Source organism: Rhizobium sp. M10 (assembly GCF_002531955.1).
Lineage (GTDB): Bacteria > Pseudomonadota > Alphaproteobacteria > Rhizobiales > Rhizobiaceae > Rhizobium > Rhizobium etli_C.
Window position 1 is genome coordinate 55761 of sequence record NZ_NWTA01000003.1, and the last position, 55616, is coordinate 111376.

The 55616-nt window shown below is 62.2% G+C and carries 56 protein-coding genes and 1 riboswitch (1 of these 57 only partly in view); of the genes, 31 read left to right on the forward strand and 25 right to left on the reverse strand.

Going from position 1 to position 55616, the window contains the following annotated elements:
• Together sufB and CO671_RS05580 are read right to left on the reverse strand one after the other, a co-directional pair.
• A protein-coding gene (gene sufB, locus CO671_RS05575) for a Fe-S cluster assembly protein SufB (protein ID WP_064685460.1) crosses the window boundary here: on the reverse strand, nucleotides 1–221 show its 5' portion. The gene continues 1249 nt to the left of window position 1, outside the view; the window shows 221 of its 1470 coding nt (coding positions 1–221); the start codon lies at nucleotides 219–221; its stop codon lies off the left edge, out of view.
• 191 nt (nucleotides 222–412) lie between these two features.
• Nucleotides 413–1579: a cysteine desulfurase family protein gene (locus CO671_RS05580; RefSeq protein ID WP_097605124.1), complete on the reverse strand. Its 1167-nt coding sequence runs from the start codon at nucleotides 1577–1579 to the stop codon at nucleotides 413–415.
• Between the two features lie 217 nt (nucleotides 1580–1796).
• Here CO671_RS05580 and CO671_RS05585 point away from each other — a divergent pair, with 217 nt between their 5' ends.
• On the forward strand, nucleotides 1797–2474 hold the full coding sequence (locus CO671_RS05585) for an alpha/beta hydrolase (RefSeq protein ID WP_004675601.1): 678 nt from the start codon (nucleotides 1797–1799) through the stop codon (nucleotides 2472–2474).
• A gap of 143 nt (nucleotides 2475–2617) precedes the next feature.
• A complete protein-coding gene (locus CO671_RS05590) occupies nucleotides 2618–3784 on the forward strand; it encodes an acyltransferase (RefSeq protein WP_097605125.1) in 1167 nt (388 codons plus the stop codon).
• On the opposite strand, the gene CO671_RS05595 is transcribed toward CO671_RS05590, so the two are convergent.
• Both CO671_RS05595 and CO671_RS05600 read right to left on the reverse strand, forming a co-directional pair.
• Nucleotides 3781–4305 (reverse strand): GNAT family N-acetyltransferase, encoded by a 525-nt coding sequence (locus CO671_RS05595; protein WP_170964931.1) that lies wholly within the window; start codon nucleotides 4303–4305, stop codon nucleotides 3781–3783. The genes CO671_RS05590 and CO671_RS05595 overlap by 4 nt on opposite strands.
• Complete coding sequence (locus CO671_RS05600; protein ID WP_097605126.1) at nucleotides 4302–5420, reverse strand: anhydro-N-acetylmuramic acid kinase; 1119 nt, start codon at nucleotides 5418–5420, stop codon at nucleotides 4302–4304. Before CO671_RS05600 ends, CO671_RS05595 begins: the two co-directional genes overlap by 4 nt.
• Nucleotides 5421–5552: 132 nt before the next feature.
• Here CO671_RS05600 and tyrS point away from each other — a divergent pair, with 132 nt between their 5' ends.
• Nucleotides 5553–6809, forward strand: coding sequence for a tyrosine--tRNA ligase (gene tyrS, locus CO671_RS05605; protein WP_097605127.1), 1257 nt, complete (start codon nucleotides 5553–5555; stop codon nucleotides 6807–6809).
• A gap of 83 nt (nucleotides 6810–6892) precedes the next feature.
• Here tyrS and CO671_RS05610 read toward each other — a convergent pair whose 3' ends face one another.
• Both CO671_RS05610 and CO671_RS05615 read right to left on the reverse strand, forming a co-directional pair.
• Nucleotides 6893–7174 carry a hypothetical protein gene (locus CO671_RS05610; protein WP_097605128.1) on the reverse strand — a complete coding sequence of 94 codons (282 nt, stop codon included), beginning with the start codon at nucleotides 7172–7174 and terminating at the stop codon, nucleotides 6893–6895.
• A 212-nt stretch (nucleotides 7175–7386) separates the two neighbouring features.
• Nucleotides 7387–10785 (reverse strand): AsmA-like C-terminal domain-containing protein, encoded by a 3399-nt coding sequence (locus CO671_RS05615; RefSeq protein WP_097605129.1) that lies wholly within the window; start codon nucleotides 10783–10785, stop codon nucleotides 7387–7389.
• Between the two features lie 125 nt (nucleotides 10786–10910).
• Here CO671_RS05615 and CO671_RS05620 point away from each other — a divergent pair, with 125 nt between their 5' ends.
• The 5 genes from CO671_RS05620 to CO671_RS05640 all read left to right on the forward strand — a co-directional run bounded on the left by CO671_RS05620 (nucleotide 10911) and on the right by CO671_RS05640 (nucleotide 15740).
• Complete coding sequence (locus tag CO671_RS05620) at nucleotides 10911–11384, forward strand: peroxiredoxin (RefSeq protein WP_010032565.1); 474 nt, start codon at nucleotides 10911–10913, stop codon at nucleotides 11382–11384.
• On the forward strand, nucleotides 11381–12208 hold the full coding sequence (locus tag CO671_RS05625; RefSeq protein ID WP_097583905.1) for a ferritin-like domain-containing protein: 828 nt from the start codon (nucleotides 11381–11383) through the stop codon (nucleotides 12206–12208). The genes CO671_RS05620 and CO671_RS05625 overlap by 4 nt, the downstream gene beginning before the upstream one ends.
• Before the next feature lie 104 nt (nucleotides 12209–12312).
• On the forward strand, nucleotides 12313–13635 hold the full coding sequence (locus CO671_RS05630) for a M23 family metallopeptidase (protein ID WP_010032566.1): 1323 nt from the start codon (nucleotides 12313–12315) through the stop codon (nucleotides 13633–13635).
• A gap of 157 nt (nucleotides 13636–13792) precedes the next feature.
• Nucleotides 13793–15310, forward strand: a complete 1518-nt coding sequence (locus CO671_RS05635) for a DEAD/DEAH box helicase (RefSeq protein WP_097605130.1) — start codon at nucleotides 13793–13795, stop codon at nucleotides 15308–15310.
• A gap of 7 nt (nucleotides 15311–15317) precedes the next feature.
• Nucleotides 15318–15740 carry an NUDIX domain-containing protein gene (locus CO671_RS05640; protein WP_097605131.1) on the forward strand — a complete coding sequence of 141 codons (423 nt, stop codon included), beginning with the start codon at nucleotides 15318–15320 and terminating at the stop codon, nucleotides 15738–15740.
• Here the strand turns inward: CO671_RS05640 and CO671_RS05645 are convergent.
• Nucleotides 15737–16057 carry a TfoX/Sxy family protein gene (locus CO671_RS05645; RefSeq protein WP_009997829.1) on the reverse strand — a complete coding sequence of 107 codons (321 nt, stop codon included), beginning with the start codon at nucleotides 16055–16057 and terminating at the stop codon, nucleotides 15737–15739. The two genes, CO671_RS05640 and CO671_RS05645, sit on opposite strands and share 4 nt — an antisense overlap.
• 32 nt (nucleotides 16058–16089) lie before the next feature.
• Nucleotides 16090–16584 carry a flavin reductase gene (locus CO671_RS05650; RefSeq protein ID WP_097605132.1) on the reverse strand — a complete coding sequence of 165 codons (495 nt, stop codon included), beginning with the start codon at nucleotides 16582–16584 and terminating at the stop codon, nucleotides 16090–16092.
• A gap of 282 nt (nucleotides 16585–16866) precedes the next feature.
• On the opposite strand from CO671_RS05650, the gene CO671_RS05655 reads away from it, so the two are divergent.
• The 5 genes from CO671_RS05655 (at nucleotide 16867) to purB (ending at nucleotide 21345) form a co-directional block, all read left to right on the forward strand.
• The gene (locus CO671_RS05655; RefSeq protein WP_097605133.1) at nucleotides 16867–17949 is read left to right on the forward strand and encodes an ABC transporter substrate-binding protein; all 1083 of its coding nucleotides are present in this window, start codon (nucleotides 16867–16869) and stop codon (nucleotides 17947–17949) included.
• A gap of 62 nt (nucleotides 17950–18011) precedes the next feature.
• Nucleotides 18012–18689 carry a ribulose-phosphate 3-epimerase gene (gene rpe, locus CO671_RS05660; protein ID WP_097605134.1) on the forward strand — a complete coding sequence of 226 codons (678 nt, stop codon included), beginning with the start codon at nucleotides 18012–18014 and terminating at the stop codon, nucleotides 18687–18689.
• Nucleotides 18686–19411: a DUF2259 domain-containing protein gene (locus CO671_RS05665; RefSeq protein WP_097605135.1), complete on the forward strand. Its 726-nt coding sequence runs from the start codon at nucleotides 18686–18688 to the stop codon at nucleotides 19409–19411. The genes rpe and CO671_RS05665 overlap by 4 nt, the downstream gene beginning before the upstream one ends.
• Nucleotides 19412–19425: 14 nt before the next feature.
• Nucleotides 19426–19911 carry a hypothetical protein gene (locus CO671_RS05670; RefSeq protein WP_097583915.1) on the forward strand — a complete coding sequence of 162 codons (486 nt, stop codon included), beginning with the start codon at nucleotides 19426–19428 and terminating at the stop codon, nucleotides 19909–19911.
• A gap of 126 nt (nucleotides 19912–20037) precedes the next feature.
• Complete coding sequence (gene purB, locus CO671_RS05675) at nucleotides 20038–21345, forward strand: adenylosuccinate lyase (RefSeq protein WP_097605136.1); 1308 nt, start codon at nucleotides 20038–20040, stop codon at nucleotides 21343–21345.
• 199 nt (nucleotides 21346–21544) lie between these two features.
• Here purB and CO671_RS05680 read toward each other — a convergent pair whose 3' ends face one another.
• Nucleotides 21545–22024, reverse strand: a complete 480-nt coding sequence (locus CO671_RS05680; RefSeq protein WP_097605137.1) for a low affinity iron permease family protein — start codon at nucleotides 22022–22024, stop codon at nucleotides 21545–21547.
• Between the two features lie 103 nt (nucleotides 22025–22127).
• Nucleotides 22128–22931, reverse strand: a complete 804-nt coding sequence (locus CO671_RS05685) for a DUF2189 domain-containing protein (protein ID WP_097583919.1) — start codon at nucleotides 22929–22931, stop codon at nucleotides 22128–22130.
• A 173-nt stretch (nucleotides 22932–23104) separates the two neighbouring features.
• Here CO671_RS05685 and CO671_RS05690 point away from each other — a divergent pair, with 173 nt between their 5' ends.
• The 7 genes from CO671_RS05690 to CO671_RS05720 all read left to right on the forward strand — a co-directional run bounded on the left by CO671_RS05690 (nucleotide 23105) and on the right by CO671_RS05720 (nucleotide 29069).
• Nucleotides 23105–23662 carry an alpha/beta hydrolase gene (locus CO671_RS05690; RefSeq protein WP_097605427.1) on the forward strand — a complete coding sequence of 186 codons (558 nt, stop codon included), beginning with the start codon at nucleotides 23105–23107 and terminating at the stop codon, nucleotides 23660–23662.
• 91 nt (nucleotides 23663–23753) lie between these two features.
• Nucleotides 23754–26048 carry an EAL domain-containing protein gene (locus tag CO671_RS05695; protein WP_097605138.1) on the forward strand — a complete coding sequence of 765 codons (2295 nt, stop codon included), beginning with the start codon at nucleotides 23754–23756 and terminating at the stop codon, nucleotides 26046–26048.
• 249 nt (nucleotides 26049–26297) lie between these two features.
• A complete protein-coding gene (gene purC, locus CO671_RS05700) occupies nucleotides 26298–27062 on the forward strand; it encodes a phosphoribosylaminoimidazolesuccinocarboxamide synthase (RefSeq protein ID WP_004676256.1) in 765 nt (254 codons plus the stop codon).
• 15 nt (nucleotides 27063–27077) lie between these two features.
• A complete protein-coding gene (gene purS / locus CO671_RS05705; protein ID WP_038689209.1) occupies nucleotides 27078–27323 on the forward strand; it encodes a phosphoribosylformylglycinamidine synthase subunit PurS in 246 nt (81 codons plus the stop codon).
• 41 nt (nucleotides 27324–27364) lie between these two features.
• Complete coding sequence (locus tag CO671_RS05710) at nucleotides 27365–27919, forward strand: RNA 2'-phosphotransferase (RefSeq protein WP_097605139.1); 555 nt, start codon at nucleotides 27365–27367, stop codon at nucleotides 27917–27919.
• Nucleotides 27916–28587 (forward strand): phosphoribosylformylglycinamidine synthase subunit PurQ, encoded by a 672-nt coding sequence (purQ, locus tag CO671_RS05715; RefSeq protein WP_097605140.1) that lies wholly within the window; start codon nucleotides 27916–27918, stop codon nucleotides 28585–28587. Before CO671_RS05710 ends, purQ begins: the two co-directional genes overlap by 4 nt.
• Before the next feature lie 83 nt (nucleotides 28588–28670).
• The gene (locus tag CO671_RS05720) at nucleotides 28671–29069 is read left to right on the forward strand and encodes a hypothetical protein (RefSeq protein WP_097605141.1); all 399 of its coding nucleotides are present in this window, start codon (nucleotides 28671–28673) and stop codon (nucleotides 29067–29069) included.
• A gap of 24 nt (nucleotides 29070–29093) precedes the next feature.
• On the opposite strand, the gene CO671_RS05725 is transcribed toward CO671_RS05720, so the two are convergent.
• On the reverse strand, nucleotides 29094–29351 hold the full coding sequence (locus CO671_RS05725) for a DUF1127 domain-containing protein (protein ID WP_010029229.1): 258 nt from the start codon (nucleotides 29349–29351) through the stop codon (nucleotides 29094–29096).
• A gap of 80 nt (nucleotides 29352–29431) precedes the next feature.
• Between CO671_RS05725 and CO671_RS05730 the strand changes: the two genes are divergently transcribed.
• The 4 genes from CO671_RS05730 to CO671_RS05745 all read left to right on the forward strand — a co-directional run bounded on the left by CO671_RS05730 (nucleotide 29432) and on the right by CO671_RS05745 (nucleotide 34207).
• A complete protein-coding gene (locus tag CO671_RS05730; RefSeq protein ID WP_097605142.1) occupies nucleotides 29432–30850 on the forward strand; it encodes a PLP-dependent aminotransferase family protein in 1419 nt (472 codons plus the stop codon).
• A 122-nt stretch (nucleotides 30851–30972) separates the two neighbouring features.
• On the forward strand, nucleotides 30973–31551 hold the full coding sequence (locus tag CO671_RS05735; protein ID WP_097605143.1) for an acyloxyacyl hydrolase: 579 nt from the start codon (nucleotides 30973–30975) through the stop codon (nucleotides 31549–31551).
• A 171-nt stretch (nucleotides 31552–31722) separates the two neighbouring features.
• Nucleotides 31723–33954: a phosphoribosylformylglycinamidine synthase subunit PurL gene (gene purL / locus CO671_RS05740; protein ID WP_097605144.1), complete on the forward strand. Its 2232-nt coding sequence runs from the start codon at nucleotides 31723–31725 to the stop codon at nucleotides 33952–33954.
• 19 nt (nucleotides 33955–33973) lie between these two features.
• A complete protein-coding gene (locus CO671_RS05745) occupies nucleotides 33974–34207 on the forward strand; it encodes a BolA family transcriptional regulator (protein WP_003540079.1) in 234 nt (77 codons plus the stop codon).
• A gap of 33 nt (nucleotides 34208–34240) precedes the next feature.
• Here CO671_RS05745 and CO671_RS05750 read toward each other — a convergent pair whose 3' ends face one another.
• From CO671_RS05750 to CO671_RS05765, 4 genes are all read right to left on the reverse strand, one after another.
• Nucleotides 34241–35005 (reverse strand): ABC transporter ATP-binding protein, encoded by a 765-nt coding sequence (locus CO671_RS05750; RefSeq protein ID WP_097605145.1) that lies wholly within the window; start codon nucleotides 35003–35005, stop codon nucleotides 34241–34243.
• The gene (locus CO671_RS05755) at nucleotides 35002–36033 is read right to left on the reverse strand and encodes an iron ABC transporter permease (protein WP_170964947.1); all 1032 of its coding nucleotides are present in this window, start codon (nucleotides 36031–36033) and stop codon (nucleotides 35002–35004) included. Before CO671_RS05755 ends, CO671_RS05750 begins: the two co-directional genes overlap by 4 nt.
• A 5-nt stretch (nucleotides 36034–36038) precedes the next feature.
• Nucleotides 36039–37055: an ABC transporter substrate-binding protein gene (locus CO671_RS05760; RefSeq protein WP_097605147.1), complete on the reverse strand. Its 1017-nt coding sequence runs from the start codon at nucleotides 37053–37055 to the stop codon at nucleotides 36039–36041.
• A 179-nt stretch (nucleotides 37056–37234) separates the two neighbouring features.
• Nucleotides 37235–37592: riboswitch (cobalamin riboswitch) on the reverse strand.
• Nucleotides 37593–37666: 74 nt separating this feature from the next.
• The gene (locus tag CO671_RS05765) at nucleotides 37667–38881 is read right to left on the reverse strand and encodes a hypothetical protein (RefSeq protein WP_097605148.1); all 1215 of its coding nucleotides are present in this window, start codon (nucleotides 38879–38881) and stop codon (nucleotides 37667–37669) included.
• Nucleotides 38882–39046: 165 nt separating this feature from the next.
• On the opposite strand from CO671_RS05765, the gene CO671_RS05770 reads away from it, so the two are divergent.
• The 5 genes from CO671_RS05770 to CO671_RS05790 all read left to right on the forward strand — a co-directional run bounded on the left by CO671_RS05770 (nucleotide 39047) and on the right by CO671_RS05790 (nucleotide 43021).
• Complete coding sequence (locus tag CO671_RS05770; RefSeq protein ID WP_010029302.1) at nucleotides 39047–39277, forward strand: hypothetical protein; 231 nt, start codon at nucleotides 39047–39049, stop codon at nucleotides 39275–39277.
• 234 nt (nucleotides 39278–39511) lie between these two features.
• Nucleotides 39512–39847 carry a Grx4 family monothiol glutaredoxin gene (grxD, locus tag CO671_RS05775; protein ID WP_009994514.1) on the forward strand — a complete coding sequence of 112 codons (336 nt, stop codon included), beginning with the start codon at nucleotides 39512–39514 and terminating at the stop codon, nucleotides 39845–39847.
• Between the two features lie 137 nt (nucleotides 39848–39984).
• Nucleotides 39985–41190, forward strand: coding sequence for a multidrug effflux MFS transporter (locus tag CO671_RS05780; protein WP_097605428.1), 1206 nt, complete (start codon nucleotides 39985–39987; stop codon nucleotides 41188–41190).
• 35 nt (nucleotides 41191–41225) lie between these two features.
• Nucleotides 41226–42506 carry a multidrug effflux MFS transporter gene (locus tag CO671_RS05785; protein WP_097605149.1) on the forward strand — a complete coding sequence of 427 codons (1281 nt, stop codon included), beginning with the start codon at nucleotides 41226–41228 and terminating at the stop codon, nucleotides 42504–42506.
• 38 nt (nucleotides 42507–42544) lie between these two features.
• Entirely contained in the window at nucleotides 42545–43021 is a 477-nt protein-coding gene (locus tag CO671_RS05790; protein ID WP_097605150.1) for a GNAT family N-acetyltransferase, read from the forward strand.
• Nucleotides 43022–43117: 96 nt separating this feature from the next.
• Here the strand turns inward: CO671_RS05790 and CO671_RS05795 are convergent, their stop codons facing one another.
• The 10 genes from CO671_RS05795 to CO671_RS05840 all read right to left on the reverse strand — a co-directional run bounded on the left by CO671_RS05795 (nucleotide 43118) and on the right by CO671_RS05840 (nucleotide 53574).
• Nucleotides 43118–43942: an inositol monophosphatase family protein gene (locus CO671_RS05795; protein ID WP_097605151.1), complete on the reverse strand. Its 825-nt coding sequence runs from the start codon at nucleotides 43940–43942 to the stop codon at nucleotides 43118–43120.
• 28 nt (nucleotides 43943–43970) lie between these two features.
• Complete coding sequence (locus CO671_RS05800; protein WP_097605152.1) at nucleotides 43971–44798, reverse strand: inositol monophosphatase family protein; 828 nt, start codon at nucleotides 44796–44798, stop codon at nucleotides 43971–43973.
• 48 nt (nucleotides 44799–44846) lie between these two features.
• Nucleotides 44847–45719 carry a tRNA 2-thiocytidine(32) synthetase TtcA gene (gene ttcA / locus CO671_RS05805; protein WP_097605429.1) on the reverse strand — a complete coding sequence of 291 codons (873 nt, stop codon included), beginning with the start codon at nucleotides 45717–45719 and terminating at the stop codon, nucleotides 44847–44849.
• An 89-nt stretch (nucleotides 45720–45808) separates the two neighbouring features.
• Complete coding sequence (locus CO671_RS05810; RefSeq protein WP_097605153.1) at nucleotides 45809–46738, reverse strand: glutaminase; 930 nt, start codon at nucleotides 46736–46738, stop codon at nucleotides 45809–45811.
• Nucleotides 46739–46810: 72 nt separating this feature from the next.
• The gene (gene rpsD / locus CO671_RS05815; protein WP_009994534.1) at nucleotides 46811–47428 is read right to left on the reverse strand and encodes a 30S ribosomal protein S4; all 618 of its coding nucleotides are present in this window, start codon (nucleotides 47426–47428) and stop codon (nucleotides 46811–46813) included.
• 225 nt (nucleotides 47429–47653) lie between these two features.
• Nucleotides 47654–49165, reverse strand: coding sequence for an ATP-binding protein (locus CO671_RS05820; RefSeq protein ID WP_097605154.1), 1512 nt, complete (start codon nucleotides 49163–49165; stop codon nucleotides 47654–47656).
• A 128-nt stretch (nucleotides 49166–49293) separates the two neighbouring features.
• Nucleotides 49294–50094, reverse strand: a complete 801-nt coding sequence (murI, locus tag CO671_RS05825) for a glutamate racemase (protein WP_097605155.1) — start codon at nucleotides 50092–50094, stop codon at nucleotides 49294–49296.
• Nucleotides 50075–50905: an RNA methyltransferase gene (locus tag CO671_RS05830; RefSeq protein WP_097605156.1), complete on the reverse strand. Its 831-nt coding sequence runs from the start codon at nucleotides 50903–50905 to the stop codon at nucleotides 50075–50077. The genes murI and CO671_RS05830 overlap by 20 nt, the downstream gene beginning before the upstream one ends.
• Before the next feature lie 4 nt (nucleotides 50906–50909).
• Nucleotides 50910–52949: an FUSC family protein gene (locus CO671_RS05835; RefSeq protein WP_170964948.1), complete on the reverse strand. Its 2040-nt coding sequence runs from the start codon at nucleotides 52947–52949 to the stop codon at nucleotides 50910–50912.
• Between the two features lie 97 nt (nucleotides 52950–53046).
• Nucleotides 53047–53574: a hypothetical protein gene (locus CO671_RS05840; RefSeq protein WP_097605158.1), complete on the reverse strand. Its 528-nt coding sequence runs from the start codon at nucleotides 53572–53574 to the stop codon at nucleotides 53047–53049.
• A gap of 301 nt (nucleotides 53575–53875) precedes the next feature.
• On the opposite strand from CO671_RS05840, the gene CO671_RS05845 reads away from it, so the two are divergent.
• Together CO671_RS05845 and CO671_RS05850 are read left to right on the forward strand one after the other, a co-directional pair.
• Nucleotides 53876–55087 (forward strand): NADP-dependent isocitrate dehydrogenase, encoded by a 1212-nt coding sequence (locus CO671_RS05845; protein ID WP_097605159.1) that lies wholly within the window; start codon nucleotides 53876–53878, stop codon nucleotides 55085–55087.
• Between the two features lie 70 nt (nucleotides 55088–55157).
• The gene (locus CO671_RS05850; protein ID WP_097605160.1) at nucleotides 55158–55601 is read left to right on the forward strand and encodes a GNAT family N-acetyltransferase; all 444 of its coding nucleotides are present in this window, start codon (nucleotides 55158–55160) and stop codon (nucleotides 55599–55601) included.
• Nucleotides 55602–55616: the final 15 nt, after the last annotated feature.

The following is a 55616-nucleotide window of genomic DNA, read 5'->3' on the forward strand; positions in this document are numbered from 1 at the left end:
GCCCAGGTCGGCTCTTCCAGCGTCAGCCAGCGCCGATAGGCCTCCAGACGCCATTCCAGCATCCATTCCGGCTCCTGCTTCTTGGCCGAAATGAAGCGGATGATATCCTCGGACAGGCCCTTCGGCGCCTTGTCCATTTCGATGACGGTCTCGAAACCGTATTTGTACTGGTCCACATCGATCAGGCGCACCTGGTCGATCGTTTCCTGCACGGCAGCCATTTCATTCTCCAATCTCGCCGGATCCAAGGTCCGGCAGCTTGTAGCATATGGGCAATCGTCTCGCCCTTCCTGTCGGGCAATCGCTTGCCCTGATGGTCGGGCAATTCCTTGCCCTGATGTAAGAGGCCAAAAGGGACTTTTCAGCCCGCTTGGCAAGCGGAAATTTGCGTTTCCGCAAGTTTATGATGCGGTCAGGCCGCCTCGCCCGCCGACCTGCGCCGGCAGGCGATCTTCGCAAAAGCGGCAACCGCCCTGTCTATATCTTCTTCCGTGGTCGAGAAGCCGAGCGAGATGCGCAGTGCGCCGAGCTTGGCGTCGCGGCCCATCGCCGTCAGCACATGGCTTTCGCCAAGCCGTCCCGACGAGCAGGCCGAACCCGCCGAAAGCGCCACACCTTCGAGATCGAAAGCGATCTGTCCGGTCTCGGCCTTCAAACCCGGCAGGGTGAAGAAGATCGTATTGGCGACGCGCTCGCCGCTCTCGCCATGGATGATCACGTCGGCGGCGTGCCGTCGCATGCCTTCCTCCAGCCGCTCGCGCAACGCGCCGATTGCCGCATTGCGCGTCTCCAGCTCGCCCGCGGCCATCTCCGCCGCCGCGCCAAAGCCGATCAGCGCCAGCGAATTCTGTGTCCCTGAGCGGTGACCACGTTCCTGCCCGCCACCCTGGATCAGCGGCCGCGGCATCAGCGCCTCGCCGCGCGCAATCAGCGCGCCGGCGCCCTTCGGCCCGCCGATCTTGTGCGAGGAGACGATCATGAAATCGGCGCCGATCCTGTTGATATCGAGCGGGATGCGGCCGGCCGCCTGCACCGCGTCGACCACGAAAAGCCCGCCATGGGCATGCACGATTTTTGCCGCCGCCTCGACCGGCTGGACGATGCCCGTCTCGTTGTTGACGAGCATGACGGCGACCATCGGCAGGCCGGCGGCCTTGTCATGGGCAGCAAGCAAGGGGTCAAGCGCGTCGAGATCGACGATGCCGGCTTCCGTCACCGGAATTTCGGTCATCTTCTCCTTGGGAAAGCGTCCGCCCTCGCGCACGGCGGGGTGTTCGATCGCCGAAAAATAGAGACGGCCAAGCTGAAGCGGCGTACGCCCCATGCGGAAATCCGGCGTCAGAACCAGATTGGCGGCTTCCGTCGCGCCGCTGGTGAAGACCACATTGCCGGCATCGGTGCCAGCCAGCGCCGCTACCTTGCGTCGCGCGCCTTCGATGGCGGCGCGCGCAGCGCGCCCCTCTCCATGCACGCTGTTCGGATTGCCAAACACGTCGATGGCGCGCATGATCGCCTCGCGCGCTGCCGGGTGCAGCGGCGCTGTGGCATTCCAGTCGAGATAAAGGCGTGGCGGCGCCATGATCTTCAGTCCTGCGCTTGACGAGCTTGCTTCAGCACCCGCGGTTCATTTTTCTTGAAATTTCCGCCGGGCTTGCCTTATGACACGTTCCACGAAGCGTGGATCGCCATGCAAGTTTCGAATTGTTCTAAACTGCGTTTTAGAAAAGCTGACAACGTTAGTCAAGTCATGTTGTCGTCCAACGCAGCGCGAACGCGAAATAAAACCCGGAGTACCAATGCCCGAAGTAATTTTCAACGGCCCAGCCGGCCGTCTTGAAGGCCGCTACCAGCCCTCCAAGGAAAAAAGCGCGCCCATCGCCCTGATCCTGCATCCGCATCCGCAGTTCGGCGGCACGATGAACAATCAGATCGTCTACCAGCTCTTCTACATGTTCCAGAAGCGCGGGTTCACGACGTTGCGCTTCAATTTCCGGGGCATCGGCCGCAGCCAGGGCGAATTCGACCACGGCGCCGGCGAATTGTCGGATGCCGCCTCCGCGCTCGACTGGGTGCAGAGCCTGCACCCCGATTCGAAGACCTGTTGGGTCGCCGGTTATTCCTTCGGTTCCTGGATCGGCATGCAGCTCCTGATGCGCCGGCCGGAGATCGAGGGCTTCATGTCGATCGCCCCGCAGCCCAATACCTACGACTTCTCCTTCCTGGCGCCCTGCCCATCCTCCGGCCTGATCATCAACGGCGAGGCCGACAAGGTGGCGCCGGAAAAGGACGTCAACGGTCTTGTGGAGAAGCTGAAGACCCAGAAGGGCATCCTCATCACCCATCGCACTGTGGCCAACGCCAACCACTTCTTCAACGGTCAGGTGGAGACGCTGATGAGCGAATGCGAGGACTATCTCGACCGCCGCCTCAACGGCGAACTGGTGCCGGAGCCGGCCGCCAAGCGGATCCGCTAAACCGCAGCGCGAACGCGCCGCGTCTTGCGGAGGGCTCGAGACCCAGTCGGATCTCTTGTCCCGAAACAGATCACTTACCGTGTTGCAATATATATTGCAGTGCGGTAGGTTCCTCGCGATCCAAACAGAAGCGAGGTCCGCAAATGACCAAGTCGTTCGGGGAAGTCCTGGATAAGTATAAGGGAATCGGTCCGGGATTTGATTTTCTTCGAATAGGGCTCGCCTTTTCTATCGTATTGACCCATTCGTTTTTACTGACCGGAAATAATGACTTCATCAGAGGGTCGATATTCTGGTTCACCGAATACGCTCTAGTTCCGATGTTCTTCGCATTGAGCGGATTCCTGATCGCCGGCAGCGCCCAGCGCCTGAGCCTCCGGAACTTCCTGACCAATCGCGGATTGCGCATCGTCCCGGCTCTTGCCGTCGATATCGTCGTCTGTTCGCTGATCATCGGGCCGATCGTCACGATCGTCCACCATGCCGACTATTTCACCGATCCGCGCTTCTTCAAATACTTCCTGAACATCGTCGGCTGGATCCATTACGAGCTGCCGGGCGTGTTCCAGGATAATCCGAGCCAGAAGGTCAATGGCGCTCTCTGGACGGTTCCCTGGGAGATCTTCTGCTACATCATCATGTCGTTCCTGATGATCACGGCCATCGTCAAGACACGCTACAAGCTGCTCGCCGTGACGGCCGCCTACATCGTCATCGGCCTCATCGTGCAGAAGATGCCCTATCTGCTGCCTGCTACAATCAAGCCCGTCGCCCGCTTCCTGTTCATGAGCCGAGGCTCACAGCTGATAACCGCCTTCCTGATGGGCATCGTTGCCTTCCAGTTCAAGGGGGTCATTCCCCATTCGCGCTGGATCTTCGCCGCCGCCTGCCTCGTTTGCGTCGCTGCCATTCTCACTCTCGACAGCCGGGCAATTGAATCGGTGATCAACCGGCCCATCGTCATCACCTCGCTTGTTTACATGACCGTCTTCATCGGTCTGTCGGAAGTCCCGATCCCCGCCTTCTTCCGAAAAGGCGACTATTCCTACGGCGTTTATCTCTATCACGACCCGTTCCTGCAGATCTGGATAAGCGCGTTTCCGTCGGCCTTTCTCTATCCGAAATATGGGGCGCTGGCGCTCTATGCCGTCGGCCTACCATCGGCTCTCGCCGTCGCGGTGCTCTCCTGGCACTTCATCGAGAAGCCGATCCTCGGCCTTCGCAAGAAGTTCTCGTTCATTGCCCAGGTCAGGGGCGTCGAGGACGGCAACCAGAGCGGGCGCGTTCGGCCGCTTGCCGTCAAGAGCTAGGGATTTTCCGGCCGCATGTCAGCGGCCATCTCGAAAGCCATATCGAGCACTCCATCGATCAAGATCGGCGCACGTTCGCGCATGCCGACCTTCCTGAGAACGCGCTGCGAGGCGATATTTTCGGGATGCGTGAAGGCAATGAAAGCGGGCGCAAGTCTCCTTTCGAAGAACCAGTCGGCCAGGGCGCTCGCCGCTTCTGTTGCCAGGCCCTTGCCCCACGCCTCCTCGATCAGGGAATAACCGAGTTCGAACTGCTCGCTCCCGAACCGCGAAATGCCGGCGCGGCCGACGAAACGTCCGTCCTCGGTGACAATCTTGTATTTGGTCGTGCCGTCGCGGGCCTGTTCCTCGAACCAGCCCCGCAGCCGTTCAGCGGCCTTCTCCGGGCTCCAGGGCGCGCTGCCGGGAAGATATCTGGTCGTTGCCATCGTCGAATGCAGCTGCTGCACAAGGGCCGCATCGCCTTCGTCCCACATGACGAATCTGAGCCGCGGCGTCGTCAGGATGATCCTGTCGCTCATGGCGTTGCGAGCACACCGCCGCTGACGGGAGCGCTGACTCCGGTCGTGCCGGGAAACGTCAGAGGCAGCCCGTCCAGCGAGCGGACGGCGAGATAGGCCCAGGCCTCTGCCTCCATCGCATCGCCATCAAAGCCTGCTTCCTCGGCACTCAACACTCTTGATCCCAAGCCCGCGGCCATCGCCGAGAACTCCGCCATCAAAGTGGCGTTTAGCCGGCCGCCGCCGCAGACGATATAGGTCAATGGAGTTTCCGGGAGAAAACCAGCGGATTTGATGATCGAGGCCGCGGCGACATGCGCGAGCGTCCGGGCGCCGTCTTCGAGGCTCGCCTCGCCCTGATGAAGCGGCGCGAAATCGCCGCGATCGAGCGAGCGGCGGACATTGCCGCGGAAGAACGGGCTTTCCAGATATCGCTCCGCCAGGGCGGCGACCACCTTGCCGCGTCCGCCGATCTCGCCGCCGGGATCATAGGTCTTGCCGGTCTGCATCTCCACCCATTGGTCGATCAGCGTATTGCCCGGTCCGCTGTCGAAGGCGACGATCCGGCCGTCCGTACCGACGAAGGTCAGATTGGAGATGCCGCCGATGTTGACGAAGCAGACCGCCTGCCCCCCCTGCTGGAATTTTCCGGCGAGTGCGGCGTGATAGGCCGGCACCAGCGGCGCGCCCTGCCCGCCATGGACCATGTCGTTGGAGCGCATGTCGTAGACCACCGATATGCCGGTTCGCCGGGCGAGGTCGCCGCCGTCGCCGATCTGAATCGTCAGTCCTTCGTCGGGCCGGTGAAGCACGGTCTGACCATGAAAGCCGAGAACGTCGACGGCATCGGCAGACAGCCCGAAACGCTCAAGGAATGCCGTAACGGCAATTGCATGCCGTTGGGTCAACTCAAGCTCGATGTCACGAAGTTCCGCGGGTCGCTCGCACCTGTCGGTTAGCGGACGCGCCAGGTCCAGCGCCCGCTTGAGCCGCTCGCGAAATTCGGCCTCATAGGGCACACCGAGGAATGGCCCGCGCTCGATGAAGCCGCGGCCGTCCGTCCTGATCAACGCGACATCGATCCCATCCATCGACGTGCCGCTCATCAGCCCGATCGCGGTTCTGATCACGTCCATGAGGCTTGCCTCCCATGCGATTCCCGGATGCACTTTTGTAAAAACAGTGCTAAACGCGCCGCGACAGATCAACAACAACGAAGTTGCGTAAGGCCAAACGGGACCGAGCGCAGACACCAAGAGACGAAAGCCATGTCCGAGTTCAAGTCCGATTTCCTCCGCACGCTGAAAGAGCGCGGCTTCATCCATCAGGTATCCGATGAAAGCGGCCTCGACGATCTGTTCGCCAAGGAAACCGTGACGGCCTATATCGGCTACGACCCGACGGCATCCAGCCTCCATGTCGGCCATCTCACGCAGATCATGATGCTACACTGGCTGCAGGCGACGGGCCACCGCCCGATTTCGCTGATGGGCGGCGGCACCGGCATGGTCGGCGATCCGTCCTTCAAGGAGGAAGCGCGCAAGCTGATGACGATCGAGACGATCGAGCAGAATATCGCCTCGATCAAGAGCTGCTTCTCGAACTATCTCGATTACGACAAGCCGGGCAACGCCGCGCTGATGATCAACAACGCCGAATGGCTGCGCTCGTTGAACTACCTCGAATTCCTGCGCGATGTCGGCCGCCATTTCTCGGTCAACCGCATGCTGTCCTTCGACAGCGTGAAGACACGCCTTGACCGCGAACAGTCTCTGTCTTTCCTGGAATTCAACTACATGATCCTCCAGGCCTATGATTTCGTCGAGCTGGCCAAGCGCTACGATTGCCGTCTGCAGATGGGTGGTTCGGATCAGTGGGGAAATATCGTCAACGGCATCGATCTCGGTCACCGCATGGGGACGCCGCAGCTCTATGCGCTGACCTCGCCGCTGCTGACGACGTCGTCCGGCGCCAAGATGGGCAAATCGGCCTCCGGCGCGGTCTGGCTGAACGCCGACCTGCTGCCTGTCTATGACTTCTGGCAATATTGGCGCAACACCGAGGACGCGGATGTGCCGCGCTTCCTCAAGCTCTTCACCACCCTGCCGATGGATGAAATCGCACGGCTTTCGGCGATCGGCGGGTCGGAGCTGAATGAAGTCAAAAAGATCCTGGCAACCGAAGTCACCGCGATCCTGCATGGCCGTCCGGCCGCCGAGCAGGCTGCGGAGACGGCACGCAAGACCTTCGAGGAAGGCGGTCTTTCGGAAAACCTGCCTTCCGTCGAGATCCCGGCCACCGAACTCGACGGTGGCATCGGCCTGCTCTCGCTGATGGTCCGCGCCGGCCTTGCCGGCTCCAACGGCGAAGCCCGCCGCCACGTCCAGGGTGGTGCGGTGCGCATCAACGACGAGGCGGTCAGCGACGAACGCCGCCTGATCGGCAGCAATGAAATCACCGCCGACGGCGTCATCAAGCTGTCGCTCGGCAAGAAGAAGCACATCCTGATCCGCCGCGCGGCGTAGGCGGCTTCAATTCCGAACGGAAATCAAAGCCGGCGCCCGCGCCGGCTTTTTCGTTGCCCAATTTTGCAGTTGGCGCACACCCCTCACTCGCCGCCAGGCTGAGATGTCGCGTCCGTTCGTTCAGCCTCCCGGAAGACATAGGGCGGCGGGTCGACGTCTGGTGCGCGCGTCACGCGTGACCACCAGCTGATCGAGAACGTCGGCGGCGTCACGGTCGCATCGAGGGGGACCGTCAACACATGGGCGGAACGGATGAGCTCCGGCGGCCTCAGCCGCGCGCCCTTATCCGCAGACTGCGAAGCCTCGCCTGCTGCAGCGGCGATCACCGCGACCGATATGAAAGAGACTGTCCGAGCGCACTGCATGGCATCCTCCGACATTGCGCCGACCGTTGTTTGCCGGATTCACATTACATCAGAGTTATCTAAAATAAGCAAAGCATCACTATTCGACTTGCCTGGTCGAACCTTTTCCGCCCGCCGGGATCTGCGACCAGATGGATTGGGAGCACCGGCACGATCAACGATCTCGACGATCTCTCAGGCGCAAGAGATTTAGCGCTTCTGCCTTGCCCGTCTCACTGAAACTCGAAGATTTGCCGGAAGACACCGGGCGCGATGATCGACAGCGGGTTGATCTGCAGGTTCGGCTGGTCGAACTTGCCGGTCAGCTTGAAGGTGATGCCGATCAGGCCGCGGTCGCTGCCGTTGCCGAGAATGACGCCGATCAGCGGCAGTTCGGCGAAGAGGCGATTGAGGCCGTAGGCCGGCATGAAGGTGCCGGTCATGTCCATATTGCCCTTGCGGTCGCGCACCACGCCCTGGAAGGTCGCGCCGATCTGGTCGCCGCGCAGCACCCCGTTCTCGATGCCGATCATGCCACCCCGCGAAACGATGCGGGCAAAGCCGCGCTGAAAGCGTTGCGATGAAGTGTCGATGTCGCGTTTGACGGCCTCGTTGAGGCTGCGCTGCTCGTTTCCGACGGGTGTCGACACGATCGAGCGCAGGCGCTGTTCGTTGACGATCGAGAAACGGCGCACATCGAGCGAGCCGTCCCAGCCGCCCTCAGCACCCAACCGGATCGCCAGATTGAGCAGGCCGCCCTGCATGTGCTGGTAGAGATCGGCGAAACGGGAAACCGCGCCGGCATCGCCGCTGGTGATATTGATGACGCCGCCATCCTTCATCTGGCTGACGACGGCCTCGCCGCTGTCGGTAACGCCGGAAAAATTCAGAGCCTGCAGCTTGTCGCCGCGCAGTGACACCTGTGCCTGGAAATTGCCGACCTTTTCGTCATTGAAACCGACGACGTTTTTCAGCTTGGCCCGCACCGACACGCCGATATTGTCGCTATCGCCGCCCTCGTCGCTGTCCGAGCCCGATTTCAATCGCGCGATGACCGGCCGCGCATCTGCGCTGGTTCCTGAAACGGAGACGTCGAAATTGCCCTTGCTGCGCTTCACCGACAAGGCGAAATCATCGAGCGAGGAGAGCCTGACGCTGTCGAAATCCGCGGAGATTAGGCCCGTCTTGCCGACGTTCAGCGATCCAGTGGCGCCGAAGCCGTCCCCCTTCAGCCGGAAATTCTTGATCTCAGTATTTTCGGGCGGGCCGGACATCTCGAATTCCGCGGATGCGGCAATACCGCTGCCTTTCGACCAGCCGATCCAAGGCAGGTCGAGCATCGACTTGGTGAGGTCAAGCTGAACATCTTGCCGGTCGTCGTCTATCCGCGTCAGCACCATCTTCAGGTTACCCCTGACGATATCGGAAAGCCCCGGCATCACCTTGCTGCGCTGATCATCCGAGAGTGTCGCTGTGATCACGCGCTGCCGCTCCACGCCAGACGACGCTTCGACCGGCTCAGTCAGATCGATCTCGGCGGGAATGCCGTCGATCTCGCCCTTGGCGTCGAGCGTGATCTGCTTCGGATCGCCATTCAGCATGCCGCTGACATTGCTGATCGTGCGGCCGGAAAACGGCTTGGCCAGATCGACGTCGGCGAGCTTCATGGCGGCCTTCCACTCGGCCGGCGGCGGGTTTTGCGACGACAGCAGTCCGAAATGCGCCTTCACATTCGCGTCGATGTGTCCCTTGAAATCGTCGGGCGTAAAGCCGGCGCGCTGCAGCACCCGGATCGGTTTGTAGGTCAGGAGCTCGCCGACGGCGTCCGCCGCACCGGAGACCGCAAGATCGATATCGGCCATCAGCGGTTTGTCGTAGGCGGAAGGGATGACGAACGTTCCCTGCCCGAGACCGACGGACCGGCCGGAGGGGAAATAGGAGGTGCCGCTCTTGATCGAAATCGTCGCAACCGGGCCAGTCAGATCGAAATGCGCCGCCGTATCGCGCACCGGCGGAATGTCGCCGGCCACGTTCATCCGCGCGCCGGCAATGTCGAAGCCGATGCGGATCTGGTTGGCGTCGAGCTTCAATCCCTTGCCGCCGGCTGCCTCGTCAAGCCGTCCGAACGGAATGAAGACGGATATGGCAGCGTCTGTGACGGTGCCGCCGAAGAGATTGCCGTGCACCCATGTGCGTACCTTGGGCGCCATCCAGAACGGCCAGAGCTGCTTGATCGCCGTCGTCTGCAGCTCTCTGGACTGCCCGGCAAAGCTGATTTCCGGCGACTTATCGCCGAGCCTGACGTGCAACGCCCCGTAGAGCGCGCCGAGCGGGCTGGAAACGGTCATGTTGGGAAACAGAAATTCCCGGCCGGCGACCAGATAGCGCCCGGTCGCCTGGATATCGAAGGAGAGTGGCTGTTCGCCGGAGGCGCCAGGCGCGGCGGTGCCGCCGCTGACCAGCAGGTCGATGCCGAAGCCCTTGCCGGCCTGCGGGTCGAGCTTGTCGAGATCAATCAGCGCGCCGTTGATGGGAACCGTGGTCGCGCCGAACCGGGCGTTCGACTTGGCGATCTCGAGCGTCTGCTTGGCGAAATCATAGGCGAGGTTGATCTGCCCACCCGACAGCTCCTGAGGATCGCCATCCGCATAAATCAGGCCGGGATCGATATCGACCGTTGCGGCAAGCGCCGGCTGCACGCCGTCGCGCTCCCTGGTCGCCGACACTGTCAGGTCGACGAAGGCACTGAGCCCCTGCCGTATCACGCCCTGATCGTTGCGTTTCAACGCAAAGGGCGTGAGGTCGGCGTGGTTGAGCGTCGCCACCAGCTTCGACACCCGGCCGCCGTCCTTCTCGGCCAGCACGTCGAGCTCGGCCACCTCGCCGTTCAGCGCAACCTCACCTCGCAATTGCAGCGAGGATGGCCCGGCATGCGCAAAGACGAGATTGTCGACGACGAGCGATAACGGGCCGTTTGCGGTATCGGCCAATTTGACGTCGATGCCGGAGATGCGCACGGAATTGGTCGAGCCGCGTGTCACGATGCTGTCGAACATGTCGAGCTGCGAGAAGATCCTCTCCATCGCCGCCGGCATGGCGTCGATGCGCAGATCGTCGAGCTTGACGGGGTTGCCGGAGGGCAGAAGCGCGGTGTCGAGCGCGATGTCCTCCGCTTCGATATCGGCGACGGCGATACGACCGCGGAAAAGCTGCAGCGGATCGAGCCCCAGCCGCACCGAACCCGTCGTCGACAAGTGCTGGCCGCTCTGCTGGTCGATCATATTGACGTTGCGCGCTTCGAGCGCCAGCCGGAAGTCAGAGGTGAATCGGATGACGGTGGAGCCGACTTCGGCGCGGTAGCGCGGTCCGGCCACGCCGTTCAACGCCGCCTGCGCCTGCTGCGACAGCGGCTTGTCGAACATGCCGCTCTCGACGGTGAAGACGATGGCGCCGAGGATCAGGAGAATCAGTCCCAGAAATCCCAAGGTCAGCTTCGCCGTGCGGCGCATCGGTGAACGCGGCGGCGGGCAATAAACGATGATCGGATCCTCGGCCTGGGCGGACGGCAAGCGGTCCAGCGCAACGATATCCTTCTTGCGAAACGTGACCTTTTCGCCGCGGATGGCTGACATGCGCCTTCGGGCTCTCCCTTAAATCGAAGAATTGAACCCGGCCATGCTGGACGGGTTTCCGTCCACTATATAATTCGGGGAGAGAGAGTGTCATCCACAAACCCGGCAAAAGAAAGGTTTTCCCAATGGCGGTTCCCGGCATCGGTGCCCTGGCCCCCGATTTCAATCTCCCCCGCGACGGCGGCGGCCGTATCTCGCTGTCCGATTTTCACGGCAAGCCGCTGGTGCTGTTCTTCTATCCCAAGGATGACACGACGGGCTGTACTGCCGAATCGCTGGCTTTCACGGCGCTGGCGCCGGAGTTCGAAGCAGCCGGTGCCGCCGTGATCGGCATGTCGCCCGATTCGGCCGCCTGCCATGACAAGTTCATCAGGAAGCACCGTCTTTCGGTGGCGCTCGCCTCGGACGAGGACAAGACGACGCTGCAGGCCTATGGCGTCTGGAAGGAAAAGAGCATGTACGGCCGCAACTTCATGGGCGTCGAGCGCACCACTTTCCTCATCCGCCAGGATGGCACGATCGCCACGATCTGGCAGAAGGTGAAGGTGCAGGGCCATGCCGAAACCGTGCTCGAGGCCGTCAGGAATCTGGCCGCGTGACCGGTGATTTCGCGATAAGCTCGTTGCGCGGCGGCGCCATTGACGCCATCCGTTCGGCCGATCTCGACCGCAAAACGGCCCTTGCCCAGGAAAGCGCCACCCGCTGGTTCGCCCGCCGGGTGTCGCTGCGCTCACCACTCGACGCCGCCCTGCCGGAAAGGCCCGGCCGTCCCGACAAACCGGTGCTGACGCCGCCGACCCAGGTGGAGAAACGCTCGCTGCACACGCTGAAAGGCCGGATCGCCCTGCTGCATGCCATCGCCCATATCGAGCTCAACGCCGTCGACCTGGCGCTCGATATCGTTGCCCGATTCGCGACCGAACAGGTGCCGAATTCCTTCTTCGACGGCTGGATGCAGGTCGCTTTCGAGGAGGCGAAACATTTCCGCATGGTACGCGCCCGCCTCAACGATCTCGGCGCCGATTACGGCGATCTTCCCGCCCATGACGGGTTGTGGCAGGCGGCCCATTCGACGCGCAACGACCTGACGGCAAGGCTCGCCGTCGTGCCGCTGATTCTCGAAGCCCGCGGCCTCGACGTCACACCGTCGCTGCAGGCCAAGATGCGCGAAACCGGCGATCTCGAAAGCGCTGCCGTGCTCGACGTCATTTATAACGACGAAAAAGGCCATGTCGCCGTCGGCGCCAAATGGTTCCGCTTCCTCTGCGCCCGCGAAAAGCGCGATCCGGCAAAGGCCTTCCAGGAGCTGGTGCGCGCCAATTTCCGCGGGCCGCTGAAGCCGCCCTTCAACGATCTCGCCCGTGCCGAAGCCGGGCTGACGCCGTCTTTCTACCGCTCGCTGGCATCGATCAGCCACGCCTGAGGTGATTGATTTTCTGACGCAAATGGCGGCTGCGAAAGCATTCATTAACCATAACGGTGTCTAATTTCCGAAAGAGGCGTAGAGCATCAATCGGGAGAGCCTGCGTGAACAGCGGACATCAGCACCGGGTATTCGGCAGGCGGGCGCAGGAACACATCCTCATCCTGGCAAGCGGCGACAAGGTGCGCCACATGACGGTCCGGCCGTGGATGGCGGCGCTTGCCTTCTGCTTCGTCGGCGTCTTCTCGATCGGCTATCTGCTGGCGACCTCCTACCTCGTGCTGCGCGACGACCTGATCGGCGCCACCATGGCGCGCCAGGCGCGCATGCAGCATGACTACGAGGACCGCATCGCCGCCCTACGCGCCCAGGTCGACCGCATCACCTCCCGCCAGCTTCTTGACCAGCAGGTGGTCGAGGACAAGGTCGACAAGCTGATGGAGCAGCAGCTGGCGCTCACCTCGCGCCACGGCAAGCTCGACAATCTGCTCGACCGCGCCGAAAGTTCCGGCCTGACGGAAAAGGACGGCACCCAGCCCGCGCCGTCACTGCCCGTCCAGTCCTTTGCCCCCGATATCAAGGACAAGCGCGCTTCGCTCACCGGCGGCATCGAGGCGATCGAGAGACAGCTGGCGAGCGGAGCGCCCGCCGACGCGATGCCCGGCAATTCGACGCTTGCCTATGCGCCGTCCGCCGAGACGGTCGGCGACCGCGCCGATCGCGTCTTCTCCAAGGTGACGCTGTCGCTGAAGGATGTCGAGCAAGACCAGCGCAACCGCGTCGAACAGCTGACGAGTGACGCCGGCCACGCCGCCAGCGCCATCGAGACCGTGCTGACCCGCTTCAAGATTCCTGTGCCTGAGGAGACGGCCGCCGCCAGGCAGGAGGAGGAGAGCGCCGTCGGCGGCCCCTACCTTGAACCCGAAAGCAACGACGACTTCAACAATTCGCTGGCCGCCCTCGACGGCGCGCTGACCCGGCTGGAGGCCGTGCGCAGCACCGCCGAATCCCTGCCCTTCCGCAACCCCGCCATCGGCAAGGACGTCACCAGCCCCTTCGGCAACCGCCGCGACCCGTTCCTCGGCCGCCTGGCGCTGCATTCCGGCATCGACTTCCGCTTTTCGCCGGGCGAGAGAATCCGCCCGACGGCGCCCGGCAAGGTCATCGCCGCCGGCTGGACCGGCGGCTACGGCAATATGGTCGAGGTCGACCACGGTAACGGAATCTCGACGCGCTACGGCCACATGTCACAGGTTCTCGTCAAGGTCGGCGACACGGTCGGCCGCAACGATGTCATCGGTCTTGCCGGCAGTACCGGCCGCTCAACCGGCACCCATCTGCACTATGAAGTGCGCCAGAACGGCCAGGCGGTCGATCCAGTATATTTCATGAATGCCGGACTTAAACTCGCCACCTACATCAAGTAATAGCCGTCAGGTAACCATCGCTTCACTCTGCAGGGAGTGCGCCCTCTCTATTTCTTGACTTGCCGGCCATTCGGGGCTATGTCGCGCTGCATTGCGGCATGCAATCCCGCCGACTCGTTCAGAGCTCGGCCGAACCGGAACGGAAACAGTTTTCCCTTTGACGACATTTGCTGACCTTGGCTTGAGCCAAAAAGTGTTATCCGCTGTTACCGACGCGGGCTATACGATCCCCACGCCTATTCAGGCGGGGGCCATTCCCTTTGCGCTCGAACGCCGCGATATTTGTGGCATCGCGCAGACCGGAACCGGCAAGACGGCATCCTTCGTTCTGCCGATGTTGTCGCTATTGGAAAAGGGCCGCGCCCGCGCGCGCATGCCCCGCACGCTGATCCTCGAGCCGACCCGCGAACTCGCTGCCCAGGTCGCCGAGAATTTCGAGAAGTACGGCAAGAACCACCGTCTGAACGTCGCCCTGCTGATCGGCGGCGTGTCCTTCGAAGACCAGGACCGCAAGCTTGAGCGCGGCGCCGATGTGCTGATCTGCACGCCCGGCCGCCTGCTCGACCATTTCGAGCGCGGCAAGCTGCTCATGAGCGGCGTCGAAATCCTCGTCATCGACGAAGCCGACCGCATGCTCGACATGGGCTTCATCCCCGATATCGAGCGCATCGCCAAGCTCATCCCCTTCACCCGCCAGACGCTGTTCTTCTCGGCAACCATGCCGCCGGAGATCCAGAAGCTCGCCGACCGCTTCCTGCAAAATCCCGAGCGCATCGAGGTGGCAAAGCCGGCATCGGCCGCCAAGACCGTGACGCAGCGCTTCGTTGCCTCGCACAGCAAGGATTACGAGAAGCGCGCGGTTCTGCGCGAACTGGTGCGCGCCCAGGGCGAACTGAAGAACGCCATCATCTTCTGCAACCGCAAGAAGGATGTCGCCGATCTCTTCCGTTCGCTCGAGCGCCACGGCTTCTCCGTCGGTGCGCTGCATGGCGACATGGACCAGCGTTCCCGCACGATGATGCTGCAGAGCTTCCGTGACGGCAATCTCCAGCTGCTGGTCGCCTCCGACGTTGCCGCCCGCGGCCTCGACATTCCCGATGTCAGCCACGTCTTCAATTTCGACGTGCCGATCCATTCCGAGGATTATGTCCACCGCATCGGCCGCACCGGCCGTGCCGGCCGGTCGGGCGCCGCCTTTACGCTCGTGACCAAGCGTGACACCAAATTCGTCGATGCGATCGAGAAGCTGATCGGCGAAAAGGTCGAATGGCTGAGCGGCGATGTGAATTCGCTGCCACCGGCCGAAGAAAGCGCCGACAACGAGCGCCCGCGGCGCAACAGCCGCGACCGCGGCGCAAAGGGTGAGCGGGGCGAGAGGGATCGTGGGCGCGGGCGCGGCAATCGTGGCGCTGCGAGTCATAAATCTGATAACGACATACAGGATAATGACGTCCAAGTGATCGAAGCAGCACCAGCAAGGGCCGAAGTCTTGAAGAACGAGCGCAAAGCAGAGCAGAAGCCGCAAAACAATGCGCGCAACAATCGGCCTTACCCGGCAAACGACGACAGCCGCGACCGCCGCCGTCATCGCGATCACGACGACGGCCCGACCCCGGTCGGTTTCGGCGACGACATCCCCGCCTTCATGCTGATCGCCGGCAGCGCCAAGGTCTGAACATCCAATGGGCAGGCCCGGCCATGATTTCCCGGGCCTCGGCGTTGGTCTGGTGATCCTGCGAGACGACAGGATCCTCCTCTATAAACGCGTGAATCCGCCTGAAGCCGGCTACTGGAACATTGTCGGCGGCAAGGTCGATCACATGGAGCCGGCTGAAGAAGCCGCACGTCGCGAGGCCGAGGAAGAAACCGGCCTCAAGATCGGCCGGATCGAACGGATTGCCGTGACCGAACAGATCATCGCTGCCGACCGCCAGCACTGGATGTCTATCCTTTATCTCGCCCGCGATGTCGAAGGCGAGCCGCAATTGACCGAACCGGACAAGCTTTCGGATTTCGGCTGGTTTGCCCTGACGGATTTGCCCACGCCCCTGTCGGCCTTCACCAAGGCGGCGATTGCAGCTTTGCCGATTGCCGAACGAGGCTAGTCTTCTGCGCGTAGCGCCGCCTCATAAGCAAGCCTTACCCATTTCGCCATCAGATCGGGATCGTCGTAGGCCTCTTCGGGGATCGACCAGTAGGGCATCTTCACCGGCTTGCCCTTCTTGCCCTCATAGGCCCATTGCGTGGCGCCGGCGGCGGCAAATTCCGGGGCGCTTGTCTCGTCGGCCTTCAGCAGCATCTCGTCGCGCACTTCGACTGCAACGATGCGCCCGAGGTGATAAATGCCTTTGCCTCCGAACATGCGCTTGATCGTGACTGGGCCGAGCCCCTGAAACATTTCCTCGATCCCGGCATTGTCCATTCTCTATTCCCTCAAAATCTCCGCTGCTCCGATCACAGCGTGTGATAATCCCGGTTCATATAGATGAGCGCCGGATGCTTCTCACTGAAGCGGACGGCGGCGACTTCGCCGAAGATGACGTTATGCGTCGGCATTTCCTTGATGTCGGTCACCCGGCAATCGAAGGCGGCAAGCGCATCGGCAAGGACCGGCGCGCCGGTGACAAGCGTGTCGAAACGGGCGCTGGCGAAGCGTTCGTCATCGGCAAGCGCCGTGCGTCCGGAGAAAGCATCGGCAACGCCCTGGTGGTGAGCGCCGAGCGTATTCAGCACGAAGATACCGCTGCGGAAAAAAATCTCGTTCTTCGGATTGGTGTTGTTGAGGCAGATCAGCACCGAGGCCGGATTATCCGAGACCGAGCAGGCGGCTGTGATGGTGACGCCCCGGCGCATGCCTTCCATCACCGTCGTCACGAGTTGCACATGGCCCGCATAACGGCTCATGGCATCGCGATAAAGGCCGGGGTCGATATGCTGCCTGTTCAACAACTGCTTCTCCGTACGCTCTTCTGCCGCCTGCATACATCCATAAATCGGAATCGATTTGAGGACAAAATTACGCGGCAATTCAAAGTGCTGCAGCGTCCTTTGCGTCACCGAAAGGACGTCCTGCGCTGCAGTTCGACTTTCCATCGCGCCAATATGGCGAGCATGGGTTACCTTTTCTACAATAGGACCGGTGAAAAGCATTGGGTTACGCTTGTTTTTCTTTGACGATCGCGGCCTTGCGGATAAAAGGGCATGGACGATGGCTAGGGATCTCCGCCTTTCATGATCAACCTGCGTGGCATAGCAGCCGTTCTGATGCTGCTGGGAGCGGCGGCGCAAGGCCACGCGGCCGGCGTGACGATCGGCGTCGTTGCCCCTGAAAATGGCCCGCTCGCCCTGCTCGGCGCACAGATTGCCGCCGGCGCCGGTTTCGAGATCCAGCAGTCGGGCAATACGCTCGTCGCCGTCAACGAGACCTGCGAGGACAATAGCGGCGCGGCAGTCGGCGATGCGCTTGTCGCGGCCAAGGTGCAGATCGCCGTCGGCTTTCTCTGCAGCGAGACGCTGGAAGGCGCCCTGCCGAAGCTGAAGGATGCCGGCATTCCGGCGATCACCGTCTCCGTGCGCTCCCGCATCCTGATGGAGGATGCGCTGAAAAACGCCTGGCCGCTCTTCCGCATGGCGCCTGCCGATGGCGCCGAGGCGGCAAAGATCAACGAAGTGATCCTGAAGAATTGGGCAGCCGACCCCATCGCCCTGATCGAGGACGGCACGATTCACGGCCGCGAACTGACGGAAGCGGTGCGCAACGCGCTGGAACAGAACGGCCTGAAACCGGTCTTCACCGATACCTATCGCCCGGGGCAGGAGCAACAGATCGCTCTTGTCCGCCGCCTGAAACGGGCCGGCGCCACCAGGGTCTTCGTCGGCGGTGACCGTAACGACATCGCCGTCATTGCCCGCGACGCGGAAGCCGAGAACATCCCGCTCTCCATCCTCGGCGGCGACGCCATGCGCGCCGCCGATCTGCCACTTCCACTCGGGTCCGGCGTGCGCGCCGTCGCCCTGCCCGAATATTCCGTTCTGCCGGAAGCCGCGGCGGCGGCCGAAACGTTGCGCGCCAAAGGGATCGAGCCGGAAGGTTATGTCCTGCCGTCGCTGGCGGCGGCATTGATTGCCGGCCAGGCGGCCGAAGCCGCCGCTGCGGCCGGCAAGCCCCTGCAGGAGACGCTGCTCGGCACGACATTCCAGACCCCGGTCGGTGCCGTCGCCTTCACCGGCACGCATGAACTTTCGCAAAACCCGTACCGCCTGCTCGAATGGCGCGGCAACGGCTTTTTTCCACCGGCTGCGCCGACGCAATGAGCGGCGGCCAGCCTTGAATTCCGGCGCCGAGCTCGGCTGACGCCCATACGGAGTAAGACTTGATGACGCTGCCCATTCGCATTGCCCCCTCGATCCTCGCGGCGGATTTCGCCAGGCTCGGCGAGGAGGTGCGTAATGTCACCGCCGCCGGGGCCGACTGGATCCACCTCGACGTGATGGACGGGCATTTCGTGCCGAACATCTCCTTCGGCCCCGATGTCATCAAGTCGCTGCGCGCCTATACGGGCGCCACCTTCGACTGCCACTTGATGATCTCGCCGGTCGACGACTATCTCGAAGCTTTCGCCAAGGCCGGCTGCGACCGCATCACCGTCCATGCCGAATCCGGGCCGCATCTGCATCGGTCGCTGCAGACCGTCCGCAATCTCGGCAAGAAGGTCGGGGTGACGCTCAATCCAGCAACCCCGCTCAGCGCCATCGAGAACGTGCTCGACGATGTCGACCTCATCCTCATCATGTCGGTCAATCCCGGATTCGGTGGACAGAAGTTCATTCCGGCGATGGCAGCCAAAATCGCGGCGGCAAAGTCGCTGATCGGTGACAGGCCGATCGAGCTTGAGGTCGACGGCGGCGTCACTGTGGAAACGGCGCCGGCAATCGCGCGCGCCGGCGGCAACGTCCTCGTCGCCGGCTCGGCGATTTTCAAGGGCGATACGGTTGAGGACTATCGCCGGACCGTCACCGATCTGCGTCAGGCAGCCGAAGGGGGACGAGCATGAAGAAGCAGCTTTTCTTAGGCGGCCTGCTCGCCGCCGCACTCGCCGGCCTGCCCGGCGTGTCACTTGCCGGCGACATTGCCAGCATCCAGCCGATCGGCTTTTCCGCCGACGGCAAGGTCTTCGCCTTCCAGGAGTTCGGCCTCAAGGAGGGCAGCAATGTCCCCTATTCCAACACCTATTTCATCGATACCGATAAGGGCCAGTATCTCGAGGGCACGCCCTTCCGCACCGAGCTGACCGACAAGGACGCCAATCTTTCCAAGGCGCGGCGGCAGAATCTCACGGCGGCGCGCGGCCAGATGGACAAATACGATCTCCTGACCAACCCCGGCCTGATCGCCGCCTTCAATCCGCCGACCGAACTCGGCTCTCCGGCAAAGACGCTGCGCTACACCACGCTTGCGAGCGACGGCCCGCCGAAATCGCCCTATACGCTTTCGCTCGGCGAGTTGCCGATCGCGGTGCCGAAGGACTGCGCGGCGATCGCCAAGCGGGTCCTCGGCTTCAGCCTGCAGATGATCGAGAAGGAAGGCGCTCCGAACCGGCAGGCAGCGCGCCAGGTGCAATCGGTTCCGGCCGAGCGCGCATGTTCGGTCGAATACAGGATCGGCGGCGCCGTCGTCTATCAGCCGGACGCCGCAAACCAGGTTCATATCGCCCTGGTCCTGGCCTTCGATGCGCAAAGGAATGGGCGCTGGATCGCCGTTCCGGTTCATCCCTGAGCTGGTTGCCCGACATGGAGCGCCTCAGGGCGGCATGGCCGCCCTACTCCCATCTGATCCTCGGCGCCTTGCTTTGGGCCGTGCAGATGCTCGTCTCGGCTATGCTGGGTCTCTATCTGCGCAACGGCCTGGAGACGAGCCGGCTTGCCGAAGTCGCCGCGCTCTATTTCCTCGGCGGCCTGCTCGCCTGGCCCTTCGCTTTGCCGGCCGCCCGCTTCCTCGCCTATGGCAAGCCGCCGGAGGCGCGTTTCGCCGCCTTTTTCGTGACGCTGATCGCGGCCACGATCGCGATGACGGCTTTCCTCTTCGCGATGGAATATCGGATCTTCTATTCGCGCTGGCACGCGCCCTTCGGAAGCGGCATCTGGGTGTTCCAGTTCATCTTCACCAGCATCAGCGCCGTCTATCAGTTCCTGGTGATCGGTCTGCGCCTTTTCCTGCCGCTCGGTCTCGTCTGCCTTGTCGTCAGCAGCTATTATCTTGCCAAACGCATGCGTTGAGATTGCCGCCCGTCTTTGCTACAGGGGCGCTGAAGCAATTCAGCAAAGACGCTCGGCGGCTTTCCCTGGAATTGCGTGAAAACATAACTTCGACGCTCAAACCTCTTGAAGTGAAGGCAGCCGCCCATGATCCCGCGTTATTCCCGGCCCGAAATGGTCGCCATCTGGTCTCCCGAAACCAAGTTCCGCATCTGGTTCGAGATCGAGGCGCATGCCTGCGACGCGCTGGCCGAACTCGGCGTCATTCCGAAATCGGCGGCAAGGACGATCTGGGAAAAGGGCGGCGCCGCCACCTTCGACGTTGCCCGCATCGACGAGATCGAGGCTGTCACCAAACATGACGTCATCGCCTTCCTGACCCACCTGGCCGAAATCGTCGGCCCGGATGCACGTTTCGTCCATCAGGGCATGACCTCATCAGACGTGCTCGACACCTGCTTCAACGTCCAGCTGGTGCGCGCCACCGATATCCTGATCGCCGATCTCGACCGGCTGCTGGCGGCGCTGAAAACCCGCGCCTTCGAACACAAGGACACCGTCACCATCGGCCGCTCGCACGGCATCCACGCCGAGCCGACAACCTTCGGCGTCAAGCTGGCGCTCGCCTATGCCGAATTCGAGCGCTGCCGCCAGCGCCTCGTCGCCGCCCGCGAAGAAGTCGCGACCTGCGCCATCTCGGGCGCCGTCGGCACTTTCGCCAATATCGATCCGCGCGTCGAGGAACATGTCGCCGAGGCGCTTGGCCTGAAGGCCGAGCCGGTCTCGACCCAGGTCATCCCGCGCGATCGCCACGCCATGTATTTCGCCACCCTCGGTGTCGTCGCCTCGTCGATCGAGCGCCTGGCGACCGAGATCCGCCATCTGCAGCGCACCGAGGTGCTGGAAGCGGAGGAGTATTTCTCACCCGGCCAGAAGGGCTCCTCGGCGATGCCGCACAAGCGCAACCCGGTGCTGACCGAAAACCTGACCGGCCTCGCCCGCATGGTCCGCTCCTACGCCCTGCCGGCCATGGAAAACGTCGCCCTCTGGCACGAGCGCGATATCTCCCACTCCTCCGTCGAACGCATGATCGGCCCCGACGCCACAGTCACCCTCGATTTCGCCCTCTCACGCCTCGCCGGCGTCATCGAAAAGCTCCTGGTTTACCCCGAGAACATGGAGAAGAACCTCAACAAGTTCCGCGGCCTCGTCCACTCCCAGCGCGTCCTGCTGGCACTGACCCAGGCCGGCACTTCCCGCGAAGACGCCTACCGCCTGGTGCAGCGCAACGCCATGAAGGTCTGGGAACAGGGCAAGGACTTTTTGGAGGAGCTCCTGGCGGATACCGAGGTTCGCGCGGCGCTTTCCGAGGAGGATATTCGGGAGAAGTTCGACCTTGGCTATCATACCAAGCATGTCGACACGATTTTCCGGCGGGTATTTGGGAACGCTTGAGAGAACCCCAACCCCTCGGCGTCATCCTCGGCCTTGTGCCGAGGATCTGCCACATATGAACCGGCAGTATAGCCGTTGTTTTAGCTCATTGTTTTGATGCATCTCCCCCCGAAGCCACCGCTCTCTCCGGGCGACATGCATTGAAAGTCTGGCCTCGCCCGTGTGGGATTCGTCTTCTTAATAGGATCCTGGATTGTATTTAGCTTTTCTCAAGCGGCCGTTGTTTCATCTTTGAGGCTTTAGCGTTCCCAGGGCGTTTGCGCGCCTCGGTCTTTTTCGGCGTAACGGTTTCTGCGGCTTCCGTCGTCCTGCAAGCCTCCGTCTCGCCCCTGCCCTTGGCAGCCTTGGCGACCAGTCGGTCGAGATGTTTCAACTCATCCTCGTCAAGATTTTCGATGCCGATGAAGCGGTTTTCGGCGTGGCTCGTCAGGATGATTTCGTTGAGCTTGGCCTGGATCGCCCGCGTGTCGCGCGTCTGCGCGTTCTGCAGCACGAAGACCATCAGGAAGGTGATGATCGTCGTGCCGGTATTGATGATCAGCTGCCAGGTTTCCGAATAGTCGAAGAAGGGGCCGAGTGCGGCCCAGACGATGACGATGCTCAGCGCCAGGATGAAGATGACGGGCTTGCCCGCCCATTCCGATGTCTTGGTTGCGAAGCGGGCGAACAGATGTTTCATCGTCACCTCTGAAATCCTCCCTCGAAGCCTACGCTAAGAACTCCGAGGCAGGTTTGAGGTTCCCGGGGAAATCGGAATCCGCCGCCCGGGAATGAGGCTCTGTTTAGGCGATTTCCCGCGCAACCAGCTTGCGATAGAGATGCCAGGTCGCATGGCCGAGGATCGGGATGACGAGCGCAAGCCCGGCAAAGACCGGGATCGTGCCGATGACGAGCAGTGCCGCGACGATCAGGCCCCAGAGCAGCACCGGCACCGGATTGGCGACCGTGGCCCGGATCGAGGTCACGACGGCGGCGACGGCCCCGACATCGCGGTCGAGCAGCAGCGGAAAGGTGATGACGGAGATAGCCAGCACCACCAGCGCGAAGACGAAGCCGATGAGATTGCCCCAGATGATCAGCTGCAGGCCTCCAGCCGTTCCGAAAACCTGGCGGGTGAAATCTGTCATGGAGCGCGGAAACACTTCTCCGAGAAGATTGGTGTAAAGCGTCTGTGCCGTTACCAGCCAGACGACGAAAAGGGCAAAAAGCATCAGCCCGACCGCGACGATCGACGGCAGTGCCGGCGAGTGGCGCACTTCGAGTGCATGCGTCCATGATGTATCGAGGCCTTCCTCGCGCCGGCGGCTGATCTCATAAAGGCCGATCGCCGCGATCGGGCCGATCAGCACGAAACCGGACATCAGCGGGAAGACCATCGGCAGAAGATTGGCGCCGGAGGTCCATAGCGTCAGGAAGATGCCGGCGATCGGGTACATCAGGCACAGGAACACATAATGCGAAGGTTTTTCCTTAAAATCGTCGAGCCCACGCTTCAGCGCGTCGAAGACGTCAGCAATGCCAATGCGATTGACGACGGGCCGCGCTAAGCTTTCGCTGGCACCCGTCATGACATGAAATGCCGCCATGGCTTTCTCCTCCTCAGCCGAGATTGGTCGGCGGCGGCACGCATCGGCGGGCAAGCCGATACGAAATCCGCAACCGGCACTGGAGCAATATAACAAATATCAAGGCGCGTGTCGCTCTCTCCCTTGATGCCCCTCTTGACATCTTCGACGGGCTTTCTCACATCGGCGGCACTATGAAAGCCTCAGACGCAGATATGCTCATCATCCCCGGCTATACCAATTCCGGCCCCGGCCATTGGCAAAGCCGCTGGGAAGCGAAGCTCAGCACGGCGCGGCGCGTCGAACAGGCCGAATGGACGAAGCCGGTCCGCGAGGACTGGATCGCCCGCATCGCCGAGGAGGTGAACGCCTCGACCCGGCCCGTCGTGCTCGTCGCCCATTCGCTGGGCGTGCCCTCGGCGATCCACGCCATCCCGCTTTTCCGCAATCGGGTGGCCGGCGCCTTCTTCGTCGCCCCGCCCGATGTCACCAATCCCGACATCCGCCCGAAGCACCTGATGACCTTCGGCCCCTACCCGCGCGAGCCGCTGCCCTTCCCGTCAATCACCGTGGCGAGCCGCAACGATCCGTTCGGCAGCTACGAGCATGCCGACGATATCGCCAGCAGTTGGGGCTCCTTTCTCGTCGATGCCGGCGAGGCCGGGCATATCAATGCCGATTCCGGTCACGGTCCCTGGCCAGAGGGCACCATGGTCTTTGCCCAGTTCCTGAGCCGTCTCTCCGCTGATTGAGGAAAACCGCCTTCTCGTTAATTCAGCAATTGCTTTCTAAGTCTTTCTTAATGAAAAGACAGCAGACTGCGCCTGAGATGATTAAGCGAGAATGCCCGTGAAGAAAGCCCATCCAGAGGCCGAGAACCCGCATGGCGATGCCACAGCGGCGGCGGCAGGCGTCGGCGGGGCAGCCGGCGATTCCGAACTGGCGGAACGGGAGAGCCGATGGAACCATGCGCTGGTCGGCTCGGGCCTCGGCGTATGGGATCACAACTACCGCCTCGACCGGAAATATTACTCGCCCACGTGGAAAACCATTCGCGGAATGGCGCCCGACGAGGAGGTCTCCGGCGATTACGATGCCTGGCTACAGCTCGTCCATCCCGACGACCGCGAATTCGTCGCGCATGCCATCGAGCGCCAGAACGCCGGCGACCCGGATTATCAGATCTTCCAGTATCGTGAGCGTCACAGGGAAGGCCAATGGGTCTGGATCGACTGCCGCGGCGCCTGCGTGGAATGGGACGAGAACGGTGTGCCGACCCGCATCGTCGGCACGGATATCGATATCACCGCCCGCAAGGAAGCCGAGGAGACGCTGTCGCGCCTGTCGCGCCGGCTCGACCTGGCGTTGGCGATTTCCCACATCGGCGTCTTCGAGGCCGATATCGAGAATGATACGGTCGAATGGGACGATCGCCTCATCGCCATTTACGGCCTGCAGGGCGCCTCGCATCAGATCGCGGGCGATGCCTGGGCGAAAAGCCTGCATCCCGACGACCGCGAACGCGTGCTCGGCCTGGCCGGCCGCAGCGTCGAAAGCGGCAGCGATTTCCAGCAGGAATATCGCATCATCCGTGGTGACGGCGCCGAACGCATCATCCGTGCTCGCTCGGCCTTTTTCGTCGATGGCAACGGCCACCGCAAGCTGATCGGCGCCAACTGGGACGTCACCGAGGACGTCGCACTGCGCAACGAGCTGCAGCGCGCCAAGGATCTGGCGGAAGCCCGCAACCGCGAGCTCGAAGCCGCCAAGGAGAGTATCGAGCACCTGGCGCTGCATGACTACCTCACCGCCCTGCCGAACCGGCGCTATCTCGACAAGATGCTGGACGAGCGCTCGGCCGAATGCCGCGCCAAGGGCCTTGCCCTGGCGATCCTCCACATCGATCTCGACCGCTTCAAGCAGATCAACGACACGCTTGGCCACCGGGCCGGCGACGCCATGCTGCAGCACGCGGCGAATGTGCTGAGAAACTCCGTTCGCGCCGCCGATTTCGTCGCGCGCATCGGCGGCGATGAATTCGTCATCCTCTGTGCCGTCAATCCCGCCTCGAAAAAGATCGCCGGCCTTGCCGAACGCGTGATCCGCGAATTGCGCAAGCCCGTCAGATACGAGGGGCACGACTGCCGTTTCGGCGCCAGCATCGGCATCGCCGTCGACAGCGGCGCCAGGCTCGACGCCAAGCAAATCCTGCTCGACGCCGACATCGCGCTCTATCGCGCCAAGGGGCTGGGCCGCAACCGCTTCGAATTCTTCTCGGCATCGGCCCGCAGCGATGTCGTCTCGGCCAAGCAGCTCGCCGACGAGATTCTGATCGGCCTCGAGCGCAACGAATTCGTGCCCTTCTATCAATTGCAGTTCGATGCCCGCACCCTCGATGTCACCGGCGTCGAGACGCTCGCCCGCTGGCAGCATCCCCGGCATGGGCTTTTGACGCCCGATCGCTTTCTCGATATCGCCGAGGATCTCGACGTCGTCTCGACGATCGATGCGCTGATCCTGGAGCGCGCCCTGGCCGACCGCCGCGCCTGGATCAGGGATGGTTTGTCGATTCCAAAAGTATCGGTCAACGTTTCCGCCCGCCGGCTTGCCGATCCCGATCTCGGCAAGAAGCTCCGCGCCCTGAAGATCGATCCCGGCGCCATCGCCTTCGAACTGCTGGAATCGATCTCGCTCGACGATTGCGACGCGCTGGTGTCGGCCAACCTCAAGAAGCTGCGCAAGCTCGGCATCGACATCCAGATCGACGATTTCGGCACCGGCCATGCCTCGATCGTCAGCCTGCTGCGCTTGAGCCCGACGACGCTGAAGATCGACCGCGAGCTGATCCGCCTGCTGCCGCAATCGGCCGAGCAGCGCAAACTGGTCGGCTCGATCATCGACATCGGCCGCTCGCTCAACATCCGCGTCATTGCCGAGGGCGTCGAGACTGCGGATCACGTCCGCATCCTCGAAGGACTCGATTGCGACATGCTGCAGGGCTATGCGCTCGCCCGGCCAATGCCGGCCATGCAGATCCCTTCCTTCGCCCGCGCCGGCAGCTGGCGTCACGGGCAAACTGCCGCTCGCGCCCTGCAGGCGCAGCTTGGCCGCGCGCTGCCAAGCAGAGCTGCCAAATAAAACCTGGATAAGCGGCCCGCCATTTCGCCTTCATTCCACGCTACAGGAAAAGGCGCTAAACTCGTCTTGGGAATCCATTCGATTCCCCTGGCGGTATTCCGTAAAATCCGGAAACCGGGTCCAGAAATCCCGAAAAGAGGGAAGGAGCGACAGGCGGATTGTGAAACCCACTCTTTTCCTTTAAGGGGACGCCACGAGATCGATCCACTCGCGCTATCCCAAGAGCGCCAACAACAGAGAATGACCACGATGAACCGTCGCCGCCGTATCTACGAGGGCAAGGCAAAGATTCTGTATGAGGGTCCGGAACCGGGCACCTTGATCCAGTTTTTCAAGGACGATGCCACCGCCTTCAACAAGAAGAAACATGAAGTCATCGACGGCAAGGGCGTCCTCAACAACCGGATTTCCGAATATATCTTCAGCCATCTGAACAAGATCGGCATCCCCACTCATTTCATCCGCCGGCTCAACATGCGCGAGCAGTTGATCAAGGAAGTGGAAATGATCCCGCTGGAGATCGTCGTGCGCAATGTCGCCGCCGGTTCGCTTGCCAAGCGCCTCGGTATCGAGGAAGGCGTCGTCCTGCCGCGCTCGATCATCGAGTTCTACTACAAGTCGGATGCGCTCGATGATCCGATGGTCTCCGAAGAGCACATCACCGCTTTCGGCTGGGCCAATCCGGCCGAGCTCGACGACATCATGGCGCTTGCCATCCGCGTCAACGATTTCATGACCGGTCTGTTCCTCGGCGTCGGCATCCAGCTCGTCGATTTCAAGATCGAATGCGGCCGCCTCTTCGAAGGCGATATGATGCGCATCATCCTCGCCGACGAAATCTCGCCGGACAGCTGCCGGCTCTGGGATATCGAAACCCGCGAGAAGATGGACAAGGACCGCTTCCGTCGCGATCTCGGCGGCTTGCTCGAAGCCTATTCCGAAGTCGCACGCCGTCTCGGCATCATCAATGAAAACGAGCCTGTGCGCGGCACCGGCCCGGTTCTCGTCAAGTAAGGCAGGATAGACAAAGTGATCAAGGCTCGTGTCACCGTCACGCTGAAAAACGGCGTTCTCGACCCGCAGGGCAAGGCCATCGAAGGCGCGCTCGGCGCCCTCGGCTTCTCGGGCGTCGGCCATATCAGACAGGGCAAGGTCTTCGACCTGGAGCTCGAGGGCGCCGACAAGGCGAAGGCCGAGGCCGACCTCAAGGCGATGTGCGAAAAACTGCTCGCCAATACGGTAATCGAGAACTACGCGATCGCGATCGACGGATGATCACAGACCTGCCTTCCGGCAGATTTTGAGGGTTTGGCGTCATGACGAAGGCACAGCTGGAGACGGAAGTCTCGAAATATATGAGCTATGTCCTGCGCCATGCGCCCGATACCGCCGGCTTGACGCTTGATGGCGAGGGCTGGGTGTCGTTCGACGAGCTCGAAAAGGCTTTGACGTCGAAATACGATGTCTCCCGCGCCGAGATTATCGCGATCATCGAGAATAATCCAAAGAAGCGCTTCACGCTCGCCGACAACAGAATTCGCGCCAATCAGGGTCATAGCGTCGACGTCGATCTCGCATTGACCCCGGTGGAACCGCCAGCGGCTCTTTATCACGGCACGTCTTCGGCCAACTGGCATTCGATCGGGCGCGAAGGCTTGAAGAAGATGCAGCGCCATCACGTTCATCTGTCGGCGGATGTCGAAACCGCGAAAATCGTCGCAACGCGCCGCATCGGTGAATATCTCATCCTGCGTGTGGATGCGGCCCGCATGTTTTCAGAAGGCCATTCTTTCTTTGTCTCCGACAATGGAGTATGGCTCGCCGAAAGCGTTCCAGTTCAATATCTTTCGCCAGCCGCGGGGACCCCATGAAATCAGCCGTCGTTCAACTTCCGGGCCTCAACCGTGACCGCGATATGATTGCCGCCCTGACGAAAATTTCCGGCCGCGAGCCGGTGACGATCTGGCAGACGGAAGCCGAAATCCCGGATGTCGACCTGATCGTCATTCCCGGCGGCTTCTCCTATGGCGACTACCTGCGTTGCGGCGCGATCGCCGCCCGCATGCCGGTCATGCAGGCGATCATCGACAAGGCTGCAAAGGGCGTGAAAGTGCTCGGCGTCTGCAACGGCTTCCAGATCCTCGTCGAAGCCGGCCTGCTGCCCGGCGCGCTGATGCGCAATGCCTCGCTGAAATTCGTCTGCCGCGAGATCAAGCTCGAAGTGGTCAATGCCGAGACGGATTTCACCCGCGCCTACGCACAAGGTCAGGTCATCCGCTGCCCCGTTGCCCATCATGACGGCAATTATTTTGCCGACGAAGCCACGCTGGCGAAGATCGAAGGCAATGGCCAGGTGGTCTTCCGTTATGCCGAAGACACCAATCCCAACGGCTCGCTGAACGATATCGCCGCGGTCATGAACGAGAAGGGCAACGTGCTCGGCATGATGCCGCATCCAGAAAACCTGATCGAAGCCGCCCATGGCGGTTCGGACGGCCGCGGCCTCTTCGCCTCGGCGCTCGACGTTATCGCCGCCTGAGCCCGTCCTCAATGCATGCCGCCCGCAGGCCTCTGCGGGCAATGGCATGCGAAAGACCTTCATCCGGATCACTGGAGCCGATCATGCGCCCTCGCCTCTCCGTCGCAAACGCCGCCTTGCTGACCGCTCTTGCAGCTGCTGTCGCCGGCTGCCAATCGCCAGCTCCGGCAGCGGGTCCGAACCGCGCTGCCCTGCCGACCATGGAACGCGTGGCGCTCGGCGCCAATGCGTGCTGGTTCAAGTCGAAGGATCCGGCCTTTGCAGCCTATAAGCTCGCACCCGAGCTCAACTCCTTCTCCGGCCGCCCACGCATCCTGCTCGTCCACAAGGGCAGCCCGGAAAGCCGGCCGCTGCTGGTGGTGCAGGCCGAGGGCAGCCCGGCGCGTCTTCAGGCTTTCGGTCCGATGATGCAGGAGCCGGTCGCCGGCCGCATTGCTGCCGACGTCAACCGCTGGTCCGGCGGCAACAAGGGCTGCAGCTGACCGCGGCGATCCATTTCCGCGGGATCAATCCCAGAAAAACGACTTGCCGACCTCGCGTGCCGCCTCGGACTGCGACACTCCGATATCTTTGAGCTGGCTCGCCGTCAGAGTCCTCAGCGCGCGCCGGCCTTCCCGCTTCTGTTGCCACAAAAGAATTGCGGCCCAGATCCGCCTCAAACGCGTCGTCGCCTCGGCGGGCGCGTCGGGGACAATGATCTGCCTCCTGTCCTCATAAGAGACAATCGGTACAATTGGCATTTTGATCTCAGGCAAGGCAGACATTCCGGGAATCCTTTCGGTTGTCCGTTGGAATTGACTCTTAAACTTGACAGTGACAATGTGACAATATAGGAATTGTCACCATGACAAATTGGCTTCCCGATCTTTCCCGCGGCTCAGGACCGGTCTATCTCCGCCTTGCCGACAGCATCGAATCCGCGATATCGAGCGGCGCCCTGCCCGCCGGCAGCAAATTGCCGCCGCAGCGCAACCTCGCCTATGATATCGGCGTGACGATCGGCACGATCGGCCGTGCCTATGCGCTGGTGCACGAACGCGGTCTCGTTGCCGGCGAAGTCGGGCGCGGCACCTATGTGCTGAACCGTTCCGAATCGGCGCCCGGCGAACAGAGCGATCCGCTGACGATCTCGCTCGGCGGCACCCGCCTACAGGATGCGCCCGCCAACAAGATCCGTTTCGACACCACCGCCGCCCCCGATCTTGGTCAGGGCAAGGTCATAGCGGGCATTCTCGCCGAAATCGGCGAGCAGCATCTCTCCGAAATCTCCTCCTATTCCCGAAGCTTTCCGCAGAACTGGTTCGAAGCCGGCCGCCGCTGGCTTGCCCGCAGCGGCTGGACGCCGGAGGCCGAAAACATCGTGCCGACGCTCGGAGCCCATGCCGCGGCGATATCGGTCATCGCCGCCGTCTCGGCGCCAGGAGACAAGATCGTCTTCGAAAATCTCAGCTACACGCAGGTCAGCCGCAGCGCCCGGCTTCTCGGCCGTCGCACGGTCACCGTCGATTTCGACGACCAAGGCGTGATTCCCGACGATTTCGAACGGCTCTGCCAGCAGCAGCATCCGAAGCTCGCCTTCCTGATGCCGACCGTTCACAATCCGACTGTGACGATCATGCCTTATGAGCGTCGCGCGGCAATTGCGGCAATCGCCAGAAAACACGGCGTCTGGCTGATCGAGGACGACCTCTATGGCGGCATGGCCGGCGATGATACGCCGCTGATCGCCTCGCTTGCACCCGATCGCACCTTTCTCGTCAGCGGCCTGTCGAAATCGGTCGCCGCCGGCGTCCGTGGCGGCTGGGTCGCATGCCCGCCGCATTTCGCCCAGCGTATCAGGGTAACGCACCGGATGATCACCGGTGGCCTGCCCTTCATCCTGGCGGAGACCTGCGCCCGCCTCGTCGAAAGCGGCATGGCGCATGAGATTCGCAAACAGAGCGTCGAGGAACTCTCGCGGCGTGTCCGGATCGCCCGCGAGCAATTGCAGGGCTTCGAGTTCGCATCGCACCTGCATGCGCCCTTCCTCTGGCTGAAATTGCCGGAGCCATGGATGTCGGGCACCTTCAAGAACGCCGCCTTCCGGGACGGCGTGCTCGTCGATGACGAGGACGAGTTCAAGGCGGCACGCGGGGACAAATCCTATCATCGCGTTCGCGTCGGTTTCTCCTCGCCGAAAACAGGGCAGGAGCTGATCTCCGGATTGATGATCCTGCGCCGGCTCTTGGAAAATGGCGGCTCTGCCTATGATGGCGAAATATGACCTGTTGCAAATACACGCCATAATTCCGAAAAAACGCACACGCCTGACGAGAGCGCTTTACCGCTCCCGCCCCCATGCTACCTCTTTGTTGTCTACGCTTGGTGCGAATCAAAGGACAGCAGATGAGGGTCGAGTTCGGGCGGATCGCGCAGCACTTCTTGGCGCTTGCATCAGTGGCTGTTGTAGCCGGCACTTCGATGGCGGGTTCGGCAGATGCCGGCGAGCAGATATTCGATGAGTTGCGTTTCGGGGTTTCTGCCTCGGTGCAATCGGGCCATTCCAGGGAAGACGGCGTCTTCCCGGAAATTACCGCTCTCTTCGACCCTTTCGGATACGAGGAGGCCGTTGGCTGGCAGCAACAGTTGCTGCGTCCTCGTGTCCATCTCGGCACCTCGATCGGCACCGCGGGTGAAGCCACCCAATTCTTCACCGGCTTCACCTGGACGGTCGATTTCAACGACAAGCTCTTTGCCGAAGCCGGCTTCGGCGGCGTCATCCATACCGGCGACCTGGACGACAATGATGACGGCCCGGAACTCGGCTGCCGCGTCCTCTTTCACGAGTATGCCGGGGCCGGCTACCGTTTCACCCCGCATTGGAACGTTATGGCCCAGATCGCCCACTCCTCGCATGCCAATCTCTGCGACGGCCCGAACGACGGCATGACGCGCGCCGGCATCCAGATCGGCTACAAGTTCTGAGCAATTGCCGCTTTTACGAAAAAAGCCTGCCCGCCCCTGTGAACTGCTCCCGAAGTTGGGTGTCCAACTTTCGGGAGTCAGTTCACTGTGTTGACGGCGGGCTTTTTTCTGTCGCGCGCCGCCGCTACATAAGCTAAAGACAGCGCAAAACGCGCCAGGGACCTTCCGCTCATGACCATTCCAAACACCATCCCGATCACGCCGGAACTCATCGCGGGCCATGGCCTGAAGCCGGACGAGTACCAGCGCATCCTGGATTTGATCGGCCGCGAACCGACTTTCACCGAGCTCGGCATCTTCTCGGCCATGTGGAACGAGCATTGCTCCTACAAATCCTCGAAGAAATGGCTGCGCACGCTGCCGACCAAAGGGCCGCGCGTCATCCAGGGGCCCGGCGAAAATGCCGGCGTGGTCGATATCGATGACGGCGATTGCGTCGTCTTCAAGATGGAGAGCCACAACCACCCCTCCTATATCGAGCCTTACCAGGGGGCTGCGACCGGTGTCGGCGGCATTCTGCGCGACGTCTTCACCATGGGCGCGCGGCCGATTGCGGCGATGAACGCGCTGCGCTTCGGCGAACCGGATCATCCCAAGACCCGCCATCTCGTTTCCGGCGTCGTCTCCGGCGTCGGCGGCTACGGCAATTCCTTCGGCGTGCCGACGGTCGGCGGTGAAGTCGAGTTCGACGCCCGCTACAACGGCAACATCCTCGTCAACGCCTTTGCCGCCGGCATTGCCAAATCCAACGCCATCTTCCTGTCCGAGGCCAAGGGCGTCGGCCTTCCGGTCGTCTATCTCGGCGCCAAGACCGGCCGCGACGGCGTCGGCGGCGCGACGATGGCCTCGGCCGAATTCGACGAATCGATCGAGGAAAAGCGCCCGACCGTTCAGGTCGGCGATCCCTTCACCGAAAAGTGCCTGCTCGAAGCCTGCCTCGAACTGATGCAGACCGGCGCCGTCATCGCCATCCAGGACATGGGTGCCGCCGGCCTCACCTGCTCGGCCGTCGAAATGGGCGCCAAGGGCGATCTCGGCATCCTGCTCGAGCTCGACAAGGTGCCGGTGCGCGAAGAGCGGATGACCGCCTATGAGATGATGCTGTCGGAAAGCCAGGAGCGCATGCTCATGGTGCTGCAGCCGGAGAAGGAAGATGAAGCCAAGGCGATCTTCGTCAAATGGGGCCTCGATTTCGCCATCGTCGGCAAGACGACCGACGACCTGCGCTTCCGCGTCGTGCACCAGGGCGAAGAAGTCGCCAATCTGCCGATCAAGGATCTCGGCGACCAGGCGCCGGAATATGATCGCCCCTGGCGCGAATCCGGCAAGCCTGCCCCCCTGCCCGCCAATCTCGTCGCCGCACCCAAGAATTACGGTCAGGCGTTGCTGCAGCTCGTCGGCTCGGCCAACCAGTCGAGCCGCCGCTGGGTCTATGAGCAATATGACACGCTGATCCAGGGCAATTCGCTGCAGCTTCCGGGCGGTGATGCCGGCGTCGTGCGCGTCGACGGCCATAAGAGCAAGGCGCTTGCCTTCTCCTCCGACGTGACGCCGCGTTATGTCGAGGCCGACCCCTTCGAAGGCGGCAAACAGGCGGTCGCCGAATGCTGGCGCAACATCACCGCGACGGGCGCCGAACCGCTCGCCGCCACCGACAATCTCAACTTCGGCAATCCCGAAAAGCCGGAGATCATGGGCCAGTTCGTTCAGGCGGTGAAGGGCATCGGCGAGGCCTGCCGCGCGCTCGACTTCCCGATCGTGTCGGGCAACGTCTCGCTCTACAATGAGACCAACGGCGTCGCCATCCTGCCGACCCCGACGATTGCAGGCGTCGGCCTGCTGCCGGACTGGCGCAAGATGGTTCGCATCGGCAGCGCCAACGCCGGCGACAAGGTGATCATGATCGGCCTCGACGGCAGCCATCTCGGCCAGTCCGTCTATCTCAGGGATGTGCTCGACAGCCGCGAAGGTCCCGCCCCCGAGGTGGATCTCTTCGCCGAGCGCCGCAACGGCGATTTTGTCCGCTCCGTCATCCGCAACGGCCAGGCAACCGCCTGCCACGACATTTCCTCGGGCGGCCTTGCCGTCGCGCTGGCTGAAATGGCCATGGCGTCCGGCAAGGGGCTGACGATCGATCTCGGCGAATGCAAGGGTGCGCCGCATGCGCTGCTCTTCGGCGAGGATCAGGCGCGTTATGTGCTGGCGGTGCCGGCCGATGTGGCGGATTTCGTCTGCGTCAATGCGGAAGGCGCCGGCGTTCCCTTCCGCCGCCTCGGCACGGTCGGCGGAGATGCACTCGTCGTCGGCGATCTCATTACGCTGCCGATTCAGCAATTGCGCGATACACATGAATCGTGGTTCCCTGATTTCATGGAAGGCCGCGGCGAACTCGCCGCGGAATGATGCGCAAGGAGTAACGATCATGGCCATGAAACCCGGCGATATCGAAGACATGATCAAGGCTGGGATTCCCGGTGCCAAGGTGACGATCCGCGATCTGGCGGGCGACGGCGATCATTACGCCGCCGAAGTCGTCGCCGAAGCCTTCCGCGGCAAGAGCCGCGTGCAGCAGCACCAGATGGTCTACGAAGCGCTGAAGGGCAATATGGGCGGCGTGTTGCACGCGCTCGCCCTGCAGACTTCGGCCCCGGAATAGGGTTCGCGACGCTTCGAATGATGGGCTTGCGGCTCATCCCATCCTATATTGGATGTGGACGCGGCCATGGATCGAAGACCTTTCGACATGCGCCCGGACACCGAAGACGCGGCCGATCAGCCCCTCGGTGAGCACGGTTTCGGCCGCTCCCGCGGCAACGATCTCTCCCTTCTCGAGCACGGCCAGCCTATCGCAGAACATCGCCGCCAGATTGAGGTCGTGCAGGGCAATGATGCAGGTAATGCCGAGCTTCGAGACAAGGGAAAGAATGTCCAGCTGATGCTGGATATCGAGGTGATTGGTCGGCTCGTCCAGCAGAAGTTCGCTCGGCGACTGCGCGAGCGCTCGTGCAATGTGAACGCGCTGGCGCTCGCCGCCTGAGAGCGTCTGCCAGAGCTGCGCGGCACGATCTCGCATATCGACGCGTGAAAGCGCCTCGTCGACGCGGAGATCGTCGTCAGCAGCCCAGGAATTCAGCAATCCGCGATGCGGCGTCCTGCCGAGACGCACGACGTCCCTGACAGTTAGTCGCGTCTCGGTCGTCGATTGCTGCTCGACGAAAGCGACGCGGCGGGCGAGCTCGGCTCTCGATATCGCCGAGATATCGTCCTCTCCGAGCCGGATAATGCCGCTGCGGACCTTTCGCAGCCGGCAAATCAGCCGCAGCAGGCTCGACTTCCCCGAGCCGTTCGGCCCCAGCAGGCCCAGCACCTTGCCTGTCTCGACCGCAAGGCTGATGCCATTGACGAGAAGCGTATCGCCTGCGGCGAAACTGACCTCGTCGATTGTGATGCTCATGCAGTTCTCCTGGCGCCATAGAGAATGACGGCGAAGGCCGGAGCGCCGAACAGCGCGGTGACGACGCCGATCGGCAGAATCTGTTGCGGGACGATGATCCGCGAGATGATGTCGGCAGCGACCATGAAGAGGGCACCGCCGAGCGCTGTGGCCGGCAGCAGCCGGCTATGGGCAGGCCCGACCAGGAAACGTGCGGCATGCGGAATGACGAGGCCGACAAAGCCGATCGAGCCGACCATGCTCACGACAGCCGCCGTCATCACCGCGGTTGCGCCGAGCAGCACGATCTGGACGCGCCTCACCGCAATGCCGAGGGATGCAGCAGCATCGGTACCGAAGGCGAAAGCGTCGAGGGCTCGCACATGGGCAAGGCAGACGAGGAAGCCGATCACGGTAACCGGCGCTGCGAGATAAACATCCGGCCAGCGAACGCCGCCGAGAGAGCCGAGCAGCCAAAACATGACGCCTCGCGCCTGTTCCGCATTGGCCGATGTCGTGACGATATAGGCGGTCAGCGCGTTGAAGAGCTGCGATCCAGCAATTCCGCACAGAATGATGCGCTCGCCGGTCCCGCCAGCGCCGGCGGCAAGAACGCCGACGAGCAGAAATGCCGCCACCGCGCCGATGAACGCGCCGCTCGAAAGGCTGAGCACGCCATAACCGAAACCGAGGATCATCACGCAGACCGCACCCGTCGAGGCGCCTGCCGAGATGCCGAGAACGTAAGGCTCGGCCAGCGGATTGCGCAGCAGGGCCTGCAGGATGGCGCCGCAGAGCGCGAGCGACGCACCGGCGCTGGCGGCCACCAGCGCGCGGCTGAGGCGATAGTCCCAGACGATGCCCTGATGAATGCGGCTGAGTTCGAAACCGGTACCGAAAAGCCGATTCGAGACGGCCTTGGCTGTCGTTTGAAGCGGGATCGATATTTCGCCGATCGAAACGGCCAGGCTGATCATCAGTCCCAGAAGGACGAAGGCGGCAACGGTGAGCGCGACGGGCGCCCACCATCCATCCCGTTTCAGGAGCATCTTGTTCACTGGGCGAGACCCGACGACTGGATGCCCTTTGCCAGTATCTCAATGCCGTCGATCGTGCGGATCGTCGGGTTCATCGATTGCGCGTCCATAATCACGAAGCGATTGTTCCTGACGGCATCGAGTTCGCGGGTGACGGGGTCGTTCTTCAGAAAGTCGAGCTTCACCTTCGGATCGTCAGCCGCATAGCGCCGGCGATCCATGGTAGCGATGACGATGACCGCGGGATCAGCCTGAGCGATCGTCTCCCAGCCGACCAGCGGCCATTCCTCTTCCGTCGTCACGACATTCGCAGCACCCAGCGTCTTCAGAATATAGGCCGGGGCGCTGTTCTTCCCGGCGATGAAGGCATCGCCGTTCACCTCTTTGCTGGAGAACCAGAAGACGATGGGCAGATTCTTTGCCGATGCGCCCGATATCGAGGCGACGGCATCGGCCTCGCGCTTCTTGAGATCGGCGATCAGGGCGTCGCCGCGGTCCTTGATATCGAAGATGTCGGAGAGTTCGGCGATTTCCTGATAGATCAGGTCCATCGTGAACAGCGCTTTGCGCACGCCATCGCCGCCATCGGCATTGATCTTGGCCACACAGTCGGCGGGCGCGACATAGGTGTTGATCCCGAGTCCGGAAAACTGTTCGCGCTTGCCGACGGAACCCTGCGCACCGACATGCCACTCGAATTCGGCCGCCACCAGGTCGGGCTCCGCGCCGACGACGGATTCGAAGCTTGGATCGTTGTCGGCAAGGCGCTTGATCCGGCTGCTGACCTCGGCATATTGCGGCAGGACCGGGCCGACCCAGACCGCGGTTCCGGCGATCTTGTCTGCCAGTCCGAGGAAAAACAGCACTTCGGTCATGCCCTGGCCGATCGATACGATCTTCGCCGGGGCCCTTTCGAAGGTCACCTGCTGGCCGCAATTGGTGATGGTCAATGGATATTGAGTGGCAGCAAGACCCGGCGCTGCAAGGCCGGTCAGCCCGAAGGCAAACGTCATGCTCATGAGAAACTGGCGCATGGAAAATCTCGATAAGGAGGAAAATTCTAGCCTCGCCGTGCCACGCGCGGCTGCGCGGGATAAGGCACGGTCAAACGGACGCTAGCGGTGAAAAACCCAATCGAGACGGATTCGTGCCGGAGTTCGGCGAAGGTTCAGGTCAACCATGTCTGTTCCTTTCCAGGCATCCCCGCCCGGTTGATTGGATCGTGATTGACGGCAGGTCTCCTGGCTTGCGGATATGCGCCGATCATCTGCCTTCCCGCGAAACTCGCAGTGGCATGGCCATGGGCCCCAAGAGATGAGCTAAGTGCTCATCTCGGGATGATCGCAAAAGCGATCACCCTGGGATGATCGGCAAAAGCGATCACCCTGGGATGATCGGCAAAAGCGATCACCCTGGGATGATCGGCAAAAGCGATCACCCTGGGATGATCGACAATCCGCTTACAGTTGCGGGGGCAGCCACGGTCTTGATCCCTATTGGGTCGTCCTCACCGTGTTCCCTATTAATCCCCTTGGAGTCATCCGCGGGAAACCGTCGCGCCTAGTTACGCCGGCTCGACGTATCGCGTCAAGAACAAGCTGACGCATCGGGCTCTGCGCGGGAGCCTTTGCCAAAAAGGCAGCCTTCAGCCGGGAATTCTCTTTTTATCAGGATTGGTAAAGACCAGGGCAGGCATCGGCCCCGATGTCATCAGCGTGAAGTCGAAGGACGCCTTCAAATCCGGCCCCAGCACATATTGCCGATGGACGCGCAGCTGATCCTTGCGGATCTTGCGGTAATGTTCGCGCGTCAGCATCTGCTTGACGCGGATCAGGAGCATCTTCGCCGGGGGCGCGTCCGCGTGGCCGGAGACGGCGACAACCGGCACTTTGTAGAAATTGATCGAATCCGTCAGGCACTGCACATCGACCCACGAAATCTCCGGGCAGCGGGCAATCAAGCCGACGCGGGCGCGCAGCAGGCTTGCCGATGACAGCAGCGCACATTGCAGAATAGCGCTGCCGAGTGAAGCAAACACCACGCGTTTGCCCTTGAAGATCTCCGGCTCCCTTTCCAGCAATATGCCGATGACATGGGCGGCCACGTTCGATCCCATGCTGTGCGAGGAGATCACATACTCCTCCGCCTCCTCATCAAGCGCCTTGCGCACGGCGGTGGCCCGGTCTTCCAGCCAATCGTTGCAATCGGCCCGGTGCATGCGGCCGAGCGCGACGGCCATTTGCCAATCGGCAAAGAGATGCAGCGTGTGGAAGCGTTCGGAAAACGGCAGGAAGGCGAAGATGAAGAAGCAGAGCGCCAGCGGCCCGCTCCAGAGCATGTGCCAGGGCGAAAAGCCGAGACTATAGGGCGCGACGGCGATCTGCGCCGTCAGCGCGATTGCCAGCGCCGTCAGCAGGAACGGAAAGAGGAAGAACAGGCCGAAGCGCCAGGCATGACGGAAATAGCCCCGCATGCCGCCTTCGAGCATGATCTGGGCGCAGCTGCGAAAACCCGCAACAATCTGGCTCAGCGTATTGCCGCTGCGCAGCCTGCGCACGAACATGTCGTGATCGACCATGTGGATCCGGCTCTTCGTCTGCCAAGTGGCAGGAGCAGGCTCTTCCCCGAGCGTCGCCCCGGCTGCCCCGGGCGCCATCTCGGGTGCCCCACGCGCCGCGCCGCTGGTCGTGACCTCGAAACTGAGGGGATCGCTGCCGTCCGGAGTCCCGACCTCGAGCGAATAGCCCCAAACGGCGGAACTCTGCCTGGCTGAGCGCTCGTAGCGCGCCCGGTGGGCAACGCCGTCAAGCGGCTCGAAGCCCGGAAAATGCAGGACGATCCGCTTTTTTATCAATCTCATTCCGCTCTTTCGGCCGGGCGAATGGCCGGCATGTTCGTGCGATCCGGCTGCTGTGGCGCCGATCTCGGCGAAAAAGCAGGTATGGTCTCGAAGGCGTCTTGCTAACCGAAGTCATCAGGAATTCAATAGCAGCCATGTCGATTCCACCGTGAACGGAGGGGTTTTGTGGCCGATCTTGTCAAAGAATTGATCTCTGGCATCGTCGACAGCGTGCTGAAGGAAATCCTGAAGAAAACCACCGGCCGCGTCACGACGAAGCGCAGGAGGCGCAAGACGCGCCCCGCTGCGACAACGGCTGCCGCCCGAAAGACGACCTCCGCCAAGCGCAAACCCGCCCGCAAACAGGTCAGCAAGCGACGCACCGCCGCCGGTCGCAGCCGCCAGCGCCGCAGCTGAGACATGACGCAATTATCCGACCGCTGAACCCGGCCCCTCGGCGACGTCGAAATTGACCGGATGCAGGCCCATCTGGCCCGACAACCGTAACGTGATAGCAACATCGCCGAAGTGGTCTGACCAGATTGGTCTTTTTTTGGTTTAGGCGTCTGGAATTCCTGCTGTCACATGCTATCTAAGGACAACGATTGAAACGGTGGGCCTTTAACCCGCCCGTTGAAAGGATCAGGTCCCATGAGCGGCATTCACGAATTCATCGACAACGAAATCAAGAGCAACGACGTCGTCCTCTTCATGAAGGGCACGCCGCAGTTTCCGCAGTGCGGTTTCTCCGGCCAGGTCGTGCAGATTCTCGATTACATCGGCGTCGACTACAAGGGCATCAACGTGCTCGCCGATTCGGAGATCCGCCAGGGCATCAAGGATTATTCCAACTGGCCGACGATCCCGCAGCTTTACGTAAAGGGCGAGTTCATCGGCGGCTGCGACATCGTCCGGGAAATGTTCCAGGCCGGTGAGCTGCAACAGCATCTCCAGGAAAACGGCGTCACCGTTCGCGGCGCCGCCTGACCGGTCACCGGACGTCCGCCCGGTTTCCAAATCTGTTTCTCGAGTTCGAGGCGCTGCAGCCAGCAGCGCCTTGACCTGTTTATGGAAATTTCATTGTGACAGATTCATCACAAGCCGTGTCCGCGGGCCGCCTGCCCATGGGCAAGCGTGAATTCATCGCGCTTGCCGCCTTCCTGATGGCCGTTAACTCTTTGGCGATCGACATCATGCTGCCGGCGCTGCAGCAGATTGGAGCGAGCCTCGGCGTCGAGAGCGAAAATCATCGACAATTCGTCGTCTCCACCTATCTGCTCGGTTTCGGCTGCGCTCAGCTGTTCTACGGACCGCTCTCCGACCGTTTCGGCCGCCGCACGCCGCTGTTGATCGGTCTCGTCATCTACATCCTGTCCGCCATCAGTATCGTTTTCGTCCCCTCTTTTGCGGGGTTGCTCGCCCTGCGCTTCCTGCAGGGCGTTGGTTCGGCCGCAACCCGCGTCATCACCGTCTCCATTGTCCGCGATATCTATGGCGGCCGGCAGATGGCTGAGGTCATGTCGCTGATCATGATGGTCTTCATGATCGTGCCGGTGATCGCGCCCGGCGCCGGCCAAGTCGTCATGTTCTTCGGCAACTGGCACCTGATCTTCCTCTTCATTGCCGCCATGGCGACCGGTATCGCCGTCTGGGCCTACATCCGCCTGCCGGAAACCCTGCATCCGCAGAATGTCCGCCCCTTCACCGCCCGCTCGATCTTCGGCGCCTTCAAGCTGGTGCTGACCAATCGCGTGGCGCTCTGCTACACGATCGCCAGCACGTTCATCTTCGGCGCGCTGTTCGGCTTCATCAATTCCGCCCAGCAGGTCTATGTCGGCATTTACGGTCTCGGCGTCTATTTCCCCGTCGCCTTCGCCGGCGTGGCGATCTTCATGTCGCTGTCGTCCTTCTTCAACTCGCGCTTCGTCGGCAAGCTCGGCATGCGTCGCCTGTCGCACGGCTCGCTGATCGGCTTCATCGCCATCAACACTATCTGGCTGATCGTCCAAATGGCGAGTTCCGAGCCGATGCCCTTCGCCTTGTTCATCACCTTCTTCGGTCTGGCCATGTTTCAGTTCGGCTGGATCGGCTCGAACTTCAACTCGCTTGCCATGGAGCCTCTCGGCCATGTGGCCGGCACCGCCTCCTCCGTGCTCGGCTTCATGAGCACGGTCGGCGGCGCCATCATCGGCGCCGGCATCGGCCAGGCCTTCGACGGCACGGCGCTGCCGATGGTCGCCGGTTATTTCGCTGTCTCGATCGCCGGGTTGGTCTTCGTGCTGATTGCCGAGAAGGGCCGCCTGTTCCAGCAGCACAATCCGGCCGTTTGAAAGGCCGACCTCGTCCGCATCCAGGATTTCACCACATGACGCCGCCACATAAACTGCACCAGGAAAACCAAGGCTCCCGCCGCATCGGCATGGGCTTCGGTGAATTCGTCGTCACCATTGCGATCATGACGGCCAGCATCGCCATGGCGATCGACAGCATGCTGCCGGCATTGCCCAATATCGGCCGCTCCCTCGGCGTCACCAGCACCAACGACGCCCAGCTCATCATCGGCGTCTTCTTTCTCGGCTTCGGCGTTTCGCAGATATTCTTCGGCAGCCTTTCCGACACCTTCGGCCGCCGCAACATCCTGCTCGGCGGCCTCGCCTGCTATGTGGTCGGCATGTTTGCCGCTGCCGCCACCGGCAGCTTCGAAATGCTGCTCCTCATGCGCTTCGTTCAGGGCGTCGGCGGCGCGGCCGTGCGCATCACCACCATGGCGATCGTCCGCGACTGCTTCGGCGGCCGCGAAATGGCCCGCGTCATGTCCTATGTCATGATCGTCTTCATGATCGTGCCGATCGTCGCACCCTCGGTGGGCCAGCTCATCATCCTTTATGCCAACTGGCATTGGATCTTCATCCTGCTCGGCGCCGTCGCCACCATCCTCTTCGTCTGGGCACTTCTGCGGCTGAAGGAATCGCTGCCGCCGGAAGAACGCCTGCCGCTGTCGGTCAACTCGGTCACGGACGGCTTCAAGACCGTGCTCACGAACCGCATTACCTCGGGCTATATGATCGGCCTCACCATGTTCACCGGCGTCATCAGCGCCTACGTGATCTCGGTGCAGCAGGTCTTCGGCGAAGTTTACGGCCTCGGCGACTGGCTGCCGATCGCCTTTGCGGCGACCGCCGGCGGCATTGCAGTGGCGAATTTCGCCAATGGCTTCTTCGTCCGCAAATTCGGCATGCGCCGCATTTCGCATGCCGCGCTGCTGATCTTCACGGCGCTGTCGGCAGCAGGCTTTCTCATTGCACTGGCCGGAAAGGCGGATTTCGCCACCGCCTACGGCATCTTCACCATCGTGCTGATGATGTTTGCCGTGATCGCCACCAATTTCACCGCCATCAGCCTTGAGCCGATGGGCAATCTCGCCGGGACGGCAACCGCCATCACCGGCTTTGTCTCGACGACGGCAGGCGCCATCCTCGGCGGCCTGGTCGGCCAGATGTTCAACGGCACGGTGCAGCCTCTCTTCGGCGGCTTCGCGCTCTTCGGCCTGGTGACGATCGCAGCCACCCTCTGGGCCGAGAACGGCAAGCTCTTCACCCATCCCGGAGACAGCCCACAGCTCGATCCGGGTGCGGCGCACTTCTGACATCGAAATCATTGGCGTCAGCGCGAAAGGCATTTCCGATGGACGACCGAATTCTGATCAGGCCTTACGCGCCAAGCGATTCGGACGCGACGATCGAGATTTTTCTGCGCGCCATTCGGGAGGTTTCATCGAAAGACTATTTGCCCGCTCAGATCGAGGCTTGGGCGAAGGTGGAAGATCGCAGCCTGTGGGCGCAGCGCCGGATAAGCAGGCCTGGCTGGATCGCGGAAATCAATGGAGTGCCGGTGGGGTTTTCCGACCTGACCGGTGACGGATGCCTGGACATGATGTTCGTGCACCCTGAATTTCAGGGGCTGGGTATCGCAAGCCGCCTGTTGAGCAGGGTCGAGAAGGAAGCGTTGAACCTCGGATTCACGCGAATTTATACCGAGGCGAGCCGAACCGCTCGACCGTTTTTCGAACGCAAGGGTTTCCGCGTGGTGAGCCGGCAAACCGTCGAAAAACGCGGGCAAAGGCTGGAAAATTTCCGCATGGAAAAGCTTTACACGGAATAGGGCGCAAGCCGCCGATACACTTTATCCGAATGAACTCGGCAATCCCGTCGCAGATACGGCCGCAAAATCAGCGCTCTGCGGCCGATTTTCATGCGTTCAAACAGTAACCACCTCACGGCGCAGAACCTCCCATGAGGCCTTGTCGGGGGCAATCAGCAGCCCGCCGTCGAGATGGTGTGGCAGGTAGGAAGAACCGTCGAAACGGGCGGCATAGGCGCCGGCCTCCTGGGAAATGAGCGTGCCGGCGAGATGATCCCAGGGCATCAGCTTGTTGTACATGAGGTAATGCACATGGCCGCCCGCAAGGGTGCGGTATTCATGGGCCGCGCAGCGGTAGTTGGTGAGGAAGCGCACCTTGGCTAGATTGCCGAGGATCTCGGCCCGCTTCTCCTGCGGCAGGTAGCCGGTGGAGGCCATGCCGACCATCTGGTCGAGCGCAACAGGCTCGGCCGCGCGCAGCCGCCGCGCTTCGCCATCCGGCCGCCGCAGCCAGGCGCCGCTTCCCTTTTCCGCCATCACCCAATCGTCGCCCATCGGATCGTAGATGATGCCGGCAATCGTCTCGCCGCCGGAAACGACCGACGCCATGACGCCGAAGGCCGGGATGCCGGCGGCGAAATTGAACGTGCCGTCGACCGGATCGACAACAATGGCGAGATCGGCATCGGCGAGCCTGCCGAGCAGTGCCGGCTCGGCCGCGACCGATTCTTCGCCGACGAACAGGGCGGCCGGCCAAAGGCGCTCGGCTTCCGCCTTGATCATCCGCTCGGCCTGCTCGTCGGCCTCGGTGACGAGATCGGTCGCCTCGCTCTTGGCGCGCACATCATCCCGGCCAAGCCGCCGGAAGCGCGGCAGAATCTCCGCCTTCGCCGCCCGGCGCAAGAGATCGGCAAGAGCGGTCACGTCGACAGTCGCAGTCATGTCAAATCCTTTCGAGAAGCGTGTCAAATCAGATGCCGATGATCTCGCGGCGGATCAGCTGCCAGCTGTCCCTGTCGGGTGCTGAGATAATACCGCCCGTCGTCTCGCCGGGGCGATAGGGGGTGCCGTCGAATTTCGCCGTATGGCCGCCGGCCTCCTGATGCGCGAGCACGCCGGCCAGGTGATCCCAGGGCATCAGCTTCGCATGGCCGATGAAATGCAGCTTGCCGGAGGCGACCATCCAATATTCGTAGGCCGAGCAGTTGAAAGCGAAGGTCATCCTGATCTTCGCCAGATTGGAGCAGATGCGCGAGCGATCCGGGTCGTCCATATGGCCCCATGAAATGCCGCCGACCATCTGGTTCAGGGCGGCGGGCTCCGCCACCTTGAGCCGGCTCGATTGGCCGTCCTGTCGCGTCAGGAAGGCGCCCGCTCCCTTGATCGCCGTCACCGTATCGCCGAGGACTGGATCATGAATGATGCCGGCGACCGTCTCGCCCCTGACGGTGACCGCCAGCATCGTCCCGAAGACGGGAAGCCCGGCGGCGAAATTGAAGGTGCCATCGACAGGATCGATGACGAAGGCGAGCTCGGCGTCGGCAAGGGCCGGAACGACGGACCGATCGGCGTCATAGGCTTCCTCGCCGACAACGAGTGCTGCGGGAAAACGCTCTTTCAGCGCCGCGGTGATCCTGTGTTCGGCGAGCACGTCCGCCTCCGTCACCAAATCGATTGCCGAGGTCTTTTCCGAAACGTCGGCAGTGCCGAGATTGCGGAAACGCGGCATGATTTCGGCGCGTGCCGCCTCCCTGACGCTATCGCCAAGGAACAGAATATCCTTATCTGAAATGCTCATGCGAAATCATGTCCTTCATGCAACGACCAGCCTCCCGCAGCCGGCCTTTCACGAAGGGTCGGTGACTGTCAAGCCGGAAAAGTCGAAGAGCTTCGGATCGAGTAGATGCGACGGGTTCACATGCGCAAGCGCCCGCAGCATCGTGTCCTTGCGCCCCGGCATCCGTCGTTCGATATCGGCGAGCATGTCCTTCATCGCATTGCGCTGCAGCCCGTCCTGGGAGCCGCAGAGATCGCAGGGGATGATCGGAAACTGCATGGCGGCAGCGAACTTGGCAAGGTCGTCTTCGGCCGCATAGGCAAGCGGCCGCAGCACCATCAGGTCGCCCTCGTCGTTCAGAAGCTTCGCCGGCATCGAGGCGAGGCGCCCGCCATGGAAGAAATTCATGAAAAAGGTTTCGAGAATATCCTCGCGGTGGTGGCCGAGCACCAGCGCATCGCAGCCTTCCTCCCGGGCGATGCGGTAGAGATTGCCGCGCCGCAGCCGCGAACAGAGCGAGCAATAGGTCGCCCCTTCCGGCACCTTCTCCTTCACGATCGAATACGTGTCCCGATACTCAATCCGGTGCCGGACGCCGATCCTCGTCAGATAATCCGGCAGCACATGCTTGGGAAAGTTCGGCTGCCCTTGGTCGAGATTGCAGGCGATGAGTTCGACCGGCAGCAGCCCTCGCCATTTGAGATCAAGCAACAACGCCAGCAGCCCATAGGAATCTTTGCCGCCGGAAAGGCCGACCAGCCAGCGCTTCTGCCCCTTCAGCATATCGAAATCGTCGAAGGCCTGGCGCACCTGCCTGAGCAGCCGCTTGCGCAGCTTGTTGAAGGAGACCGAGCGCGGCGCGTCGGCAAACAGCGCATGGCCAATGTCATCCCCTGATTCAACAGACCCCAGATCGTCCGCGATGTTGACTGCGATATTCATGACCTCGTCCAATCGAAGATTGCAGGCTTGAAATTGCGAGCCCGCCCTATCACGCTGCCTTTAGCAGAAAGTCGCCCGGCAACACAGCATCAATCACCGAACACCGACCAGCCGGTGCGCGCCGCCAGCATCTCCAGCGCCACGGCACCGAGCTGCGAATTGCCGACCTTGTTCAGCCCGGGCGACCAGACTGCGATCGAGGCAACGCCCGGCGCCACCGCGAAGATGCCGCCGCCGACGCCGCTCTTGCCGGGCAGGCCGACATGATAGGCGAAGTCGCCCGAGCCATCGTAATGGCCGCAGGTCAGCATCAGCGCATTGATGCGCCGCGCCCGCTTCGGCGAGACCACCGAATGACCGGTCATCGGATTGCTGCCGCGCGCTGCCAGGAACAGCCCGGCGCGGGCGAGCTGCTCGCAGCTCATCGACAGGGCGCATTGATGGAAATAGACGCCGAGCACGTGGTCGACGGGGTGATCGAGATTGCGGTAGGCGCGCATGAAGTTGGCGAGCGCGACATTGCGGTACCCCGTCTGCGTTTCCGAGCGCGCCACCTTGTCGTCGATGGTGATCGACTCATCGTCGGCGAGATAACGCACGAAGCGCAGCAATTCGCCGATCGCCTCGCGCGGCGCATGACCGGCCATGACGACGTCGGTGACGGCGATCGCGCCGGCATTGATAAAGGGATTGCGTGGAATGCCGCTCTCGTGCTCGAGCTGGACGATCGAGTTGAAAGCCGATCCGGACGGTTCGCGCCCGACGCGCTTCCATAGACCTTCGCCGACCTTGCCGAGCGCCAAGGTCAGCATGAAGACCTTGGAAATGCTCTGGATCGAGAAGGCGATGTCGGCATCGCCGATACGATAGACCTTGCCGTCGACAGTGACGATCGCCATGCCGAACTGCCGTGGATCGACCTTGGCGAGCTCGGGAATATAGTCGGCGACCTTACCCTCGCCGACCCGCGGCAGAATATCGGTGTAGATGCTGTCGAGGGTCGCCTGCAAATCCGCCATCGCTTCTCTCCGGATAACAAAAAAGCCGCCCGAAAGAGCGGCTTTTCCATAAGCGAAAACGCCTGGTTCTTCTTAACGCGAATAGAATTCGACGACCAGATGCGGCTCCATGACGACGGGGAACGGAACGTCGCTGAGCGTCGGAACGCGACCATACGTGGCGACCATCTTGTTGTGATCGACTTCGATATAGTCGGGAACATCGCGCTCGGCGAGGCTGACGGCTTCCAGAACGGTCACCAGCTGCTTCGACTTCTCGCGAACTTCGATGACGTCGCCGGCCTTGCAGCGATAAGAACCGATGTTGACGCGAACGCCGTTGACGGTGACGTGGCCATGGTTGACGAACTGACGGGCAGCAAAGACCGTCGGAACGAACTTGGCGCGATAGACGATCGCGTCGAGGCGCGATTCCAGAAGGCCGATCAGGTTTTCGGAAGTGTCACCCTTGCGGCGGGAGGCTTCGGCGAAGATCGCGCGGAATTGCTTTTCGCGCAGGTCACCATAATAGCCCTTGAGCTTCTGCTTGGCGCGCAGCTGCACACCGAAGTCCGAAAGCTTGCCCTTGCGGCGCTGGCCGTGCTGGCCCGGGCCGTATTCGCGGCGGTTCACCGGGGACTTTGGACGGCCCCAGATGTTTTCGCCCATACGGCGGTCAATTTTGTACTTGGACGATTCGCGCTTGCTCATCGTATTTCCTTTCAAAGGTTTATGGCGGTTTGTTGCCAAACCGCACGAAGGAAACACGCCCTCCTCTGACCTCTTCCGAGACCTGACAGGATGTTTCGGTTACGCGAACAGAAACGATCCACGGGACATGTCAAATGAAACACCGGACATTGCTGCCCGGTGCTTGGCGCGGTCTTTAGAGGCCCGTCATGAAAATGTCAACTGCGCCAAAGCCCGAAAGCGCCACTATTCCGCAGCCAACGGCTGATCGCCGGTATCAGGTGCGTTCGCATCACCGGGTGCGGTCTGGCAATTCATGTCGGGGAAGGCCACGATACGTTTGCCGGAAAAGTCAGTGTGCACGACGACAATCCCCTGCTCCTCGAAATAACCGAGCAGACGGCGGGCGCGCCGCGCCGAATGGGTGCCGTAGGCGCGGGCGATGCGCGCGTCTGACGGGCACGGTTCGCCGCAGACGGCGGCCTTGGCGAGCATCAGAAAGACGCCCTGCAGATCGTCGGTGACACCCGCAGACAGCGACAAGGCCGTCGCCCATTCATCGCTCAAGGCTGTCGCCGCATCAACGCCGGAACGGGAGATGGCCACGCGCCGGCGGAAATCCGGCAATGCGATCGGCGGTCCCGGTACGCGGCGCATGCGCAGGCGCACGAGAAAATCCTGGTAGAGCACGGAATCGGTGCGGAAGGCGGAGGTGGGATCGTCGAGTATTTCGGCAAGCACGCCGGCGAGGCGCTCTTCGCGTTCCTCGGCGGAGATTTCCACCTGGCTCGCCCTCGCCTCGACGGGCGCAGGCGACGCCGCCGGCGTCGAGCGCGAAAGTTCAGCCAAAATGTCGGTGGTCGGCCGCGGCGCCGGCGGCGCGCGGCGCACGGGCGGACGCTGGAATTCCTCCGGATCGGGCGTGAAGATCAGGTCCTCGACATCCTGCGGCGCATCCGGCAGCGGCATCAGCTTCGGGCTGGAGGAGCGCGCCGATGTTTCCACCGCGCCGATCTGGATCGGCAGCGGCCGGCGCGACAGCGCCGGGCCGAGAGCGACGAAATTGCCGCGTTTCAGATCGCGGAACATCTCGGCCTGGCGGCGGTCCATGCCGAGCAGGTCGGCGGCGCGCGCCATGTCGATATCGAGGAAGGTGCGGCCCATCAGGAAGTTCGAGGCCTCGGCCGCGACGTTCTTGGCGAGTTTGGCAAGCCGCTGCGTGGCGATCACGCCGGCAAGCCCGCGCTTGCGGCCGCGACACATCAGGTTGGTCATGGCGCCGAGCGACATCTTGCGCGCATCTTCCGAGACGTCGCCGCCGACGGAGGGTGCGAACATCTGCGCCTCGTCGACGACGACGAGAACGGGATACCAGTATTCACGATCGGCATCGAACATGCCGTTGAGGAAGGCGGCGGCGGCGCGCATCTGCTGCTCGATATCGAGGCCTTCCAACGTCAGCACGCAGGAAACGCGATGCTGGCGGATACGGTTGGCGATGCCCGCCAGCTCCGCCTCGGTGCGCTCGCCATCGACGACGATATGGCCGAACCTGTCGCTGAGAGTGACGAAATCACCTTCGGGATCGATGATGACCTGCTGCACCCATTGCGCGGATTGCTCGAGCAAACGGCGCAACAGATGTGACTTTCCCGATCCGGAATTGCCCTGCACGAGCAGGCGGGTCGCCAGCAGCTCCTCGATATCGAGCGTCGCCGGGCTGCCGGACGCCAATCCCATATCGATACCAACCTGCAATGCCGATCCTCGCGACGAAAAGACTCACATGAACGAAGCGCCATTCTTCCGAAACGGCAACGCCCCGTCTATCAAAGAATCTGCTGATTTTCAGGGCCGGATTTCGCCAACCCACAGGACAATTCCCCTCATGCACTCAGGCCGAATCCCTGCATCAGCCGCCGCGTGGCGAAATCCTGCTGGCCTGACGTAAACACGGCGAAGTCGAAATTATCGGGATGCACGGCATCGGCTACCAGCGGAACCAGCGTGCGGGCCCGGCGCGCGATCGCTTCGGCCGGATCAAGCCAGTCGACCGGCCACGGGGCAATCCGCCGGAAAAGATTGGCCATGAAAGGATAATGCGTGCAGGCAAGCACGACGATATCGGTCTTCTGACCATCCTTCTCGACGAAACACTGGTCGATTTCGGCAAGCACCGCATCGTCGGAGACGGCGTCGCCGCGAATATAGGCTTCCGCCATGCGCGCCAGGTTCTGCGAGCCGACGAGACGGACATGGCATTGCTGCGCGAAGGACTGGATGAGATCGCGCGTATAGGCCCGCTTCACCGTTCCCGGCGTTGCGAGCACCGAGACGAGGCCGGAGCGCGTCCGCTCAGCCGCCGGTTTGATCGCCGGCACCGTGCCGACGAAGGTCATCTGCGGAAAGGCGGCCCGCAAGTCCGCGCCGACCAGGGTGAAGGCGGTGTTGCAGGCAATGATGCAGACTTCGGGGTCATACTCCATCAGCAGCTTACCGAAGAGCCCGATGATCCGCTCCTTCAGCGCCTGTTCCTCCCAGCCGCCATAGGGAAAACCGGCATCGTCGGCGACATAGATGAAACCGCGCTCGGGCATCAGCACACGCGCCTCGCGCAGCACGGTCAGTCCGCCGATCCCTGAATCGAAGACGAGGACGGGTTTCAGCTCATTCGTCGGCGCTGGCATCGGTGGGCGCTTTCTTGCCGGATCTGGTGGAGCCGCCTTTGCGCGGACTGTTGCGCGAAAAGCGGTCGAGAGAGGAAATGACGCCGCGCAGCACGCTGATTTCCTGTTCCGTGAATGCCCGGCGGGAGAGAACAGCGCGCAGGTTGTCGACCATTTTCGGCTTTTTCGAGGGCGGATGAAAATAGTTGCGCGAATCGAGCGCCTCTTCCAGCTGATCGAACAGGCCGAAGAGCTGCTCCTTGGTGGACGGGCGCTGCTCAAGCGCCTGGAACGGCACGGCTTCCAGATCCTCCATGCCCGATTTCATCCACTCATAGGACATGAGCAGCACGGCCTGGGCGATGTTGAGCGAGGCGAAGGCGGGATTGACCGGAAAGGTGACGATCTCGTCGGCAAGCGCCACTTCCTCATTGGTCAGACCCCAGCGCTCGCGGCCGAAGAGAATACCGGTCGCCTCACCTGCCCTGAATTTCGTGCGCAGCGTCTCGGCAGCAAGGACCGGCGAGCGCACCGGCTTGTAATTGTCACGGCTGCGCGCCGTCGTCGCATAGACGAAATTGAGATCGGCAATCGCCTGCTCCAGCGTGTCGTACACCTTCGTCGCCGCGATCACATGATCGGCCTTGGAGGCCGTCGCCTGCGCTTTCTCGTTCGGCCAGCCGTCGCGCGGATTGACGAGGCGCAGTTCTGCAAGCCCGAAATTCGCCATGGCGCGGGCCACCATGCCAATATTTTCGCCCATCTGCGGCTCGACCAGAATGATGGCCGGCCCTTCGGCCAGAAGTTGACGCTCGCTGTTCGTGCCTGCCATGGTCTTATCCTTGTTTCGAGCGCGCAATAGCCTCGCCCGCCGCAAACGGCAAGACGTCGACCTGCGGATAGAGCCTTTCCAGCGCCGAACCGATCATTTCGAGCCCCAGCCTGGCGCCCTCGCGCGACACCGGCAGGTGTCGTCCTGTCGTCCGCGATGCCTTGCGCTTGATCAGGAAACAGCTCGAGCCGCGCGGGGCGGCATCGTCGATCAGCGCCAGGTCCGCCGCGATCAGCCTGTTCAGATTGTCGTCGGCGGCCGGCGCTTCATAGCTTTTCGCCAGGATACGCGCCCAGTAGGTACAGGACAGGAAGATCGCCAGCGTCTGTCGGATTTGGCCGGGCCGCGTCACCACCGACCAGGAAGAGCCGAGCGGCCGCGCCGCCACGGTTACATCACGGTAGCAGGCATCGATCTTCTGCGACAGCGCCATCAGCTCGAAACCGCTCTTGCCCTCGCCGAGGGCGCCAAGCAGATCGCGCAGCACCTGGAACCAGCGGGCAAGCGCGGAATCGAGCGCGCCGCGCGTGCGCGTGGGAAAGACGATGAAGGCGACCGCCGTTCCGGCCGCCGCCCCGATCATCGTCTCGCCGATGCGCAGCTTCAGCAGGTCGAGCGTCAGCACGCCCGTCATGCCGTAAACCAGGCAGAGCACGATCGAGATGAAGAAGGTCATGGTCGCATAGGAAACCTGCAGAAAATAGAAAGCGAGGAAGATACAGACGGCGGCAACCGGAACGGCGATATCAGGCTCGCCTGAAATCAGCGTTGCCAGCACAAGGCCGGTAGCGATCCCGAACACGGTCCCGAGCGAGCGCGACAGCGCCCTCATCGCAGTGTCGCCGCGCGAATTGGTGTTGGTGAAGACGAGGAAGGAAGCCAGCACCGCCCAGAACCAGCGATCGCGCGACAAGAGCAGCCCGAAGCTCATGGCGATCGCCGACGCGATCGTGATCTGCAGCGCCGCGCGCAGCAGAGGATTGGCGAATGAAAAGTCGATCGGCTGGGATTGCGCCGTGTCCCTGACCGTATCGATGCCGGAAAAGCCGGAGGCCCGCCCCATGTCGATCGCCTGCGTCAGTTGCTGCCGCGCCTCGCCGAGCCAGAGCAGCGCCCGCACCGTCTCGCCCTGCCGCGCGTCCCTGGCGGCCTCCACCATCCCTTCATAGGAGGCGAGCGCGGCCTTGTCGGCTTCGATCACTGCGTGGACGAGCGCGAAAGGCGGCGGGCTCTGGAAGCTCAGCACGATCGCACTTTCGGCCGCGAGATGAGCGTCGAAGAGCCGGATCGCCAGTTCGGCGGCGGCGTCGGCGGCGGCGTCAAAGACGCCGGTCGGCGGGCGCGGGATAAAGGTCTCCGCCATCAGCACCACTTCCTTCAGCCGGTCTTCCAGCTGGCGCAGCTCCTGCCGGTCGGCTTCACCGATCTCGGCGCCGCCGGCGATGGCGGCGAGCTTGAAGAGGATCTGGTTGATCCGGCCCCTGACGCTTTCGAGCGAGCGCAGCAGGTCGCGCCGCCAATCGTCGGGCAGCAGCACTGCCCTCACCAGATGGCCGACAAGCACCGCGACGACGGGGCCGATCGCCACTTCAGGCAGTTCGGCGAGCTGCGGCCGGAAATAGGCGCCCATGAAATAAGAGGTGAAGGCGAACATGCCGATGGCAAAACCGCGCGGCCCGAACACCCGTCCGGCCGATGCGAGCGCGATCACCACCAGGAAGACGAGATCGGAGAGCAAGCGGTGATCTTCGAGCCCCGCTGCAATGCCGACGACAGCAAGGCTGGCGACACAACCGAAAAGCCGCGTCACCAGCTGGCGGGAACTGCCCTTGTCGCGCACTGCAACGCCGCCCTCGATCGACAGCACGATGCCGAGGCCGAAGGCCGCGGTCGGCAGTGGCAGGATTGCCATGTGGACGGCAAGAAGGACCAAAAAGGAGAAAGCGATCGTCAGCGTCACCCGCAGCGCCATGCGCAGGCGCGAAAGCGCCGGATCATTGGCAAGCAGCCAGTCGCGAGCCTGAAAGCCGGAAAACAAATGCAGGAACCCCTCGTGCCGCGGAAGGATCGACAGATAATGCCATGCCTGGCGTAAGCAAACCGCCAGAGATCGAGTCTCGACGCTCTCGAATGTCGCGCGCCTACTGGCCCTTGGCAATCAGCGCCATCGTCGCCTTCAGGGAATTATGGCCCTGCGTTTCGATATTCTCGGTGACGATATCGTCGATCACCGGCCGGCCTGCCTCCTCGACCACCTCGAAGCGAACGGTCGTATAGTCCTTGGCATCGGGCGCGTCCGAACAGGCGGATTTCCTGAAGCGCACCGTGACCTCGGTCGTCCCGTTGACCGGAGGCGCCGCCGCCATCGTCAGATCCTCCAGCGGACATGCATCCTGGCCGTTGACGATGACGTCGTAATCGAAGGGCGATATGCCGTCGTCGTCGACGGCGGGAAATTGCGCGGCCGCCTGGTATCTGGCGACGAAGTCCTTGCTGTAGAGACGATCGAGCCGGCTCGCATCGAAAATGTCGGTCCAGTCGCTGTTGTTGTCGGCCCAGTTTCTCTTGGTCGCGTCCATGATCTCCTGCACGGGAGCAGTGGCATCGGCCGCATGGGCAGCGTCCGAAAAGGCGATAAGGCTTGCAATAACAACGGCGATTGTCTTCATGGTCGAATGTTCCGGGGCGGGCAAATCAAGGCGGACACAGAGCATGATGCCGAAAAGTGTGAGCGGTTTTCGGACAACATCATGCTCTAACTCTTTAATTTAGAACAGGATTCAGATTTTAGGGCGATCCGGCCTAAAATCATCCTGTTCTAGCCAGATTTCAGCACTTAGCAATGGCGGCAAAAACGCATTGCGAAGGCCGTTGCAGCTTTGCGTTCCCGGTTCACAATGCTATAGCGCTCCTCATCACGTCACCCACCCGGGACGCTTGTCCCCCTTCAAGCTCGAACGAGGCAGATACATGAACAAGATCAAGGTCGCCAATCCCGTCGCCGATCTCGACGGCGATGAAATGACGCGCATCATCTGGCAGCTCATCAAGGATAAGCTGATCCATCCGTATCTCGACCTCGACATCGACTATTACGACCTCTCGGTCGAAAACCGCGACGCCACCAACGACCAGGTCACCGTCGACGCCGCCAATGCCATCAAGAAGTACGGCGTCGGCATCAAGTGCGCGACGATCACGCCGGATGAAGCCCGCGTGAAGGAATTCAACCTCAAGGAAATGTGGAAGAGCCCGAACGGCACGATCCGCAACATCCTCGGCGGCGTCATCTTCCGCGAGCCGATCATTTGCCGCAACGTGCCGCGCCTGGTTCCCGGCTGGACCCAGCCGATCGTCGTCGGCCGCCATGCCTTCGGCGACCAGTACCGCGCCACCGACTTCAAATTCCCCGGTAAGGGCAAGCTGACCATCAAGTTCGTCGGCGAAGACGGCACCGTGATCGAGAAGGAAGTCTTCAACGCACCGGGCGCCGGCGTTGCCATGGCCATGTACAACCTCGACGAATCGATCCGCGAATTCGCCCGCGCCTCGATGATGTACGGCCTGATGCGCAAGTGGCCGGTTTATCTGTCCACCAAGAACACCATCCTCAAGGCCTATGACGGCCGCTTCAAGGACATCTTCGAGGAAGTCTACGAGACCGAATTCAAGGATCAGTTCAAGGAAGCCGGCATCACCTACGAACACCGTCTGATCGACGACATGGTCGCCTCGGCGCTCAAGTGGTCGGGCGGCTACGTCTGGGCCTGCAAGAACTATGACGGCGACGTCCAGTCCGACACCGTCGCCCAGGGCTTCGGCTCGCTCGGCCTGATGACCTCGGTTCTGCTGACGCCTGATGGTAAGACGGTCGAAGCCGAAGCCGCCCACGGCACCGTCACCCGCCACTACCGCCAGCACCAGAAGGGTCAGGAAACCTCGACGAACTCGATCGCCTCGATCTTCGCCTGGACCCGCGGCCTCGCTCACCGCGCCAAGCTCGACGACAATGCCGAACTCGCCAAGTTCGCCTCGACGCTGGAAAAGGTCTGCGTCGACACCGTCGAATCCGGCTTCATGACCAAGGACCTGGCGCTGCTGATCGGCCCCGACCAGCCGTGGCTCTCGACCACCGCCTTCCTCGACAAGATCGACCAGAACTTGCAGAACGCGATGGCGTAAGCCAGCCCTTTCGGGATAGCATTGAAACGGCGGGGATTTCCCCGCCGTTTTCATTTTGGGAGAACCGCAAATGACGGCGACCGTGCGCCCGCTCGAACCCACTGACCGTACCGCTTGGGAGCCCCTATGGAAGGCGTATCAGCGCTTCTACGAGGTGGTCATCCCTGCCGAAACCACGGATCTCACCTGGAACCGCTTCCACGATTCTGACGAACCGATGCACGCGCTCGGCGCCTTTGAAGACGGCCGCCTCGTCGGCATCGTGCATGCGATTTTTCACCGCTCCTGCTGGCTGCCGCAACGGACCTGCTATCTGCAGGATCTCTATGTCGAAACCAGCCAGCGCGGCCTCGGCACCGGTGCCGCACTGATCGATGCGGTCGCCGATCTCGCGCGCGCAAACGGTGCGGGCAGGCTCTACTGGATGACGCACGAAACGAATGCCACGGCGCGGCGGCTGTACGACCGGATCGCCGAACGCTCAGGCTTCATCCAGTATCGCAAAGCTCTCTGACGATCGGACTTGCAC

Excerpts from the sequence above, each read along its gene's own strand:
- CO671_RS05780 (WP_097605428.1), top strand. The coding sequence starts at position 39,985 with ATGGGCAAGCGTGAATTCATCGCGCTTGCCGCCTTCCTGATGGCCGTT.
- purQ (WP_097605140.1), top strand. The coding sequence starts at position 27,916 with ATGAAATCAGCCGTCGTTCAACTTCCGGGCCTCAACCGTGACCGCGAT.
- purC (WP_004676256.1), top strand. The coding sequence starts at position 26,298 with ATGAACCGTCGCCGCCGTATCTACGAGGGCAAGGCAAAGATTCTGTAT.
- purB (WP_097605136.1), top strand. The coding sequence starts at position 20,038 with ATGATCCCGCGTTATTCCCGGCCCGAAATGGTCGCCATCTGGTCTCCC.
- CO671_RS05580 (WP_097605124.1), bottom strand. The coding sequence starts at position 1,579 with ATGGCGCCGCCACGCCTTTATCTCGACTGGAATGCCACAGCGCCGCTG.
- CO671_RS05810 (WP_097605153.1), bottom strand. The coding sequence starts at position 46,738 with ATGGCGGATTTGCAGGCGACCCTCGACAGCATCTACACCGATATTCTG.
- ttcA (WP_097605429.1), bottom strand. The coding sequence starts at position 45,719 with ATGAATATCGCAGTCAACATCGCGGACGATCTGGGGTCTGTTGAATCA.
- rpe (WP_097605134.1), top strand. The coding sequence starts at position 18,012 with ATGACGCTGCCCATTCGCATTGCCCCCTCGATCCTCGCGGCGGATTTC.
- CO671_RS05680 (WP_097605137.1), bottom strand. The coding sequence starts at position 22,024 with ATGAAACATCTGTTCGCCCGCTTCGCAACCAAGACATCGGAATGGGCG.
- CO671_RS05710 (WP_097605139.1), top strand. The coding sequence starts at position 27,365 with ATGACGAAGGCACAGCTGGAGACGGAAGTCTCGAAATATATGAGCTAT.
- CO671_RS05800 (WP_097605152.1), bottom strand. The coding sequence starts at position 44,798 with ATGAGCATTTCAGATAAGGATATTCTGTTCCTTGGCGATAGCGTCAGG.
- CO671_RS05730 (WP_097605142.1), top strand. The coding sequence starts at position 29,432 with ATGACAAATTGGCTTCCCGATCTTTCCCGCGGCTCAGGACCGGTCTAT.
- CO671_RS05655 (WP_097605133.1), top strand. The coding sequence starts at position 16,867 with ATGATCAACCTGCGTGGCATAGCAGCCGTTCTGATGCTGCTGGGAGCG.
- CO671_RS05640 (WP_097605131.1), top strand. The coding sequence starts at position 15,318 with ATGGGCAGGCCCGGCCATGATTTCCCGGGCCTCGGCGTTGGTCTGGTG.
- CO671_RS05665 (WP_097605135.1), top strand. The coding sequence starts at position 18,686 with ATGAAGAAGCAGCTTTTCTTAGGCGGCCTGCTCGCCGCCGCACTCGCC.
- CO671_RS05840 (WP_097605158.1), bottom strand. The coding sequence starts at position 53,574 with ATGAAGACAATCGCCGTTGTTATTGCAAGCCTTATCGCCTTTTCGGAC.
- CO671_RS05670 (WP_097583915.1), top strand. The coding sequence starts at position 19,426 with ATGGAGCGCCTCAGGGCGGCATGGCCGCCCTACTCCCATCTGATCCTC.
- CO671_RS05745 (WP_003540079.1), top strand. The coding sequence starts at position 33,974 with ATGGCCATGAAACCCGGCGATATCGAAGACATGATCAAGGCTGGGATT.
- grxD (WP_009994514.1), top strand. The coding sequence starts at position 39,512 with ATGAGCGGCATTCACGAATTCATCGACAACGAAATCAAGAGCAACGAC.
- rpsD (WP_009994534.1), bottom strand. The coding sequence starts at position 47,428 with ATGAGCAAGCGCGAATCGTCCAAGTACAAAATTGACCGCCGTATGGGC.
- CO671_RS05765 (WP_097605148.1), bottom strand. The coding sequence starts at position 38,881 with ATGAGATTGATAAAAAAGCGGATCGTCCTGCATTTTCCGGGCTTCGAG.
- CO671_RS05755 (WP_170964947.1), bottom strand. The coding sequence starts at position 36,033 with ATGCTCCTGAAACGGGATGGATGGTGGGCGCCCGTCGCGCTCACCGTT.
- CO671_RS05620 (WP_010032565.1), top strand. The coding sequence starts at position 10,911 with ATGGCGGTTCCCGGCATCGGTGCCCTGGCCCCCGATTTCAATCTCCCC.
- CO671_RS05610 (WP_097605128.1), bottom strand. The coding sequence starts at position 7,174 with ATGCAGTGCGCTCGGACAGTCTCTTTCATATCGGTCGCGGTGATCGCC.
- CO671_RS05785 (WP_097605149.1), top strand. The coding sequence starts at position 41,226 with ATGACGCCGCCACATAAACTGCACCAGGAAAACCAAGGCTCCCGCCGC.
- purL (WP_097605144.1), top strand. The coding sequence starts at position 31,723 with ATGACCATTCCAAACACCATCCCGATCACGCCGGAACTCATCGCGGGC.
- CO671_RS05830 (WP_097605156.1), bottom strand. The coding sequence starts at position 50,905 with ATGGCAGGCACGAACAGCGAGCGTCAACTTCTGGCCGAAGGGCCGGCC.
- CO671_RS05690 (WP_097605427.1), top strand. The coding sequence starts at position 23,105 with ATGAAAGCCTCAGACGCAGATATGCTCATCATCCCCGGCTATACCAAT.
- tyrS (WP_097605127.1), top strand. The coding sequence starts at position 5,553 with ATGTCCGAGTTCAAGTCCGATTTCCTCCGCACGCTGAAAGAGCGCGGC.
- CO671_RS05590 (WP_097605125.1), top strand. The coding sequence starts at position 2,618 with ATGACCAAGTCGTTCGGGGAAGTCCTGGATAAGTATAAGGGAATCGGT.
- CO671_RS05750 (WP_097605145.1), bottom strand. The coding sequence starts at position 35,005 with ATGAGCATCACAATCGACGAGGTCAGTTTCGCCGCAGGCGATACGCTT.
- CO671_RS05850 (WP_097605160.1), top strand. The coding sequence starts at position 55,158 with ATGACGGCGACCGTGCGCCCGCTCGAACCCACTGACCGTACCGCTTGG.
- CO671_RS05760 (WP_097605147.1), bottom strand. The coding sequence starts at position 37,055 with ATGCGCCAGTTTCTCATGAGCATGACGTTTGCCTTCGGGCTGACCGGC.
- CO671_RS05735 (WP_097605143.1), top strand. The coding sequence starts at position 30,973 with ATGAGGGTCGAGTTCGGGCGGATCGCGCAGCACTTCTTGGCGCTTGCA.
- CO671_RS05685 (WP_097583919.1), bottom strand. The coding sequence starts at position 22,931 with ATGGCGGCATTTCATGTCATGACGGGTGCCAGCGAAAGCTTAGCGCGG.
- CO671_RS05725 (WP_010029229.1), bottom strand. The coding sequence starts at position 29,351 with ATGTCTGCCTTGCCTGAGATCAAAATGCCAATTGTACCGATTGTCTCT.
- CO671_RS05720 (WP_097605141.1), top strand. The coding sequence starts at position 28,671 with ATGCGCCCTCGCCTCTCCGTCGCAAACGCCGCCTTGCTGACCGCTCTT.
- CO671_RS05615 (WP_097605129.1), bottom strand. The coding sequence starts at position 10,785 with ATGTCAGCCATCCGCGGCGAAAAGGTCACGTTTCGCAAGAAGGATATC.
- CO671_RS05795 (WP_097605151.1), bottom strand. The coding sequence starts at position 43,942 with ATGACTGCGACTGTCGACGTGACCGCTCTTGCCGATCTCTTGCGCCGG.
- CO671_RS05595 (WP_170964931.1), bottom strand. The coding sequence starts at position 4,305 with ATGAGCGACAGGATCATCCTGACGACGCCGCGGCTCAGATTCGTCATG.
- CO671_RS05585 (WP_004675601.1), top strand. The coding sequence starts at position 1,797 with ATGCCCGAAGTAATTTTCAACGGCCCAGCCGGCCGTCTTGAAGGCCGC.
- CO671_RS05645 (WP_009997829.1), bottom strand. The coding sequence starts at position 16,057 with ATGGACAATGCCGGGATCGAGGAAATGTTTCAGGGGCTCGGCCCAGTC.
- CO671_RS05845 (WP_097605159.1), top strand. The coding sequence starts at position 53,876 with ATGAACAAGATCAAGGTCGCCAATCCCGTCGCCGATCTCGACGGCGAT.
- murI (WP_097605155.1), bottom strand. The coding sequence starts at position 50,094 with ATGCCAGCGCCGACGAATGAGCTGAAACCCGTCCTCGTCTTCGATTCA.
- CO671_RS05790 (WP_097605150.1), top strand. The coding sequence starts at position 42,545 with ATGGACGACCGAATTCTGATCAGGCCTTACGCGCCAAGCGATTCGGAC.
- CO671_RS05695 (WP_097605138.1), top strand. The coding sequence starts at position 23,754 with ATGCCCGTGAAGAAAGCCCATCCAGAGGCCGAGAACCCGCATGGCGAT.
- CO671_RS05600 (WP_097605126.1), bottom strand. The coding sequence starts at position 5,420 with ATGGACGTGATCAGAACCGCGATCGGGCTGATGAGCGGCACGTCGATG.